We start from the raw sequence: 57,671 nt of genomic DNA on the forward strand, positions 1-57,671 counted from the left end.
TTATAATACCTGATGATAGCAACTTTATATAAATGCAACACCAGTATGAAAAAAGTGAATTTATTGATTTATTCTATTATTGCGGCATTCTTTCTATTATTTAGTTCGTGCAACCAACAGACTTCTTCTGAAGAAAACAGATACCTTTTTAGTTATTTTAAGGGGAATGGAGAAAGTGGTTTGCACTTGGCATGGAGCGAAGATGGCCTGATTTGGCACGAATTAAACAACGGCCAACCTATTTTAGAACCAACAGCAGGTGAAGACAAACTGATGCGCGATCCTTGTATAATACAAGGACCAGATGGAAGATACCATATGGTATGGACTGTCAGCTGGAATGAAAGAGGTATTGGATATGCATGGTCAGAGGATTTGATTAACTGGTCGGAACAGCAATACATTCCAGTAATGGAACATGAGCCAAATGCAAGAAACACATGGGCTCCTGAAATAACATACGATGAAAAGAATGACAAGTTTATGATTTATTGGGCTACAACCATTACAGGATTATACCCGGAGACTTTTTCAGAATTAGAAGATGGTCTCAATCACAGAATGTATTATGTTACGACAAAGGACTTCAAAGAGTTCAGTGAGACAAAACTTCTTTACGAACCTGGATTCAGCGTTATTGATTCACATATTGTACCCCATAACGGCGAGTTCATCATGTTTTTGAAAGATGAAACTATTGAGCCTCCGGCAAAATCATTACACGTCGCAACTTCAAAAAACTTAACCGGACCATATTCTCAACCGTTGGTTCAAATTACAGGAGATTATTGGGCAGAGGGACCTACTTCTCTATACATAGATGGAACATGGATTGTTTATTTCGACAAGTACATCGAATGGACAATGGGAGCTGTTAAATCAACAGATCTTGAAAACTGGGAAGAGATATCCCATAAGATTTCATTCCCTTCTGAAGTAAGACATGGAACGGCATTGAAAATTGAAAAAGAGGTTTTAAATAATTTAAAACAGCAACTGAATTAAATAATTGGGTAAAAAGTGGTATTTAGTGTAATGTGTGCGTGGATCCATCCGGTAAACCAATAGGTTTCCGGATGGTTTTTTTTATTTATTTTGGCCCAACCAGTAATGAACTTTCGGTTATTCCATTTTCGTTAAAAGATTCAATGGTAAACCAATATTCAGAATCAATTGCCAGGCTATTAATGTCCAGCGATGTTAAATCGTAAACCTGATAATGGTGATACATTTTATCCGGGTCAATACCAAAATTGATGTTGTATCCTATCGCACCATCTGATGCCTGCCACGAAAGATGAACCCTTCGCCTATCCTCTACATTCCTTGTAACTTCCAGGCGGTTTACCTCCAAAGGTTTGTCGCCAAAACCTTTGCCAAACACTCTAAACCCGCTTAATGCAAATTGACCATCGGGTACTCGAATGTTATTGATCCTCAGAAATCGACAATTAACTTTTCTCGGTAATTGAGTATAATCGTGAGTATTATCAGATTTGTTTTCGGATTTATCAATTAACATGTTCCATGTTTCGCCATCCAAAGAATATTCTACAGTATATTGGTGAAATAATCCGGGTTGCCTTCCAAAAATATTGGTATTGTGTTCTGCAAAGTTGAGTTGAATGGCATAAACATCATATAATTCTTGTAGATCGATGATGGCATATTCATTGTTTCCTCCCGATTCAGCTGCCCAATATGTTCTGATATCCTCATCCGTCATCTTTGATGACGGATGACCTTCGTAAGAAGAAGAAACTTCCACCGGTTTATTATATGATAGCAGCATCCATCCGGGGAAAAGTTCATCATGACTGTAAACCTTATGATTTGGAATGATTAAAGGATAATCTCCAAAACGGGTTATTGAATACATCATCCCATCATCGTCAAAAAACACAGGATGCAGACCTAATCTGCGCTCAAAAACCTGTTTCATGGAAATGGTTATGGTACCAACGTGCCAAAAATTTCCATACTGATCTTCGATGGTACTTCCGTGTCCAGCCCCTGCTGCAAAACCTTCCGGTTTATATACAAATGGATTGTGCGGTTGATAGGTAAACGGACCCAGAGGGTTTTCTGAAACGTAAACGCCATCGGCATAACTTTTATATTCGGTGCCGGGAGCAGAATACTGAAAATAATAAATTCCATTGATTTTATTGACCCATGCACCTTCTATCCATGGAGCCTGATTGATTAGTTCATTATAATCACCCGGCACTTCCCAACCATATCGCTCCGGCTGAGCATAAACAAGCGCAACAGGATCTCCCATAAATGCGAAATAATTATGATAATCCACCTCTACTCCATAAAGCGGGTTAACATCAGAACACCCCCAATATAGATATAGTCTTTTGTCATCATCGAGAAAAAAAGCAGGATCCCAAACCGGCATATCCAATTCCTCAACAGCCACCTGCCAGGTTCCGGCCAAAGGATCAACAGATTTATACAGCGTGCTTAGATCGTTGGAAGAACCAAGAAAGTACAATGTATCGTCAATGGCAATAGCAGTTGGAGCATATTCTTCAACCGGAATTTCTGTGGTTTCAATAAAAATCCAGTCAGCAAGATTCTTAGAATGCCAATACCCCCCTGATTTAGAAACAAACATGTAGTATCTGTCTTTAAACCATACAATACTAGCGTCAGCAGCTTCTCGTCTGGACGGTTCTTCCATGCCAAAACGATAGCTCAAATCCATTGGATTACAAATGGTAGTAAAGTCTGTTGTATTTAAATGTTCTGTAGTTTTACAACTAATTAAAAGACAACACAAAACTATTAGCAGATTTTTCATTTTTATAAGGGGTTAATTTAGAGACTGATTCAATTTATATTGAATAGATTATTAGATACTAGATTTATAGACCGATAGACAAGACAAAATAGAAAACCATTTGTGTCTATTCATGTACTTATAATTTGTTTTTCAGTTGCTCCCGAAGTATCGGGACTCGTTTCATCTTTCTTAGCTATTCTATCTGTATAATCCCTAATATCTCGGGATAAAGATTTATAATGTATAGAATTCTTTAAGAACTAAATATAAACAGATCAAATACCGATTGTACTTCAGAATTATTTTGAGAAATGGAGCGTAATTGAATGCCCCCAATCAGACGTTTCTGAATGGGGGACATCCACCCTTACCACTATTAAAAATTTCTTACCGGTGTCAAATATATTTTAACATTTTAAAATATATCAGGTAAAATGAATTTAACAATGGGGGCAATTGTTTACTATGAATGTATAAAATGTACAAAAAAAGGGTGTGATTTGAACACACCCCTTCATGTATCATTCTAACTGTCTGATCATTGATTGCTCTTCGCATATTCAGAAGGAACCATACCAAATTCTTCCTTGAAGTACTTGGAGAAGTATTTCGGATCATTAAATCCTACCTGAAAAGCAATTTCAGATACAGTGAGCTGACTCTTGCCAAGCAATTGGGCGGCTCTTTTCAGACGCATAATTCTGATGAACTCAACCGGAGTCTTATCTGTTAAAGCCACAAGCTTGTTATATAAATGTCCCCTGCTCACGCCCAGTTCTCTACCCATTTTTTCAACAGAAAATTCACTGTTACCAATGTTTTTTTCAACAACTTTGAGCGCTTTATTTAAGAATTTCTCATCAAGAGAAGTAATGCCGATTTCTCCGGGTTTAATTTCAAATTTTTTGGAGAATATTTTTTGGAATGAAAGTCTCAGCTCAATCAAACGTTTGATTTTTAACTCCAAAACATCAAAATTAAAAGGTTTGGTGATGTAATCCTCTGCTCCGGCTTCCAATCCTTCTATTTTCTGTTGGCTTGAGACTTTTGCTGTTAACAATATTACAGGAATATGAGACGTTCTGGGATCTCCTTTAATTCTTTTACAAAGCTGAATACCATCTTCAACCGGCATCATAATATCACTCACAATGAGATGCGGTGGTGATTCAAGAATTTTGTTCCAGGCAATCTGCCCGTTGGCCGCCTCGGACACCTCATACTGTTCTTTTAAATTACAGCGTAGATAGGATCTTAAATCTTCATTATCCTCAACTAATAAAACTTCGGGCTTTGTTGCAGAAAGAGACTGAACCGATGCTACCCCATTCTGATTTTCCTCAAGCGTTTCATCTGTTAATACATCATCCTGATGAGAATCATCGGGCACTGAGGTATCCAATGGTAAACGCACAATAAATTTGCTCCCTTTTCCCTTTTCGCTTTTTACCTCAATGGTTCCTCCATGAATTTTAACAAATTCAAGCGTAAGCGCCAGCCCGATGCCACTCCCCTGGTTTGCAATTTCCAGGTCATCCGTACTTTGATAAAACCGTTCAAAAATCTTTTCATGTTTATCGGCAGAAATTCCGACACCTGTGTCGGCAACTGAAAATTCAATGTACTCTCTATTATTAAACCTATCTGAATATCCTGCATCTCCGGGTTTATAAGTGACCACGATCATGGAAACAATTCCGTTTTCATGGGTAAATTTCAATGCATTTGAGAGAAGATTGAATACAATCTTCTCCATTTTATCAAAATCGAAATTGGCATAATAGTTCTTCACTTTACATTTGAAATCATACCTTACATTTTTGTTTTCAAACAAATCCCGGAACGAATTGAATGCATCTTCCAGAAATCTGGACAAATCGCCATAAGTAAGATTTAAGGAAGCTTTGTCTGCCTCAATTTTTCTAAAATCGAGAATTTGATTCACAAGATTAAGTAATCGTCTGGCATTTCTTTGAACCATTGTCAGTTGAGCATACAAATTCTCATCTTTAATCTCTTTCAACAACTTATCCAGCGGAGAAAGAATCAATGTTAAAGGCGTACGAAACTCATGACTCACATTGGTAAAGAAACGAAGTTTCATGGCATCCATTTCACGGCTGCGCTGATAATCACTGCGTTCCTGTTCACGTAGGAATTTCATTTTCTCTCGCCGCTTAATGATCCAGATCAGAGATCCGATTAAAAGAATGAAAAAGATCAAATATATGATATAAGCAAGTGAGGTAGCATAAAATGGAGGGATCACAACGATGTCGAGATGCGTTTCGTCGGTTGACCATGATCCATCGCTCCCCATCGCTTTAACTTTGAAGGTATATGTTCCGGGATTGAGGTTGGTGTAAGTTGCTATGCGATTGCGCGAATCGGTCTCAATCCAATCCTGGTTAAATCCGTCCAACTTGTAGCGAAATCTCGTGCGCTCAGGATGAAAATAGTTTAATCCTGAAAATTCAATGGAAAAAACATTCTGGTTGTGCCTGAGTGAAATCTCCCCGGACTGATTAAGTGCTTTATTGAGAATTGTTCTTCCTCCTATATTCTCGCCTATGGCAATTGGACGATTAAAAAGTCGGAATTCAGTAAGTATTACGCTGAATTGCTGATGATGATCAATAACTTTCTCGGGATTAAAAAGATTAAATCCGTTTGCTCCGCCAAAAATCAACTCTCCGTTTGAAGTGCGAAGCGTTGAGTGCTCATTAAACTCCAGTCCCTGCAAACCATCCAGCAAATCATAGTTTCTAAAAACATAAACATCCTCTTCATTATTGAGAGTTAAACTCGAAAGCCCGTTAAGAGTTGCGATCCACAAATTTCCTTGTTCATCAATTTGCATGGAAATGATGTTGTGGTCTGGCAGTCCGTCTTCTTCTCTAAACACTTTGAATGTTCTGGTTTCACGGTTGTAAAGATTCAAACCGTTTCGCGTACCAAGCCATATTCTGCCTTTCAAATCTTCTGCAAAAGATAAAACACTGTTATTACTTAATCCCGATTCATATTCCCCATTGTACATGTACTGACGAAAACGTTGTGTTGTACCATCTAAAACGGTTACACCAGTGGAAGTACCTATCCATAAACTACCGCGGGAATCTTCAAAAAGAGTTAAAACATAATCGCCACCAACTGAATTATAATCATCCTCACGGTGATGAATAAAGCCACCGGAGCGCTCATCGTAAAGAGACAAGCCCCCTCCCAAAGTGGCTACCCAAAGACGGTTCTGGCTATCGCGCAAAATGTTCCAAACCCTGTCATCCGATAGAGAAGCTGCGTTAAAAACATCATGCCTGAAATGGTGAAATCTCTGTCCGTCGAATCGGTTTAACCCTCCCTGGTAAGTTCCTATCCATAAATCATCATTATGATCGTTAAACAGGGAAACAATAATATCGCTGCTTAAACTATTGGGATTGGCTGGGTTGTGCCTATAAGTGGTAAAAGCACCAAGGTTGCGATCATAATACACAAGTCCGTTTCCGTTGGTACCAATCCATAAATTCCCCTTACTGTCTTCGGTAAAACAGTTTACGTCGTTCGAAAAGAATCGATCGGTCTCAAAATGCTGGCTCCGATATAGATCAAATTGAAAAAGGTGATCGTGAGAATAGTTTATACCGTTTTTAAAAGTACCTACCCAGATAATTCCTTCACCACTCTTCTCCAGAGAAGTAATACTGTTGCCGCTGAGACTTGTTACATCACCGGGAACATGTTCTATCAGCGTTATGGAAAAATCATTTTTATCGATGATGTTAATGCCTCCATGATCTGTTCCCAACCAAATTCGTCCCTGGCTGTCTTCCAAAACTCCGGAAACAGATCGGCTTGAAATAGAATTTGGCTGGCGAGAAGGTAAAAAGTGGCGCGTTTCGCCACTTTTTTGATTTATATAAAAAAGTCCATCAGGTGTATTGTTCGAGTATATCCATATATCATCATCACTATCCAAAAATAGTTTTAAAACACGTCCTGCCTCAGAAACAATAAAATCTCCGCCTGCCTCGATGGTCTCAACAACCTGAAGAGCTTCGGTATCCAAAACATCCACCAAACCATTTGCGTGCAACACATAAGCTTTTCCATTGTTACTAAACCTGACGTCCTTTACCCTGTCGCTTGAGATAGAGGTACTCTCCTCAGGATGGTGATACAATCTTTGCAGATAGTCGCTTCTGCGATGGTAGTAATAAAGTCCCATTTGATCGTTGCATATCCACACATTTGAATCAGCATCTACCCTTATTGTATTGATATAAGTTCGCGGTAAAGAAATATTTTTGGAAAAAAGTTCGTGATCGGTTCCAAAAGACTCTGTTTTAGGGTTATAAATCGAAAAAGTTGATATCCCTGTGAAAAGCCACAGATACCCCAAATGATCTTCGTAGATTTCGTGAATGCTGTTTTCTGGTATTGAAGTATGATCGCCCGGAATGTTTTTAAAAACACGAAACGAATGGCCGTCATATCGATTTAATCCGGATACTGTAGCAAACCATAAAAAACCACGACTATCGGCATGGATGGTATTAATTTGGTTATTTGAGAGCCCTGACTCACTGTCGATTCTCCGAAACTGATTAGCTGCCTGCTGACCTTGAATTTTTATGATAGATAGCAGAAACACAATGATACAAAATATATTTTTTCCCATAGATTTTTATGAATTTCTTTCACCCAATTACATCCCCGCTAAAAGATAAAAATAGGAATTTTGTTCATAATAAAAAACTCCATTTAGACATGGTCTAAATGGAGTTTTTTAGCAACTAGAGAAAAAATCATTCATTTGCTCCCCTCATCAAGGCATCCAGAGCCCCCTGATCGAAGATATTTCCATTGCTTCTATAGAACAATGCAAATCCATTGTTACCGCGATGGCCATTGTCCCAGTAAAATGGAATCAGTCCATGCTGAATGGCCGAACGGGTAACATACTCGAGGTAGTATTCGCGGGAAGCTTTGTGCGCCTCATAATCTTCACCGGTTAGAGCACTTCGATGAATCGCACCATATTCCCCAAGAATTACAGGAATATCGTTGTCTACAAATTTTGATTTTACTTTGGCAAATTGTCTGTCAACGTGATCTTCCTGTCCCCACCAGTCGGAATCGGCCGCAATAAAACTTTCACCCCAAACAGTATAAATGCCACTACCGGAATCCTGCAAAGCAAACTGGTAGGGATCATAATAATGTACTTCGGCAAACAGCCTGTTTTCGACATTATCCTCAGGCATAACATGGAAATTGATGCCGTGGTCGATGTTTGTATTATATGTTTGAACAATCAGGTTACGATAGGCATTTCGTCCTCCGGTTGAACGCACAGTGGTAACAAAATTCTGATTAAATGACTGCTGCACGGTAATGTGCTCAGTGGTGGGTATACCATAGTCGGCACGCACTTCGTTGGTGCCGGCAAATAGTAAACGCTCATCGTAATCTCTAAAGTAAGTGGCAATTTGTTCCCAAAATGCCGTAAATTTTAAATTAATCTCATCCTGTTTACTGTAAAATGGATTTTCTTCAAGCCAACCACCATCCCAATGGGTATTAATGATCACAAACATGTCATTATTAATGCAGTAATCAACAACCTCTTTTACGCGTGCTAACCAATTGGGGTCAATTTCGGCAGTATTTTGATCAGCATAACTGTTCCATGCACATGGAATGCGTATGGCATTAAAACCTGCCGCCTGAACGGCGTCTATCAAGGCTTGTGTGGTCCTTGCATTCCCCCAACCGGTTTCTCCGGATGGAACTTCCAATGAGTTTCCAATGTTCCATCCAATTAAAATATCCTGAGCCAACTCGGAAGCGGTTCTTTCCACTCCAGTCATATCAGGTTCTGGTGGTGAAATATTGTAAGACGGATATAAAGCTAGCTGAGACACTTCAACAACCCTTTGAGGTGCATATTCTGCCCTGATGGTAATTTTCCCTTTACGTTCTGCCCCTGATTCATTTCCATCAGCTGAAACGGTTATGGTAACAGAGCTTTCGGTTCCGGTTCTTCTATCCACGTTAATCCAGTCTCCTTCAATTTCGAGGCTCCACTCCGGTGCAGAGGTGTTGATATCAAATGTTTGGCTTCCTCCAAGCCTACGAATGGTTAATGAAGTTCTGTTGGAGGTAAGCTCATAGACAAACTCAGAATCCAGTTGAGTTACTGTTACGGTTACCGGCGGTGCGTTTCCTGCGTTAATAACGAGTTCTGCTGATCTCACTTCCGGTGTTTTACCATCAACGGTAACCATAATCATGGCTATTGACCCAGTACCTGAAGTCCTTGACAGTGATAACCACTCCGTTGCGGGATTGGTGATTTCCCAGGAATCGGCATCCGTAGTGATTGTAAATACACCAGTTGTTTTATCTGCGTCTAACTCAATTTCAGAAACGTCAACTTCCAATAAATTGAACACCTCATCATCGTCTTTACATGCTGCAAAAATCAGAACTGATAGAAACACCAAGAATACTTTCATTATATTTTTTTCCATACCTCAAAAAATAAACATTACAACCACTAAAGATACATATCCGATCATACGGATTAAGGTTAACTTTCGTTTAAGGAAGTAAGGGAGAATTCCTTCCTGTCCCGTGTAAGAAATTGAAGTAGAATAAGTAGACTGATCGGTGCCACTGGTTGTTCCTTGCACCTGGATAGAGACACCCGGAACAGGGTCGTTTGACGAGTCTGTAACAACAACTGTTACAGTATGTTGAGCGTATAACCCAAAACTCGTCATCACCATTAATAAAAACAAGACGCTTTTCTTCAACATAACAATGATTTTAGATTTAATTTGTTTTAAATAGACCTTTGTAACCAATTCGACCAGATCAACATTCCTTAAAGGTATTTTAACATTAATTAATACTTTGGTGGTATTTGTATGCAGCTTGGGTGCAAAATGTCAACCTCTCTGATCAAATGTAATTTAACATGGGGGTATTTGATTTCAGACAAACCCCTATCACATTGTATTTCTGATACTTTTACATACATTACATCAGAAAAAAAGGGAGTTTTATAAACGAGAATAACAAAGAGGATCAAACGAGTTGGCAGCAGATTTTCACATAAAGGATAAGTCTATATAAAGACTTCAGCAGCACAAGACCAAACTTTTTCATAAGAAGAATCTGAGTTTTTTTAAAAAACTCAGGACTTAACATTATAATTGATAAATTTACTTAAATTTAACTATCCAAAAAGAAAGTATATAAATGTAACCAGATGGATAAATATCTCGTTTATGTCATTATTAAACATTCGACAAATAGAGACCGAAGACAAAACAATTAAAATGGGTAAATCAAAGTGTTTACATTTACTTCCATTCAAGCACATGCCAAAAGCATTGTGCATAATAGCTTTATTTTGCACATTCCAATTGACTCAACCCATTAGTTTTACCAACAGTACAGAGATTAAACTTGCGCATTTTTCGGCAACAAATAAACTACCCGGACAATCTATTCAATGCATACATCAAGATAGCCTTGGTATTATCTGGCTGGGAATTGAATCAGTTGGCTTGACAAAATACGACGGAAAACGAACGACCATTTATAACAACGTTCCCGGTAATACATCCTCCCTCTCATCAAATTATCCCGAGCGAATTATTAGTGATGAATTTGATCAAATTTGGGTCGCAACTTCAAATGGGTTAAACAGGCTTAATAGGAAGACAGGAAAAGTTAAACGTTTCTATTCAAAACCGGAAAACAAAAAAACAATTTCACATAATACCTTATACGATTTAAAACGGGATTCATTTGGAAATATTTGGATTGCTACGCAAAATGGGGTGAGCATATTAAAACCTGACAAACTTGAGTTTGTGCGCTTTCTGCACAATCCTGATTATGAAAACCCTGCCAGTCACAATGAAATTAGCTCCATTCATATTGACAGGGACAACAACATCTGGATTGCCTCAATACTTCGCGGTTTGACAAAGATTTCAGCAAAAAGCGTGGCTTATTTAAATGAAATATGGAATTTTCAGTCAACAACAGATGTATCTGCCAATATTAACCAAATATTAAACCCCTCACAATATTTAAGACATACTACAATTCCTCCGGTGCGTGCCATGAACTCTCATCATCCTGATACAATTTGGCTGGCAACACAAAGTGGACTTTACCGTTATTTTCAAAAAACCAACACCATTAAAAAATTCTCTTTTGAAGACGAGAAACTCTCATATCTAAATAATGCAACCTACCTGTCCCTAAATTTTGACAGTAACAACTTGTTATGGATTGGTTCAGCCAACGACGGCCTGATCGTTCTCAACTTAAGTAATTATAGATATCAGCATCTTGATGCATCCAACTATGTAAAAAATGAATTGAAAAGCAATTCAATCAGGGAGATAATGGAAAGTAGCTGCGGACTAATCTGGATATGTACAAAGTTTGGCGGCCTTCATTATTACGATATCCGTCAGCAAACATTCCCTGTTTTGCGTAAAAGTACTGATTACGCAAACGGATTAAATGATGAGTTTGTTTTATCAGTTCTTTCAGACAAAGATGACCTATGGATAGGCACTAAAAGTGGCGGCTTAAACAGATATCATAAAAAATCGAACAGTTTCACATATTACACGGCTGATGGAATTGAAGGAAGCCTTGGAAGCAACAGAATTGAGGATATTGTTAAGGACAACACAGGAACTTTATGGATAGGAACCGAAGCCGGACTTTATAGTAAACACAGCACAAACAATCAATTTATATTTAGATACCCGACTCATATTCGCAGCCTGGCATTTATAAAGGATGCTCTGTGGCTTGGTACATCAAATGGCATTTTTAGGTATTCAATTACTGAAGAAAAACCGTCCCCATTGCCAACAAAACACCACTCGTTTTTTGATACACAAAGTAATATTTACATCATTGAGATATACGAAGACAGCTCGGACAACATCTGGATTGCAACCCAGGCAACAGGTTTATTCCAGTACATTCCTGAAAGCGACCAATTAATCCATCATACTCACCAGCCCAACAATCCTAATTCCATCAGTGGAGATCAGGTAAGAGCTGTATATGAAGACAGTAAGAATCGTATCTGGGTGGGAACAAAATCAGATGGACTAAACCTTTTTGATAGGGAGTTAAATTCATTCACCACCATATCCACTCCTGAAACCCTCCCCTCTAATACAATATACCATATACTGGAGGATGATTCCGGTGTGCTTTGGATGGGGACTCACAGTGGAATCAGTAGTTTTGATCCGACATCGGGAAAATTCATGAATTACCCTCCCGTTTATGGGGCCCAAAGCTATGTATTTGAAACAAACGCATTCTCAAAAACCGGAGATGGAATTTTACTTATGGGAGGTAATAATGGGTTAAATGCTTTTAACCCTAAACAGATACATTTAAAATTGCATGAATCTCCGATAGTAATATCAAATCTCAGAATTTTTAACGAATCTATTGCTACAGACATCTCTGCTTCAAAGGAGTTTGTACTATCCCATAAAAGCAACTATATATCCTTTGAGTTTGCAATGTTAGATTATACTGATCCTGATGAAAATCGGTATATGTATATTCTTGAGCCATTTGATGAAAACTGGATTTATTCAGACACAAGGAATTTTGCAAACTACACTAACCTGGAACCGGGCAAATACACTTTCAAAGTAAAAGGGATGCGAAGCGATGGAATGATAAATTCCAAAACACTTGAATTATCAATGGTAATTCCCGCACCATTTTGGAAAACCAAATGGTTTACTCCTATTCTCGGATTGATTTTGGTTTCAATCATAGTATTGGCCTATTATTTGAAGATTCTATCAGGAAAAAAAAGAGAAGCAACATTAAAAGCGGAAGTCAGACAGCGCACCAATGATTTATCGGAGGCCTACAACAAGTTGGAGCAATCCAACTTACAGATAGAAAAGCACAACCGGGCATTACGACAGCAACGAGACAGGATCTCGCGTCAGAATCTGGAATTAAAAATTCATAGACAAAACCTGGAATTGATGGTAGCAGATCGAACAAAGGACTTAGAAGAAGAAAAACTTAAAGCCCAAGAAAGTGATCAATTGAAATCTGCTTTTTTAGCAAACATGAGTCATGAAATTCGTACTCCCCTCAACGCGATTATGGGCTTTATAGATCTGCTTCAAGCCGGGGAAATTAAAGAAGAGGAGCAAGCCTACATTAACAATATTATTCAATCAAACAGCAATACTCTATTGCAGTTAATTAATGATATAATTGATTTGAGTATCATTGAAGCAAATCAGATGATAATCTATAAATCTTCAGTAAATTTTAATCAGTTGCTTCAGGAGATAAAAGCCCACTACTCGGTAAACGCTGACCTTCAATTAAAAAACATTCAACTATTACTTGAAACACCAAATACTGAGAATTCAATTATTATAAACACCGACCAAGGCAGGGTAAAACAAATATATTACAACTTGATAAACAATGCTGTTAAATTTACAGAGAAGGGATTTATAAGCTTTGGTTATTCTGTTACGCAAAATAAAATGGTATGCTTTGTTAAGGATACCGGAATTGGAATTGAAGAAGAAAACATGGATAAACTTTTCAAAAGATTTCATAAAATAGAACCCAATGACACCAAAGTTCACCGTGGAACAGGCCTCGGACTTTCTATCTGTAAAAATCTGTGTAAGTTATTGGGAGGAGACATCTGGCTTGAATCTGTTCCCGGCGAAGGTACAACGTTCTATTTTTCCATTCAAACAAAGTGATAATCAATCACATGACAATATTCAACTTATCAGGTTGGATAAAAAACATCGCTCAACATCGTTATCTTTCGATAAAGATGTTGAGCGATATTTTCATTATTCATTCTAAATAAAAAACGATACTAAGGAATTATTTCACCTGAATCTCAATCCTTGCATTTCTTACACCCGGGGCTTTAGCTTCAAATACAATGGTGCCTGGTTGATTCCCTGATTGCACTATGGCAGTCAATTGACCATTAAACAATGACATCTGTGGTTTATGGAAAAGCTCAAGACTTGATGGATCTCCATTGGCTGAAGCTCTGTATTTACCAGCACCTGAGGTATCAAATCTTATTAGCCGCGAATCAGTCGGCACAAGATTCCCATAACGATCAACAACCCTTACATTTATATACGATAAGTCCTTACCATCGGCATCAATGATGGTCCTATCAGGTATTAACTCAATTCTATGAGCTCTGCCGGCTGTTACCATTTTTTCTTCAGCCACTGCCCGTCCAGCCTCATCATAAGCAACGACCTTTAACTCTCCGGGTTCATATTTAACATCCATCCACATCAATCGATAGCGATGTTGAAGTGTAGAATCATTTTTGGTACGGAATCCCTGACTCTTTCCGTTTAAAAAAAGCTCTGCTGATGGATAATTTGTGTAAACAAAGACCGGCGTAATCTCGCCTTCTCTTCCCTCCCAGTTCCAGTGTGGCAGAATATGAAGCGTTGCATCTTCCCTATTCCAAACACTTCGATACAGATAGAATCTATCTTTGGGAATAAAAGCCAGATCGATAATTCCGAATAACGAACTTCTGCTTGGCCAGGCATCTGTATCGTATGGAGTAGGTTCACCTAAATAATCAAAGCCGGTCCAAACGAATTGTCCCATAGTCCATTCATAATCATCGGCAAGAGCAAAATCTTCATCGGGCAAGTTTGACCATGAACAATATTCTAGATCGTATGAGGACGACTGGTGGTCATCATAAATAGCATTTATCTTAATTTCCGGTGGAAATTTATAGACTCCCCTGGAACTTACCGTAGAACCTGTCTCTGAACCAAGCACAAATCTCTGTGGCAGTCGCTCATAAGTTTCTAAATAACGATGAGTTCGGTAGTTCAATCCGGGGATGTCAATCAAAGCAGCAAAACCATTATCTAAAACACACGAGACTCGGTCCATTCCACAATTTACAGGACGAGTTGGGTCTTCTCTATGACAAATATCCTGAAGGAATTTCGCGACCCTATATCCATCAGGGCTGCATTGAGTTGGAACTTCATTGCCAATACTCCACATGATCACACTCGGATTGTTTCTAAAATTCCTGATCATGTTTACAAGATCTTTCTCAGCCCACTCATCAAAAAACCGATGATAGCCGTTTTTTACTTTTGCTCTATCCCACTCATCAAAAGACTCAACGATAACCATGAAGCCCATTTCGTCGCATAATTCAACCAATTCGGGAGTAGGCATGTTATGTGCAGTGCGTATTGCATCTACTCCCATGTCTTTTAAAAGTACAAGTTGCCTTCTTAGTGCAGCTATATTTACGGCAGCTCCAAGTGGGCCTAAATCATGGTGATTATTTACCCCCTGAAATTTTCTTCGCTGACCATTCAGAAAAAAACCTTTCTCTGGAACAAATTTTATATCTCTTACCCCAAATCGTGTGGTATAAATATCAACCAATTCTTCTCTGTAATAAATCCTGCTAACGGCTTCGTACAATCTGGGAGATTCAGGTGTCCACAACTCTGGTTCATTAATGAGAAAATGCTGCTCATAGGGTCTGTCTTCAAAAAACATCTGATTTGTCTCCTGGCTGGCAACCATTCTTCCCCAACGGTCATAAATCTTCGTGTTTACACGAACATTTTGACCATTCTCTGCATTATTCAACTCCGTAACAAGTTTTACGGATGCAAACTCCTTGGTAACATGTGGAGTTGTAATAAATGTACCCCAAACGGGTACATGCACTTCATTTGTTACGATAAGATGAACATTTCTGTACAAACCTGCACCAGGATACCAGCGACTAGAGAACTCCTGATTCTCCAATCGAACAGCCATCACATTGTTTTTTCCATCATCATTCAGATATTCTGTTATATCAAAGTGAAAAGAGTTATATCCATATGGCCAAAAACCAACCTTCGCTCCATTTATAAACACCTGAGCTTCGCTCATGGCACCATCAAATAAAATATTTACCCGTTGTTCACCTTTTATAAAACCATCAACATCAAAAGAGGTTCTGTACCATCCAACGCCCATATAAGGAAGCCCTCCTGTTCTCCCCGTTTTCCTTGTTGGAATAATCTCATAATTCTGTTCAACAGCTACAATTTGTAAATCATGCTCTTCATTAAAAGGGCCATATATTGCCCAATCATGTGGAATAGATACTGTTTCCCAATTGGCATCAGAAAACCCAGGGTTTATGGCCTCCGGGAAATCGCCACGAGTAAATTTCCAATTTCTTTCAAGTGTAATTTGTTGGCGTACCGATTCTCCTGAAAGCATAGTTGAAACCAACAAAAATGTAAAACATGACAACACAATTCTTTTGATCATAATATAGGATTTTAAGTGTTATTAAGTTGATTTTCTCATAAAACAGCAATAGTATAAGGATTTAAAAGCAGAAATATAAATGATAATATTCAGCTAAGATATAAAAATCAGAGAATATATAATAATTTGTATAGACAAGCTACACACCTAAAACAAACCGAATACTGATAGGCAAAACATTAAGCAAATATTAAAAGTAAAAAGTCCACAAAGATTTATATATTAACATACAAATCTTTGTGGACTAACAGAATGAACTGAAAATTTTCTAAACTAATTCAAATGCTGTTACAAAGCATATTTTCATGCACGCGAACATGAATCAGTTTTGTGTCAACAATGCGTCAATGGCACCTGAAAGATAAACAAGGGGGGCATTCCAATTTATCGCTATTTCATTGGTAGAATAGCTACATTCCAAATCCACATACGATTTTGCGGGATAAGGACTACGTTCCACTTCCGGGCCACAATCGGTAAGAACAGAAATATTCGGACCACCGGCCAAAAAACCGGGAACAGGTGCTTCATTATCATCGGCCTCAGAAGGCCGGTGATGAATGTTCATGACCCTTTTATATCCAAATCCGGTAACAAAACAATATCCGGTAGCATTGCGTCCAAGAATGTAGTCAAGATCTGACAATGCAGAATATAAGTAATATCTGTTACCGGTTAATTGATATCCTTTGATCTTTAACATCCCTTCATTGGCAACCTGGGAATTGCTACCCCAAACAAAATTCTGAATACTGACGCCATAAGGAGCTGTTTTTGATACACCAACAAGTTCATCAACAAGAGCGATAAAATCATTCTTTAATCCAAGATTCCTGATGATCTCAGGCAATTCATCGTAGTTGTTTAATAAAGAAATAAAACCTAAAGCATATACCTGGTTCCATGATGGCACAACAGGCTTGCTGTATTTTTCAATAATCACATCAAGATACTCATCCTTACCTGTTGATAAGAACAGTTCTGATGCTGTCCAGAAAAACTCATCACTAAAATTACGGTCGCCATACCCACCAGTGAAGATATCATCTGGCTGTACATATGGCAAATTGGGATTACTCATGGCCCAACCCCATGCTTTTTCAGCCTTTTGCAAACACTTCTCAGCCAAACCGGGAAAATGTGACTCGTAATCCGCTAAGACTCTATGAGCTTTTGCAGCAAAAGCTGCAAAGTTCAATGTTGCTGCCGTACCTTTTGACACTACAAACCGATCATTTGTGGCTTCATGCGGCATCACCATCCCCTCAAAATTTTTAGTCGTCAACTTATGGTATACGCCACCATCGTATGGATCCTGCATGGTTAACATCCATTTGAGATTATAAAGGGTTTCCGTCAATAAGTCAGGAACACCGCTTCCACTTTCAGGAATACTGACATCCAGTTTTTTATAGTAATCCGTAAAGTGAGTCAGTGCAGAAAGCAAAGTGTATGTAGTGATTCCACTGTTAACGATGTATTTGTTATAATCTCCGGCATCATACCACCCAAGAGGTGAAGAGATTATTGTTCCTTCCGGCCGGTTATCATCAGCTGCCGAAGAGTGAACATAAATAATGGTATCGGGATGACCAGCAGGACGAGCCCATCTTCCACCATATTGAGGTTCAATTGCCATACCTGAGCGATTAAAGTAGAAAGCTTTTAAAGCAGCTTTGGTAATTTCTCTGAATGGCTGATCCTTCACTCGTATTTCAAAATTCTCATTGGTCTCAGGCAATACCACCACATAGGTGCCGGGAACGTTTAATTGCGAGAAATCAACTTTACGAACAGCGTCACCAGATTGATCCCAGAACAAAGGTTCTTCCGGAATTGCAGAAAAAACCTCATTTCCCTGTGCATCAATAATTATTACCTGATTCACCTCCTCCCTAACCAACAACAACTTTGGCGCATCGGTAATATATCCAACCTGATTATATAAAACAGGCATCTCTTTTTCAATGTTTTCATGTCCTGTGCAAGAAAACAATTGGATGGAAACCATTGACAGAAGAAATAATCTGAAAAAATTTTTCATAGGACAAATGTCTAAGGATTAATTATTAACTCTTTTGCAATTACTTTGTATTTGAATGAAACGAGTCCCGAGGTGTCGGGACGAGTTGTGGCAATTGAAAACAAATTATAGACACTTGAAATCATCCAGAAAACAATATTTTAGCCCATAATTACTTCTACATCTAAAACTTCACCTGGTGAATACGAAACAATTGAATCATTGCATTTTTTCCCATTAACCCTGATCTCCTTTACTCCTTTACATACTCCATCGGGGTTTTCAACTTTTATATTATAAGTTGTGCCACGTAATTTTCGACTAACTCCATATCCCTTCCAGCTTGACGGAATGCAAGGATCAATAATTATTCCGTCGTAATCGGGCCGGACACCTAAAATGTAACGGGTAATGGCATAATAATTCCAGGCTGCGGTACCGGTAAGCCATGAGTTTTTTGCCTCTCCCGGCTTGTGTGCATCTTTACCAGCAATCATTTGTGAGTAAACGTATGGCTCGGTTTTGTGCAAATCGCTGATATCCTCAAGGTACGCGGGACAAATTTTTCTGTAATACTCCCAAGCCTGCTCTCCGCGTCCAATCATTGTTTCACCTATCATGATCCAGGGATTGTTATGACAGAAAATACCTGCATTTTCCTTATAACCTGCAGGGTAAGTAGAAATCTCACCATATTCGAGCACATAACTGGTAAAGGCCGGATTGTTTAGGACAATACCGTATTCGCAATCCAGGCGCTCCTTTACAGCATCTAGCGCTTTATGAACCATCCCTTCATCTCTACCAATTTCAGCCATTGAACACCATCCCTGGGATTCAATAAAAATTTGTCCCTCCTGATTTTCTTTGCTCCCTACCTTTTTGCCATAAAAATCGTATGCTCTTAAATACCAATCACCATCCCATCCATGTTTTTTAATGGCATCAACCATCCTATCCACATGAGGCTCAGCTGCATCAGCCTCGTCATTATTACCGATTTGACGACATAGTTTTACAAATTCGCGACCATAAACCACAAAAAGCCCGGCTATCATAACCGATTCGGCTGTTCCGCCACTTTTATTCTCAGTGGTTTGAAATGATTCATTTGGATTGGTTGAAAAACAATTGAGGTTGAGGCAATCGTTCCAATCAGCCCGTCCGATTAATGGCAATCCATGTGGCCCTATATTATTCACTACATGATAAAATGATGCTTTGAGATGATCAAAATGCGGTTTAGCTCTTGATTCATCATTGTCAAATGGCACCATTTCATCCAGAATTCCATAATCACCGGTTTCTTTAATATATTCTGTGGTTGATAAAATCAACCACAACGGATCATCATTAAAATTTCCGCCAATAGCGTCATTTCCTCTTTTGGTAAGAGGTTGATACTGGTGATATGCACCACCATCTTCAAATTGGGTAGAGGCTATATCTATTATTCTTTCCTTTGCACGTTCCGGAATCTGATGAACAAATCCGATTAAATCCTGGTTTGAATCACGAAACCCCATTCCTCTGCCAATTCCAACTTCAAAAAACGAAGCTGAACGGGACATGTTAAAAGTAACCATGCATTGATACTGGTTCCAGATGTTCACCATTCTGTCCAGTCTTTCATCACCACTGTTAAGTACATAACCACTTAGTAAATCGTCCCAATATTTTTGCAAATCCTTCAAGGCGGCATCTACTTTTCCAGGAGTATTGAATTGTTCAATTGCATCCTTTGCTTTGACTTTATTGATTAAATTTTTTGATTCCCACTTTTCATCATCGGAATTCTCAACATAACCAAGAATAAACACCAATTCTTTTGATTCTCCGGGCTTCAGCTCAATTTCAAGGTAATGAGAAGCCACTGGTGACCACCCGTGTGCATGTGAATTTCGTGGTTTTCCTTCAAGCACTGCCTGTGGACCACTGTACTCATTATATAGCCCCACAAAGCTCTCCCTGTCGGTATCAAATCCCTGAATTTCTGAATTGACATGATAGAAAGCATAATGATTGCGCCTTTCTTTGTATTCTGTTTTATGGTAAATTGTTGATCCAGCAATTTCAACTTCTCCGGTACTCAAATTCCTCTGGAGGTTATTCTGATCGTCCTCCGCATTCCATAAGCACCATTCCATGAAGGAGAAAAGCTTAAAACTCTTAGCCTCCGGACTATTATTAGTGAGCTTAACTTTTTGAACTTCACACCACGATTTTAATGGAACAAAAAACAGAACTTCAGCTTCCAGACCATTCTTCTCACCTTTTATCCTTGTATAACTCAATCCATGCCGGCATTCGTACTTATCCAATGGTGTTTTTACAGGTTTCCATCCGGGTGACCAAACCGTGTCATGATCATTAATGTAAAAATATCTGCCACCATTATCCATCGGTACATTATTGTACCTGTATCTGGTTAATCTCCTAAATTTTGCATCTTTATAAAAAGCATACCCCCCCGCAGTGTTGGAAATTAAAGAAAAGAAATCCTCATTACCAAGATAGTTTATCCATGGCCATGGAGTTATAGGGTCTGTAATTACATACTCCCTGTTTTCGTCATCAAAATATCCGTACTTCATTTTTATTATTACCTTTCTGATTATCTTTAAATATCCACAATCTCATTGCTCTTTAGTCTCCAGCGCTCTTCTTTGTGCCAGCTCAAGAGTAATTTCATTCATCTTAGTTTGATTTAATGGATATAAATACATTAAAACAGCTCCTATTAGTGCGATTAATGAAGGAATCCAGCTCATCAACATAATAATTCCGGGTACTGCGCCTTGTATGGCTGTAGTACTTTGCCCATCATAACTGAAGGCTGCAAGTACAAATCCAATGATGGCTCCGGCTACGCCGCCCCCAAACTTCGTTGAAAATGACCCTGCAGAATAAATCAATCCTGTTGCCCTGCGGCGATTAATATATTCTGAATAGTCAGCAGCATCGCCCAACATGGCAAAAAAGAGGGTTGGAAAAATAGCTGCACCAAACTCAGATATTACTCCAATTACAAATATTGCCAACATATCACCAGGTTCGCAGAAAACAAACAATGCATTTACAGCTCCGGAAAATATTAAAGCAACAATAAACAAGTTTCGTTTTCCCCATTTTCTGGCCAAAGCCGCCGTAGCCATGGCTCCTCCAATGGAAGCAATCATGAGAGCCACCATGTATGTTCCAGCCATTAACTGATTGTGCAGATAATGGGTGAAATATATAACAATGATGCCCTGCTTAATAGAATTATATATTTGAAATAACAAGCCGATCAGTAGCAAAATAATCCAGGGTCTGTTTCTGAACAGATCTTTTAAATCTCTCTTTAAGTCAGTTTTTTGTGCTTTAGGAGGGGAAACCCGCTCTCTAGTCGAATAAAATGTAATTAAAAGCGACAATGAGAGGAAAACAGACATCAAATATATGGCTTTACTGTATCCCCTGCTTTGATCAATAATTACAAACCCCCCTTCATCCAGATTTTCCTCTCCTGTTACAATAAACCGATAGGTCTGATGAGCATTCATTGAGAAACTTTTGCCTTGCGTTGGGGCATCAATGGAATCATGAAGGAGTGGCTCAACAAAGACAAACAGTCCAAAACCATTTCTGGTTTTAATGTTTACATTTTCAACATCCTTGTTCGTGGATACGACCACCTCATATTTATCTGACTCTATTTGCGTTACATGTACCTCTGGGTTTATATTTCCAAAATGAGCCACCAAAAACAGCAGAGCTCCCTGTACCAGCATTCCTCCGGTAAAAGCGCCTACCATTCTATATGATCCTAAACTGGTACGTTCTTTATCATCGCCAGACATAACAGCCATCAGTGCACCATACGGTATATTGTTGGCTGTATAAACCAAGGTGAATATGATATAAGTGGTATAAGCGTAAATTAATTTTCCTAAAGGACTCAAATTGGGTGCAGTAAACAACATAGAAAGGATAACTCCCAAAGGGATTGCAGTCCAGAGGATCCATGGCCGGAATTTGCCATACTTTGATCTGGTCCGGTCACCCACAACCCCCATCATAATGTCACTGATGCCATCACTTGAGCGGGCTATGAGTAACAATAATCCAACAGCGGCGGGATTGAGGCCAAACACGTCGGTATAAAAAATAAAAAGGAATGTGGAAACTCCCCTCCAGGCAATATTTGCCGCTCCATCTCCAAATGCGTATCCGATTTTCTCCCTTATTGAAATCTTTTCGAAATTACTCATCAGAAAATATTTAGTTAATCAACTGACCTGATGGCCATACTTTCATTTATAAAAATCTCCGGAATATCTTATCCGTAATCTGTTGTGTGTGCATTTCGTAAAAAGATTCAGATCTCTGTATGCGAAAATAAGACTTTGACTCTAATTACTAATTGTTGTTCTAGCGGGGAAAATATTGTTTCTCAATGTTTAAATCAACGATTTCGCTATTCACCTACTCATACTAAATTGCAAAATCAAAAAGCTCTTTACGAGTATTTTCGTATATCTCCCTATCGAAAACATACAAACGAGCTGGCTTATGTGCTACTCCTTTTTGTTTTTCGTCAAGTGCCACAAGGTACTTCATTCTGGAGACCTTTTTTCTGAAATTTCTCTTATCTAGTGATATTCCGAGAACAACTTCGTACAATCGCTGTAGTTGAGAAAGCGTGAATTTTGGAGGCAGCAACTCAAATCCTATGGGCTCCTGAAGCAATTTCTTTCTTAATGCTGTTAAAGCTTCATTCAGAATTTCCATATGGTCAAACGCAAGCTCTTTGACCTCAGAGACAGGGAACCACCTGACATTTCTCCCCTTCCATTCGAGTGTCACTTTATCAGTGGCCAATAATGAATAATATCCCACAGTGATAATTCGCTGATCTGGATCACGTCCATTTGCGGCAAGCCATGCTTTATCATTCTCTCGAGTGATCCTTTGAGGGGAACCAAAAGTATGAAACTGCTCAAGGTAGATATCCTTTAATCCGGTAAGATCAAACAAAATACGGGCTGCTGCAGCCTCAAGATCTTCATCTTCATAAATATGATTACCTGTTAATGTTAAATCATTAAATTTCTCTCTGGCAGTTAATTCATCCTTTAAAACCCTATCTACCAATAAAACGTTCAGTTGTGTAAAATCAAATCCGAATATTACACAGTCTACTGATACATAATCATTAATTCGGGCTTTTGGTTTTGTAGTAATTATCTGATGACTCATTTCTAGTGTTTTTTGGCGCAATCCTAAGTGTTTTGATTACACTTTCGAAATTATTTGCTAATTTATGACTATATTTTAAAAAAACAAATTTGAAATTGAAATATTTTTGGGACAAGAGTTTATCATAACATTTGATTTCTTTTATTTGTAAATTAGAATAAAACAAAGAGCCCGCCAATAGCAGACTCTTCATATAAATTAACTCCTGACCATAATACAATAGATCGTTAAACTTTTCCCGAGACATTTGGGATTATATATTAGATGCAAGTATGTTTCTTATTACAAACTGATTGAACAGCACGGCCACACACCTACAAACACCTAGTTATCAGATAGAAAAAAAAGCAGGCTGTTTTGCTAAAAAGCTTAAAATATCTACATTACTCATCTCATATCCGAAATATGCAGAAGTAATCCATTACAGGCATCTTCCAAAATATCAAGAACCAATTCAAAACCTTCCGCTCCTCCATAGTAAGGATCAGGGACTTCCGTATGTTTACCCCCTGAGCAAAAATCTGTCATTTTTACAATTTTCTGAGCCGAATCTTTATCCGGCGCCAGATTTTTTAAATCTCGAATATTTTGGTTGTCCATTCCTACAATCAAATCAAAATAACTAAAATCCCTTGATGGATTTATAGGTCTGCTGATACTGGTGAGATTGTACCCTCTTCGCTCGGCATGCTTTCTCATTCGCGCATCAGCAGGTTTTCCGTGATGAAAACTAATAATTCCTGATGAATCAATTTCATACTTTTCGGCAACACCATGTTTTTCTACCAAATTTTTCATCACAGCTTCAGCACTTGGCGATCGACAAATGTTTCCCAAACACACAAATAAAATTTTGGTTTTATCCATCATATGAGTATCAATTAATTTTAAATCATTCACATTTAAGCAACAAAACTAATAATTTACAAAGATTTCCTATCTGCTAATTTAATGTTTTTTGAGACCGAATTTCTTTTGGTATTACAAATAACTTTTATGGTCTGATGCAGACATATAAGAATGATAATCTGCTACAACATCGAACGTCTTACAAGAACAATTAGGTAACGTTTTCAATCCATAAAACTTTGGATGATTGATGCGACGCATACCTATTTATTTAATAAAAAAACCAGACTATATATTAGTCTGGCAAAAAAGTTCAGATACAAAATAAAACTCTAATGAATTTTAAATATTCTATCGCCAATTGTAATCTCTTCATTCTTCTTAAACTGATAATAAAAAGCACCTTTCTTTGAACTTTGTCGATCTTTTTCGTTTAACCTCTCAAGGAGATTCAAAGACAATATTTTTTTTCGAAAATTACCAGGATCAAAAGGACGCTGAAAAATTGCTTCATAAAGAAGTCTTAATTCAGTCAAAGTAAACTTCTCAGGCAATAACTCTTTACCAGTAAGATCATATGAAGATTTTTTCTGAAGAAATTCCAATGCTTTGTCAACCATTTGATTATGATCAAAAACTAATTGGGAAACCTCTTTAACAGGAACCCAATACGCACCCATTTTTTTTACCAGTTCATGATTGTATTCATCGACTCTAATAAGTGCCGCAAAAGCAATACTTATTACCCGTTCAGCCATATCTCTGGACACTTCTGAAAAAGCTGAAACCTGCTCAAGATAAATATTTTCTAAACCTGTAATCTGCAACAAGACCCTTCTTGCGGCATCTTCTATCGATTCATCTTCCTGAACAAAACCCCCTACCAATGAAGTACTGCCTTTTGCAGGCTCGAGGTCTCTATTATAAAGTAATAGCTTTAACTCATCTTCTTCATAACCGAATACAACACAATCTATAGCCACCAGATGTTTGGGCTGTGAATAAAAACCGGTGCTTTTTGACATTTTATTTTTTTGATTATTTGTAAACTAGCTTACCTTATAAACTTAAAAGCAAACAAAAATTTATTTAACGACAATTTAGTAATAAAAAAACATGCACTTCTTTGAACAGCAAAATTAATAAGAATAAATAATACATTCAATAGATGCTTGGATATCTAAACACATTTATGAAACAGAATTTGAACATTCGATTCCCAATTATAATTCCATCAAACCCCGTAAATCAATTTACAGAATCCATATCAAACGAGTTATCCGGCAAATAAACGGATCTTAGATATTAATTTCGTATTTGACTCCAGGTGTATTGTCCAACATTAATCAATTCCTCTTCAATATTTTGCCTTGTGATTGCAACAGAATTCATCCTGTAAGTTGGGATTTCCACAAAACCATTAAATGTTTGCCAATTAGCCAACCTTGATGATCTTTCGCCATTGAGCATTTCGAAAGCCAAATCTGCAACACGATGTCCTAAAGCCCTGTGTGGATGATAAACAGTTACAGTCATATTGCCATTATATATCTGACGTACAGCATCCAGTATGGCATCCTGACCTGTCACAACAACATCACCTTCAAGACCATATTCTGACAAAAGTTCGATAGCACCCACACCCATCGGATCACTACACGCAATGACTGCATCTATATCCGTTCCATGTGATTCCAGTATTTGTTGTAACTCAAATCTGGCTCGTGTTCCGCTCCAATTCTCCACAAAGGTACTATATATTAAGTTAATTCTACCAGATTCGATATGAGGAGCCAAAATCGAATCGATGTGCTGCTTCAGTTCAAGTCCATTTCTATCAAATCGATCGCCCCCAAGCACAACATAATTACCGGAAGGTTTTAACCTTAATGCTGCATCACAAAAGATTTGCGCTATTTGTTGATTATTTCCAGTTATGAATAAATCATAATCTGAATTATTAATAAGTCTGTTATAGGCTATTACTCGCACGCCTCTGCGCTGGGCGTCTCTTACCAAAGGTGCAATTGTATTACCATTTACACATGCAATAATTAACATATCCACACCTTCATCGAGCAATTCATAACCCTGTCTTAATTGCAATGCATCATTATCTTCAGCAGATCTAACAATAAAATTAACGCCTAATTCAGCAAAACGCTCTCCCATAAACCGTCCTTCATTAACAAATCGAGCCCTGTCCTCAGACGGATTTAGATATGCTACGGTAAAATCGCTTCTCTTACTGCATGAAGTAAGCAATGTGAAAGAAACTAAAACCAAAACACTTACAAAATGTCGCATAATTAGTAATTAGAAAATTGGTAATTTTAAAACCTTATCACGAAATCACACGTAAAGATTGTTAAATTTTTACAATATTTGCAACAATGGCTTTCAACAAAAAATTTTGCACATGTGAAGATAGCAAATATAAAAGAAAACTTTAATTTTACCTGAATCAAAGGATTAGTTTATTAATCAAATTTAACAAACCAAATCATAGCATCCTTTTACAAAAAAACATACATCATGTCAATTGCAAAACTTTGGAACGACCTCAGCATCAGAAAAAAAATTGGAACCGGATTTTCATTAATCATAGGAATTACATTACTAACCGGCTTATTTTTAATCATTAACCTCTACTCCATTTCCAGGCAAACCAACGAAATGGCAGAGGTGCATATACCTACGGTCAATGCATCAACCCAATTGATGCGCTTTTGGCATGAAGCAAGTGAGAGTGCCAGATCATATGATTTTACGGCAAACAAGCATTTTTTGTTTGAAAACCAGATTGCTATGACAAGAATGCTGAATGCACTTAATGACTTAACCATTCTTGTTGAAGACCGAAAGGAAGAATTAGAACAACAGGGAGTTTTTATTGATTTATTAAATCAATATGCCAGAGAATACAGTCAAACGCGAAATGATTATGAAAATGCAGCAAATGATTATGAAGCCATCGCTTTACAATTCAGGGAAAGATTGATGGAAATAAACAACAATTCGCTATATCTAAGGAGTTTTAATCAGGCACAAATACTTGCCCGATTAAATCATTTAGTCAGCCAGAAGCAACTTAGCTTAATTGACCGCGATGGGCTAAATCTTAGAAATCTGAGAGAATCATTTGTTGATCATCGGGAAACTATAAATCGAAGTCAGCTTTCAGGAGATTTTAGAAATGATATAATTGAATTGTGTAATTTGGCTATCAGATCCATTGACAGTTATTCAACGCTCAGACTAGCAGAATTGAAAGCCTTTGAAGCTGCTAAAAATGTACTATGGGAAGTGCGTGCAACGACTGATATCGGAGTAGATCAAATCATGGTTGTTAGTGATATGAGTAATCAAATCACCAGTAGACAAACAACCATCCAGTTAACAACCATTATTCTTTCTTTATTTTTAGGATTGATTCTTATAATTCTGCTATCCAACTCAATAGGCAAACCGATTTCGGAAGGCATAGAGATGGCAGAAAAAGTGGCCGGAGGCGATTTAACTGTCAAACTGGAACAGAACCGGAATGATGAAGTAGGAAGATTGGCTAAGGCCTTAAATCACATGACATCTAACTTAAACAATCTGGTTTCGGATATCATTGAAACTTCTGAATTCATTGTAAGTTCTAGCGAATCTTTACAACAAAAAGCTCTTGATTTGGCAGAGGGAGCTAACGAGCAGGCTTCTTCCACAGAAGAAGTATCTTCTGCTATGCAGGAAATGCATGCCAATATAGAACAAAACACAGAAAATGCCAGAGAAACTGAAGGATTATCATCAAAGGCTGCATCGGAAATGAGTGAAAGCAATAAGAAATCCAAAGAATCTGCTGCAAATCTTGAAGATATAACAACAAAAATAGCAGTCATAAAGGACATCGCTTTCCAAACCAACATTCTGGCCTTAAATGCGGCAGTAGAAGCGGCACGTGCAGGTCAGGAAGGTCGCGGATTCGCAGTTGTGGCAGCTGAAGTAAGAAAACTTGCTGAAAGAAGTCAGGCTGCAGCACAGGAAATTACTAAGGCATCAACCACCACAATAGAATCTTCAAACATTTCTACGGCATTACTCGATTCCATTACTCCTCAAATTGAAAAAACAGCGGAATTGATTCGTGAAATATCTGCTGCGTCATCGGAGCAGGTGAGTGGAGTTCAGCAAATAAATCTGGCAATACAGGAATTGAATCAGGTAACGCAAAGAAATGCAGCAAATGCAGATGACATTAATAATGCTTCAACCATGCTTCAGAATTATTCCCAAAGACTGCATAAAGCAGCTAGCGCCTTTAAAGCAAGTAGAGAATGAAAGTTCTTAGAATTTGTTTAAATTTTAACAGACTGCAAACACACACGCTAACAAACTGGTGTTAAAACAATAGGGGGTTTTATCATCCATTCTCTATGGGTTTACCCTAGATGTAAAGACAAATATTACGTATTAAACCATATTTGTCCTTGTTTAAAACCACAAATAAAAAATGAACCTTAAAATTACCTATTGCTTTAAAACTCCTATAGTTCAAAAAAGCATTCCATTTATAATTGGACTATTTATTTTTTACATAAGTAAAAATCATTTTTTCTTTTGGGATACAATATCTCAAATATCTATTCCTGCCAACTGGTATCTTGATAATAATTTTAAAAGTTTTTGGATCCCCGATTATAGCAGTACAGGACATCTTCCTTTCTTACCTCTATATGTCGCAGCAGGCTGGAGTTTATTCGGGAAATCAATCTTAATAACAAATCTTCTTTTTCTTCCTTTTATAATTGGTACAATTTATCAGTTAAAGAGCTTGTCTGAAAAAATTTTCCCGGACAGAATATCCTTTCAGAATCTAGCTCTATTACTCGTATTGCTAGACGCAACACTATTGTCCCAACTAAGCATGATAACGCCGGATATACCACATATGTTTTTTTATATACTAGCTATTAATGCTATATTATCAAATAAAAAAAGCCTCTTTTTTATTGCATGTACATTAATGGGGTTAGTAAGCATGCGTGGAACTATTACTGTTGGAGGCTTAGCCATATTTTATCTTTGGTATCAGATCTATTCAAATAAGTTGAGAATACGTGAGTTATTGCCATTATTTTATTCAATATTAATTATTTCAAGTATATATGGCCTCCATTATATATCCAAAGGATGGATTATTCATAATATCAACTCAGATAACTGGACATCAAGTTCAAAATTTGCACCTTTCCCTTTAGTAATTAAAAACATTATCGTCTTTTTCTGGCAACTTGCGGATTACGGTCGAATTATTCTCTGGGCAATTTGTGGCTTTACATTTCTCAAGCAATTAAAAACCAGATCTTCAGTGGACAATAAAACGGCAATCTTAATGGTTTTGATTATTTCTCAAACAATTATATGGTTTCCAATCACTGTTGCTTACCAAAACGCTTTTGGTCACAGATACTTTCTACCAATCATAGTATTATTACCATATCTTACCTTACTAGTTATTCGTTCCTATCTTAATCAAAAAAAGATTCTAACAGCAATTTGCATCATTGCACTTATAGGTGGATATTTTATTGTATATCCCAAAAAAACAGCTCAGGGATGGGATGCAACACCGGCGCACTGGCCATATTACTCATTGCGAAAAGAAATGATTAATTACATCGATGATCAGTCAATAGACAAAAACAGTATTAGCAGTTTCTTTCCAAATCTTGCGTCGAGCTACAATATTGATCTGGACACGGAAAACACATTCAAATTCAATCAGTTCGATAAAGAAAAAAGCCAATATGTTTTCTACTCAAACGTTTACAACATGTCCGATGAAGCCATTGACTTACTTTTTTATTCCAATTCTTTTTCAAAAAAGCATGTAATAAAGAAAGGACAGATTTATGTAATTCTTTTTGAGAGAGATCTGGAACCAGGTACTACTCCACCTGAGCCGTAAATGCATCTTCAATGTGTTCAATTTCCCAATTATCATCATCAACAGGCATGCAGGATACCACATCAAAACGCATACGATTATCTATTTTGTTGCGATTTAAAAATTCATCAGCCGCAAGTACCAAAAATCTGATTTTTGAAGGGGTAAGACTCTCTCTGGGGTGTTCCCACTTAGAACTTGTTCTGGTTCGCACCTCAATTACGACTAGGATTTCTCCATCGTAAGCGATCAAATCCACCTCCTTATGTTTAAAACGCCAATTTCGGGCAACTATCCGGTAGCCTTTATCCACCAAATATTCATAGGCTTTCTGTTCGCCAAGTTTTCCTAATTCATTGTGATCAGCCATTATTTTTCAGGTTGTAAGGTTATTAGATTATTAGGTTTGAAGATTAGTGTTTTGAGTTTTAAAATGAATTTAGAAATTTTAATCTGGATTGGTTGTCGCTAACTGAAAGTTGCACCTTTGCTCCCATGAGCAAAGGTTCATTCCGTACATCATGTCCGGCAGGAAATCCGAACATAACCGGAAAATCATAATCTTTCACTGCATCCATAACAATCTCATTGGCCGTGGCACCAAAGGGCGTTGCATTGTCACTCATATCAGTCATTTGTCCCACAACCAATCCTGATAAGGCAGACAATTTTCCTGAAATTTTAAGTCCCTGCATCATCCTGTCCAGATGGTAAAAATGCTCTCCTACCTCTTCTATGAAAAGTATTTTTCCCTTTGGATGAAAATCATAGACACTCCCCTTTAAGGCAGAAAGCAGTGTAAGATTTCCTCCAATTAAAACACCTGATGCATCTCCTGTTCTGTTTAATTTTTGATAGTCTGCAACATAATCTGGCATTTCACCTTGAACCATGTCCCATAATGTCTTTACTCCAGAGAATTCAAAATTACCTTTCACCAGATTTTTCAACATGGGACCATGAATAGAAACCATGCCGTGAACATTCTGCAAAGCAGAATGAAAAGCAGTGATGTCGCTAAAGCCAACCAGCCATTTTGGATTCTTCTTTAAATGAGCCCAGTCAATACGATTTAATAAACGCATGGTCCCATATCCTCCACGGGAGCACCAAATCATCTTAACTTCGGGGTTATGAATCATCTCATTGATATCCGACACTCTTTGCTCATCGGTACCGCTAAACTGATTCCATGCACCTGACAAACAAGCACCTTGAACATAAGGGAAACCGGCATGCTCAAGATAGTTCCCGGCAATAGTAACAACTTGATGAGCAATTTTTCCGGCAGGGCTTATCAGCCCAATAGTATCGCCTTTTTGTATATAGGGAGGAATAATCATTATTGAAAATGTTTAATTATCTTTGTGAAGTTATTAAAAATAAATTTTCATCCGTAATTAATTATAAAAATTTGGCCGGATGAAACTCGTCCCGAAACTTCGGGATTCGTTTCATTAAATAAACTCCGGTTCTATTTTGGATTCAAATTACTCTATGACACAATTTAAACGCACTCTTGTAACAACAGCACTTCCATATGCAAACGGACCAATTCACATTGGTCATTTGGCCGGCGTATATGTGCCAGCCGACATCTATGTTCGCTACCTCAGGCTTAAAGGAGAAGATGTTCTACTAATTGGTGGTTCGGATGAACATGGAGTACCAATTACTCTGAAAGCCAGGAATGAAGGTATAACACCTCAGGATGTGGTTGACAAATACCATGGAATTATAAAAAAATCCTTCTCAGAGTTTGGTATTTCATTCGATGTTTACTCCAGAACCAGTAGTAAAGTGCATTATGAAACCGCCTCTCAGTTTTTTAAAACGCTAAACGAAAAAGGCGAATTCCTTGAAAAAGAGAGCGAGCAATATTACGATGAAGAAGCCGGCCAGTTCCTTGCCGATCGTTACATCATGGGAACTTGCCCGCATTGCCATAAAGAAGGTGCATATGGCGATCAGTGCGAAAGTTGTGGAACGTCACTTAACGCAACGGATTTAATTAATCCAAAATCAACCATATCCGGGAAACCCCCTGTGAGAAAAAACACCAAACACTGGTATCTTCCTTTGGATAAACACGAACCGTTTCTTAAGCAATGGATTCTCGAGGATCATAAAGAGTGGAAAAGCAACGTATATGGCCAATGTAAATCATGGATCGACCTTGGACTTCAGCCACGTGCAGTGAGTCGTGACCTTGACTGGGGTGTGCCGGTTCCCGTTGAAGGTGCAGATGGAAAAGTTCTCTATGTGTGGTTTGATGCCCCAATAGGCTATATTTCAGCAACACGTGAGTTGACACCTGAATGGGAGAAATACTGGAAAGACCCCGAAACACGTCTCTTGCACTTCATTGGTAAAGATAATATTGTGTTTCACTGCATTGTATTCCCTTCCATGCTGAAAGCTGAAGGTAGTTTTATTTTGCCCGACAATGTGCCGGCCAATGAGTTTTTGAATCTTGAAGGTGATAAAATATCAACCTCACGCAATTGGGCGGTGTGGCTGCACGAATACCTTGAAGATTTTAAAGACAAACAGGATGTTTTGCGATATGTGCTGACAGCCAATGCACCCGAAACCAAAGACAACGACTTCACCTGGAAAGATTTTCAGGCTCGAAACAATAACGAACTGGTTGCAATTTTAGGAAACTTTGTAAACCGAAGTATGGTTCTCACACACAAATATTACAATGGATCCGCACCAACACCCGGCACATTCACTGATTTTGACAACGAAACTCTTGAAACCATTTCAACATATGTTGAAAAAACTGAGACCGCTTTAAGGAACTTCAAATTCAGAGAAGCCATACGCGAAGTAATGAATTTGGCCAGATTGGGGAACAAATATTTGGCCGACACAGAACCATGGAAATTGATTAAAACTGATGAATCCAGAGTTGCTACCATTATGTATGTTTCCCTGCAGATCACGGCCAATTTAGCCATACTATTGGAGCCATTCCTCCCCTTCTCTGCTCAGAAACTTCGCGACATGTTAAACATGAATGAAGTTGATTGGAGTCTGTGTGGTAAAAAAGAAGTTCTGGCTCCAGATCACCAAATTGGAAAAGCTTCTTTACTTTTTGAAAAAATTGAAGACTCAGATATAGAACAGCAACTTAACAAGCTTAAAGAATCAAAAACTGCCAACGAAGCAGCAGGAAAGCAATCTGCACCTGCCAAACCGGACATCATCTACGATGAATTCATAAAAATGGACATCCGCACCGGAACCATTCTGGAAGCAGAGAAAGTTCCAAAAACCAAAAAACTGATGAAGCTGTTAGTTGATACCGGATTAGACCAAAGAACTGTGGTATCTGGTATTGCTGAATTTTTTGAAGCAGATCAAATCATTGGTCAACAAGTTTCGATTCTGGTTAATCTGGCATCCCGTAAAATAAAAGGAATTGAATCTCAGGGTATGATTCTAATGGCCGAGGATGCTGATGGAAAGCTGGTTTTTGTAAGTCCTTCAGAAAAAGTAAAAAATGGGTCGGAAGTGAAGTAAACTAAATCTGATACCCGAAAAAATCACAATTATTATATAAGAGAAAAGCCTGAAAGCTTTTCTCTTTTTAATTTAACAAACACTTAAAGGAAGAGACATCTGCCAGTACTATCTTTAACTCAAGAAAATCATCTTCCTAATTACATGAAAGTTAATGATAGTATTGCTTTCATGATACATCCATGTGTTTGGATTATAGCGATTACGACCAGTCCCTTCCGACCTTATCATCACTTCTTTATTAACATTCTACTGCTATCCAAGAAAATATTCCATTAATCAAAAGTTTCATGCATTTAATAACAATTTCTAATATGAGGCATTTAATTGTCATATATTTGTTAATAACAAAAGAGTATAGAAATGTTTTGAAACCTAACCTGCAGGCTTTTGAAACCTTAAAATAACGCCTATCATTACTTAAGATTACTATTTGATCTTTACAATTTATCATACTGATACTCACTGCCACTTCGGCATTATCGGAATAATCAATTGTAATTCAATGATTAGCGAACCAAAACCGATATAAAGCCCATTATTTTAATTTGGTAATAGAACAGCCAAAACCCTTTTGAATGCTTATACAACGTTTTGTTTGGTTGCTTTTTTCTTTTATATCGGTTTCGTTTCATTTTTATACTCTCACTCATTTCATCTTTTTTTTACATTCGAACCCAAATTTAAAGCGTTTATCATATGACCTATCGAAAACTAACAGAAGAAGAGATTAAAAGCCTCATATTAAATGGATCTTTCTGCGAAGATTGGAGTACCATTGAAGTGCATTCTGCCTTTTCTCCTCATAACATTCGAAATGTTTCGTTTTCCGGGAATGTGAAAATCGGACTTCTATTAAAGAAATTTACCTCACCCGGTGGGGTGCCAAAGCAGTCCGGGATATATAATGCCACAATTCATAATTGCATTATTGATGATGATGTATACATAAATCAGGTAAAAAATCATCTTGCCAATTATCACATTAAAAAAAATGTGATAATTGAAAATGTAGATTCATTGTTTGTTTCAGAAGAAACATCCTTTGGAAATGGTATACGAGTTGCCGTTTTGAACGAAACCGGCGGAAGAGAAATTGCCATGTATGATGAACTTTCAGCCCACACTGCCTACCTAATGGCATTTTATCGTCATCGTCCAATCTTAATTGACCAGTTACTAAAAAAGGCCGATGATTTTGCAAAAGGGGTTACCTCTGCCATGGGTACTATTGAAGAGGGAGCTCACCTGGTCAACTGCCGTACCATTCAAAATGTGCGAATAGGTAAACATGCCTTTATTGAAGGCGTTTACCGACTTGTAAACGGAACCATCAACAGCAGTCTGGAAGATCCATCATACATCGGACCTGGAGTTATAGCTCAGGATTTTATAACTGCCAGCGGCAGTGAAGTTACCGAATCATCTATGATTTCGAAATGCTTCGTAGGTCAGGGGACTGTTTTGGCAAAACAATACTCAGCGGAAAACTCTGTGTTTTTCGCCAATTGTCAAGGATTTCATGGAGAGGCTTGTTCCATATTTGCTGGACCATATACTGTTTCACATCACAAATCAACGCTGCTTATTGCAGGTTATTATTCCTTTCTAAATGCAGGAAGCGGTTCTAACCAGAGCAATCACATGTATAAATTGGGGCCAATTCACCAAGGTGTAGTCGAGCGGGGAAGTAAAACCACCAGTGACTCATACTTGTTGTGGCCTGCCAAAATCGGTGCATTTTCACTTGTTATGGGACGACATTATCGTAATCCCGATACAGCAGATCTTCCTTTTTCCTATCTGATTGAAAACACTGATGAGAGTTTTCTTGCTCCGGGAGTAAATCTTAGAAGCATTGGAACCATTCGGGATGCCCGCAAATGGCCCCGAAGAGACAGACGAAAAGACCCTGTTTTGCTTGATGCAATTGTTTTTAACCTGCTAAGCCCCTATTCAATTCAAAAAATGATAAAGGGGATTAAGGTGTTAAATGATTTAAAATCAACCTCGGGTCCAACTTCTGAGTACTACATGTACAACAGTGTAAAAATTACGGCCTCCGCACTCGACAGAGGTATTCAGATGTATCGAATTGGGATCACAAAGTTCTTAGGTAATGGCTTGGTAAAAAAACTTGAACTGGCTGATTTTTCAAACCGGGAAGAGATGTTAAAGGCCATTGCACCTGAGGGGAAACAAGGTTCAGGAGAATGGGTTGACATGGCTGGCTTGCTGGTTCCAAAGGAAGAGGTAGATCAATTGGTAAATGACGTTGAAAAGGGAATAGTGACAACAGCAGGTGAATTAAACAAACGTTTTGTGAGTTTCAAAAATCACTATTTCGACTGGGCATGGAACTGGATTGTCCCACGACTGAAGACTGAAGCAGGCCTTGATGTTGAGTCTGTATCTGTTCAGCAAGTGATGGACTACGTGGAAGAGTGGAAAAATGCTGTAGTAAAGCTGGATCAGATGATGTATGAAGATGCCCGGAAGGAATTTACATTAAAATCGCAAACTGGATTTGGCATAGATGGAAAGGAAGAGACCCGAATGTGCGATTTTGAAAACGTAAGGGGCGAGTTCACCAGCCACCCTGCAGTTACTGACATACTGGAACATATTGAAAAGAAAAGTAACCTTGCTTCAAAGGTATTGGATAAATTAAGTAAGATTTTATAATTAAAACAGATAGTTATGTGTGGAATTGTTGCATATGTAGGGGATCGCACAGCTTATCCCATATTAATAAAAGGGCTTCAGAGATTAGAATACAGAGGATATGATTCTGCAGGCATAGCTTTGCTCAATGGTCAGACTAATGTTTATAAATGCAAAGGCAAAGTAAAGGATTTGCAGGCCTTATCAAAAGATAAGGAAATATCCGGAACCGTTGGCATGGGGCATACTCGCTGGGCAACTCATGGAGAACCGAGTGATCATAACGCACATCCGCACAGATCGATGAACGGAAAATTCTTCGTTGTTCACAATGGTATCATTGAAAACTACACCCACCTTAAAAAGGAACTCTCCAACAGGGGATACAAATTCCAAAGCGAAACGGACACCGAAGTACTGGCAAACCTGATAGAGAACATATATCTTGAAAAATCGGTGAGTGCAGAACTAGCAGTGCGCCTTGCGCTAACAAAGGTTGTAGGAGCCTATGGGTTGGTTATTTCATGCGAAGATGAACCCGGAATGCTAATTGCTGCCCGTAAAGGAAGTCCCTTGGTGGTTGGCGTTGGGGAACACGAGTATTTCCTGGCATCAGATGCAACTCCGATAGTTGAGTACACTGATCAGGTCATGTACCTAAACGATGAAGAGGTAGCGGTCATAACCAGGGATGGACTGGATCTAAAGAATCTTGAAAATGACAGCAAGACACCTGACTTCAAGAAAATTACACTATCAATAGATCACATTGACAAAGGAGATTATGAACATTTCATGTTAAAAGAGATTCATGAGCAACCCATGTCTATACGAGATACATTCCGTGGTCGAGTTGCCATGGATGAAAGCAAGATATTTTTGGGAGGAGTTCTCGATGTTATGCCTCAATTGATCAAAGCCAAACGCATTATAATCGTGGCATGTGGAACTTCCTGGCATGCCGGTTTGGTTGGGGAGTATCTCTTTGAGAAATACGGCCGCATACCTGTTGAAGTTGAATATGCTTCCGAGTTTCGATATCGCGACCCAATTATACAGGAAGACGACTTAGTAATTGCAATTTCTCAAAGTGGGGAGACAGCCGATACACTTGCCGCCATAAGAAAGGTTAGAGAAACGGGTGCAACAATCCTTGGAATTTGCAATGTAGCAGGTTCGTCCATCGCACGTGAAACCGACGCAGGTGTTTACACCCATGCAGGTATTGAGATTGGTGTGGCTTCAACAAAAGCCTTTACTTCTCAAATCACTGTATTAACCATGATGGCTCTTTTATTGGGAAGCAAAAGACAAGTTCTGCCTGCCTCTGAGTACAAAGAATTAATTCATGAACTGATTCAGGTACCTTCTAAAATAGAAGAAATTCTGAAACAAGAATCGGAAATAGAGAAGATTGCAGCTGTTTACAAAGACGTGACCAACGCACTTTATATGGGGCGGGGACTTTTATTCCCCGTAGCACTCGAAGGGGCTCTAAAGCTAAAGGAAATCTCCTATATCCATGCCGAAGGATATCCCGCCGCTGAGATGAAACATGGCCCCATAGCGCTCATTGATGAAAACATGCCTGTTTTCGCTCTTGCTGCCAATGATCAATCGTATGAAAAAATGGTTAGCAACATTCAGGAAGTAAAAGCACGTAAAGGAAAAGTGATAGCTATTGCAACCAAAGGCGATAAAGGAATCAGAAAAATGGCCGATCATGTAATAGAAATTCCTGAATGTCATGAGGCCGTTTCGCCTTTATTGGCAGTTGTTCCTCTTCAGATTCTATCTTATCATATTGCTGTTATGAGAGGTTGTAATGTAGATCAGCCTCGCAATCTGGCAAAATCTGTCACGGTTGAGTAGAAAATAACAAAAGATATTAAAAAACGAGGTTGTCCTGGAGTGTTACGGACAAATTTTGGGGTTGAGGAAAGTAGTGATAACAGGTTCTTCCTGTTACTCTTAGTCTGCAATAGTTTAATTGTCAGTAAAGGGAGGTCGCAGGACAACATCGTTTTTTTGGATCAGGGGTTGTTGATATTTTTGTAAAACATATTGTTTTCCAATATACTTATTGCACCAACAGACATAAAATACTCTATTTGTTGATGGTCTACAAATTTCTCAAATTCTTGAATTGCATCCGCTTTTTCGTGATGGTGATTTAAATCAATTGTAGTATTTAGGATTTGTTCTTTCCCGAAATCATCTTCTTCTGAATATTTAGATGCAATAGACAATACTGATAAAGCAAGAACAACAGAGATTAAGTGTACTATTTTTTTGTGCATTTTCGGATTAATATGGGTTATTTATTATTGTATTGTAAATATAGTAAACTTAACAGAACAGAACAATCTTATTTTGTGAATGACCAGTTTTGCCTTATTAATATCTGAATTTTATTGATGAAAGTTTGAACAAATCAGGATTTGTTCAAACAAGCTTGATAGCACTGAAATAAAAAAGGAACATTTTACTGTTCCTTTTTTGTTGTAGCATTTGAATACTTATCTATCCCCATATTGGGTATTGTAGTATGATTCATACTCTCCGGAAAGTATTCTATTCATCCATTTCTGATTGTTTAAATACCAATCAACAGTCTTTTCTAAACCCTCCTCAAACTGCAAGGAAGGCTTCCAGTTCAATTCCTTCATCAGTTTTGACGAATCAATGGCATATCGTTGATCATGACCGGCACGGTCTTTCACAAAAGTGATGAGTTTTGCCGACTCCCCATCTGCCCGGTTGAGGGCCTTATCCATAATTTTACAAAGAAGATGTATCAAATCGATATTCTTCCATTCATTTAATCCGCCAATGTTGTAGGTCTCTCCATTTTTTCCATTCTGAAAAATCTCGTCAATGGCAGATGCATGGTCTTCAACATAAAGCCAGTCGCGAATGTTATCACCCTTCCCGTATATTGGTATTGGCTTATTGTTTTTAATATTATTGATGGCTAGTGGGATAAGCTTTTCGGGAAACTGGTTAGGGCCGTAATTGTTTGAACAGTTACTAATGACAACCGGTAAACCGTATGTGTGATAATAAGCCCGTACCAGATGATCGGAGCTCGCTTTGGATGCTGAGTAAGGACTTCGTGGATCATATGAGGTTGTTTCTGTAAACAAGCCGGTTTCCCCCAATGATCCATAAACTTCATCGGTAGAAATATGATAAAACAGTTTATCCTCAAATTGATCTTTCCACTGCATGCGAGCGGCATTTAACAGATTTACAGTTCCTATGATATTGGTTTGGATAAACTCTAAAGGATTACTGATGGATCTATCCACATGGGATTCAGCGGCCAAATGAATGACGCCGTCAAAATTATGCGTGGCGAATAACCGGCTAACAAGCTTTGCATCTGTGATGTCACCTTTAACAAATTCGTAGTTTGAGGCATGCTCTATGTCAGTCAGATTTTCCAGATTACCCGCATAGGTTAAAGCATCCAGATTTACAATCTGATAGTTGGGGTATTTCTTCACCATTAATCTTACAACGTGCGACCCAATAAAACCGGCACCTCCTGTAATTAATATGTATTTCATTATTCTGTTTTTGTTTTGATGATGTTAAACACCTGCAAAAACGTAAATTTTCCGGTGTAAAGCAATAAATCGATGTAATATTCCAAAAACTTAATTTAAATTTCTCACATTCTTCTCCCATTCCCACGCTGATTGAAGCGTCTCCTCAATGCTCTTTTGGGCTTTCCATCCAAGTTCGGAATTGGCATAGGAAGTGTCGGCCCATATTTTTTCGATATCCCCGGCCCGACGATCAGTAATCTTGTATGGAAGATTTACTTTATTCACTTCGATAAACGTTTTTACAAGTTGCATCACAGAAAATCCGTTACCGGTTCCAATGTTGAAGAATTCGTAGTTTGCTTTATGTTTACCTTCAATTAAGCGGTTAATTGAAACCACATGAGCCTGGGAAAGATCAACAACATTGATATAATCTCTTATGGCAGTACCATCGGGCGTATTGTAGTCATTGCCAAATACAGAGAGTTCCTTTCTTATTCCGGCTGCTGTTTGTGTAATAAATGGCACCAGGTTATTGGGAACACCAAGCGGAAGTTCGCCAATAAGCGCCGATGGATGAGCTCCAATAGGATTAAAATATCTGAGAGCAACACAGTTGATCTCAGGGTTTACATTGCTAAAGTCGCGTAGTATATCCTCACATATGGCCTTTGTATTACCATATGGGGATTCGGCAGGTTTACGGGGCGTACTTTCGGTTACGGGGAGCTTGTCGGGCTGACCATATACAGTACAGCTGGAGCTGAATACCAGATGTTGAATTTGATGCCTTTTCATGTTTTCCAATAAATTCATCAGCGAATTCAGGTTGTTTTGATAGTAATCCAAAGGTTTCTGAACCGATTCTCCAACTGCCTTATATGCGGCAAAATGTATAATGGCTTCAATTTTATTATATTTTTCAAAGAAATCTGCTGTTGATTTTTTACAAGCCAGATCAAGTTTCTCAAAACCCGGACTTTGTCCGGTAATTTTTTTTATAGCATCTAACACCTCAATATTTGAATTGGATAAATTATCAATGATTACCACTTCAAATCCAGCTTCCTGTAATTCAACCACCGTATGAGAACCTATGTAACCGGTGCCTCCGGTAACCAATATTTGCTTTTTCATTTTTCAGACCTGATTTAATTATGATGTATCAACTTCATATTATTTAGCATAAACCTGAATCCGCATAACCGGATTATAACTCAAAAGAAGATAGTAAATTAGAGAATCAATTACAATTAATGTATGATGCGAATTCCATAAAAAAAGAATTGCGGTATTTTATAACATCAATCAGATTCAGAAAACCTCAACAGTAAAACCACTACCATCTATGTTTTTGTTTCTGCAAAAGTACTCAATATAGATAATTTTTGGAGATTTTATTGATAAAAGAGTGTTCCTGATAAGGAGATTACTCTGGTGACCTGATAAAAGTAATCAACATTTTTTCAACAGGTGTTTAAAAATAAGGGATGCACATCGTTTAATTTTTATATATCTTTGTAGATATGACAATGATAATTCAACATATATCTTCTCTGTTACACAATCATGATTGTGTAATAGTGCCTGGGTTGGGTGGTTTTGTGGCAAACCACCGTGCATCTGTTATAAAAGAGGACAAGAATCTTTTTTTACCACCAGCTAAGGAAATCGGCTTTAACCGAAGTTTGATTCACAATGATGGACTACTTGCTAATTGTATTTCAAGGAGCGAGGGAATTAGTTTTGAAGAAGCTCTTTTTGCCATAGAAGACTTTGTCGCTTTAGTACGTGCTGAAATTGTTATTGGAAAGAATATAGATCTGTCTGACATCGGAAGTTTGAGAGGAGATGCCATCGGAAATATATTGTTTACACCCGCCACAACAAACAGTTTTTTACCGGAAGCTTTTGGCCTTACCTCATTCCGGTTTGAACCCCTTGATTACAATCACACAGTGAAGTTTGAGAGGGAAATTCGTGTACCAAGAGCGCTAAAACACAAATCTTCGAGATATTATTGGGGAGCAGTTGCCGCCATGATGGCAGGATTACTGTTTCTTACCACCTCAGAGTTAAAAACACCGGAACTGAATCAGCAAGCAGGCTTTTTAAACTCGCTACAGCCCACCACGGTTTTCAGCAACACAGAAACCCAAGCAGTAGAGATTATAGAACCTGTGGAAGTTGTCCAAGAAGAACAAGATATTTATACTGCAACCAACAACGTGAAGGCTAAGGTCAACAAATCTTTTCACATAATCGCTGCCAGTTTTGTAAAACAAGAACCTGCCAGAGAAGCATTGCAATCCTTTGTTCAGGAAGGATTTACCAATGCTCAGATTCTTGATGATGAGGCCGGAAGAATACGAATTGCCATTGAATCATTTGAGCATAGAGAAACCGCTATTCAAAAAATGAACTCTCTGAGAAACATGCCTCGCTTTAGCTCAGTATGGGTGTACAGAAGTAAAAATTAGAATTTCCGGCCGCAGACAGATTCAAACCAAATATTTAAAAATCCTTTTATTCTTTATATTCTCCGACAGGCATGGTTAATATCATAAGGCACCATTCATTATGCAATAACAATTGCATAATGATTAGTTCGAAGCATGCCATCATTTTAACCTGTTCATTGTTTAGTTTTTGAGTTTTTTTTACTTCTTCATAATACTTGTTCTTCAATACGAGAACAGTTTAATCAGTTTACACCATACGTATTGGTTCAACAATCTGCTCCACAACATGAGAAATTATTAACCCACCTGCTTTACATGGTTCAAAATTTTTCTTAACTTTTAATTGAATTAATATCAATCAATTAAATATAAAAATGATGGATTATTTAGTGGAAATCAGCAGCACAGAATGGATAAATCATGATGTATTACAAATTATAACAAGCAAACCTGAGGGATATGCGTTCATCCCGGGGCAGGCAACCAACATTGCAATAAATAAACCGGGACTGGAAGAAAAATCAGCTCCCTTTACATTTACATCAACCCCCGACAAACCCTACTTGGAATTCATAATTAAAATATACGCCGATCATAATGGGTTTACCAATGAATTACAACAGGTAAAACCAGGTGATGAGCTTAAGATTGGTGATCCCTGGGGTTCCATTGAGTATCGAGGATCCGGCATTTTCATTGCCGGAGGTGCAGGTATTACACCTTTTATTTCAATTCTGCGTCAATTACAAGAGGACAGGGAATCGGAAGAAAACAAACTCATTTATGCCAATAAAACGACAAAAGACATCATCTTGAAAGACGAACTTGAAAAGATGCCCGGATTGAGCGTGATTCATATTTTATCGGAGGAAAACAATTCCGATTACAAACATGGAATCATTGACTATAATACTGTAAGTTCTACCATCTCCTCCAAAAATCAGAAAATATATCTATGCGGCCCGGGAAAGATGATGGAGTCCATAGAGAACATTCTGAAAAAATTAAACATTGAATCGGACAGAATAATAAAGGAAGAGTTTTAGAAAGCAGGTACAATAAAAAAACTCAAAGTGTATGAAGAAATCATATGAGAAAGTATAGCCTAATCGTTTAAAAATTGGAAATGTAGGATTGGATATTTCATCAATCCAGCAGAAAGCAGCATCCAAACCCCATATATCCCCAATAAAACTATAGACTCCCAACGATCGAGCTGCCGCTTTTTCCCTGTAAACATTGCCAGAATGAGGAATACTGTTCCAGCTGATAAAAACAAGAGATCAATATTGTATGAACCCGAAAATTTAATAGGCATAATAACAGAACCGATTCCTAAAATCCATAAAACATTAAATATATTAGAGCCAATAATATTTCCAATGGCAATATTAACATTCTTTTTGCGCATGGCAACGATTGAAGTTACCAGTTCAGGTAATGAGGTGCCAATCGCCAAAACAGTTAAACCTATTACCTTTTCGCTGATATTAATTGCTTTGGCAAGATTTACAGCAGAAGTAACTGAAACTTGTCCTCCAACCAGAAGAAAGCCCAATCCGGAAACGATTAATAACCATCCCTTTTTTTTCGATACAATTATTCCTGTCTTTTGGTCTTCGATTCTATCTAATTTTGACTGACGAAACAGATATATCAGAAACAGAGCAAAAACAATAAGCATGAATATACCATCCAACCTGGAAACAGAATCATTGCGTGATGAAATAAAAAAATCATTTCCAAATAGCAAAAGCATTACAACGGCCAATAAAGAAACCGGAATCTCTCTTCGGATAGTGTCTTTCTGAATCGACAAAGGCATCAGCAGACCACATAATCCCATTATAACCATTAAATTAAAATTATTACTCCCTATTACGTTGGCGAGTGCAATGTCTGAATGATCACCTATAATAGCCAGTAAACTGACTACAAACTCAGGCAATGAAGTCCCAAAGGCAACAATCGTAAGTCCAATTAACAACTCAGAAAGTCCATATCTACGAGCAATTCCTGAGGCTCCAGATACAAGCCAGTCGCCACCCTTAATTGTAACAGCCAACCCTGAGACAAACAATATAATAAGCAGAAACATATAATAAAATAGTTCCGTTTGACAAAAAGAACCAAATTCAGCATAAAACAAATCAAATCCTCATATAAAAATAAGGACTAATCACAAAAAATCATGAAATTAGCAAAAACAAAAAACACCCGATGCAATATAAGATAAGAAAATCAGCAGTTCAAATACGCGGCCTTTTTGGACCGGTTATCCAGCACAGGATAAAAAGAAAACCGCCGGGGCAGGCACCTGGAACCATCCTCCACACCGGGATAAAAAGGATGGAAGAGTTAAAAATGACTCTTCATGATTTTGATGAAAACCGTTACGAAAATATATCCATAGACAAAATAACAGACGCAGAAAGATATATTAAGAGTGCATCAAAAACATGGATTCAAATACATGGTCTTCATGACATCGAAAAGCTAAAGGAAATCTGGAACTTTTTTGACATTCATCCATTGGTGCAGGAAGACATCGTAAGTGTAAATCAACGTCCTAAAGTCGAGCCATACGACGATATCATATTCATAGTTTTGAGAATGATTAAAGGAGTTAACACTTCAAATGAAGAACTTCAGACGGAACAATTGAGCATAATACTGGGTAAAAACTACGTGCTCTCATTTCAGGAGAGCGACGACACGCTGTTTGAACCAATAATAAGACGACTTTTACTGAATAATACCCGATTACGTCGGCTATCATGTGACTATTTAGCATACGCATTGCTCGACAATGTTGTTGATCACTATTTCTCAGCACTTGATATGGCTGGCGAACATATAGAATCTATTGAGGAAGAAGTCATCAGTAATCCAAAGCCTCTTAATCTTCAACATATTCACACTTTGAGACGAGATCTGATTTTTCTTCGTAAATCAGTTTGGTCGTTGAGGGATGGACTTAATAGTTTAATACGAGATGAGTCGCCTTTGATCAGTAATGATGTAAAAATTTATTTAAGAGATGTTTACGATCACATTGTTCAGGTTATTGACAGTATTGAAAACCATCGTGAGATGGTTTTCAGTTTATACGACATGTATATGTCCAGTCTTAGCAATCGCATGAATGAAATCATGAAAGTTCTCACCATCATCGCCACCATTTTTATTCCACTTACATTTATTGCAGGAGTATATGGAATGAACTTCAATCCGGAAATAAGCCCATTAAATATGCCTGAACTCAATTGGGAATGGGGCTATCCGGCCTCACTACTCATAATGGCGACGGTAGCTGCCATCATGATGTTTTATTTTAAACGAAAGGGCTGGTTGTAGTCTTAATCTGTTGTTAATGTTACAAAAAAAGCTGCCCCGTAGGAGGCAGCTTTTAATTCTATCGCAAGTTGTGACTACTCAACAACTTTATAATCTACTTCAGCAAGTCGCTTATAAGTGCTGTAACGCCATTTTGCATTATCCTCAGCAGCAGCAAACAACTCTTTTGCTGCATCGGGGAATGCCTTCATCAATGATGTATAACGCACTTCGCCTTTCAGGAAGTCTTGGAATTTGCTCCAATCCGGCTCTTTACTGTCAAGCACAAACGGGTTCTTTCCTTCCGCTTCCAACATTGGGTTGTAACGGTACAGTTGCCAGTAACCAGCCTCAACAGCTAATTTGGTTTCATTTTGTGCGTTACCCATACCGCCGCGTAATCCATGACTAATACATGGAGAATAAGCGATAATAACAGAAGGTCCGGGATAAGCTTCAGCTTCTTTCAACGCTTTGAAGTATTGAGCCTGATTTGCTCCCATTCCAACCTGAGCTACATATACATATCCGTATGTGGTGGCCATCAAGCCAAGATCCTTTTTACGGATACGTTTTCCGGCAGCAGCAAACTTGGCAACGGCACCTACTGGAGTCGATTTAGAAGCCTGACCTCCGGTATTTGAATAAACCTCGGTATCCATTACCAGGATGTTAATGTCTTTACCTGATGCGATAACGTGGTCAAGACCACCAAAACCGATGTCATAAGCCCATCCGTCACCACCAAACACCCAAACAGATTTCTTAGCCAGATAATCTTTCAGCGCAAGGATTTCTTTTGCAACGGCATGCTTTTCAGATTCAAGAGCTTTTAGAACAGCATTTGAAACTTCACGGGTTTTACTACCATCATCTTTCGCTTCCAACCATGCTTCAAAGGCAGCTTTAGTAGCAGGTGCAACCTCGTTAAGAGTGGCCTTCATTTTAAGTTCAATGCGATCACGCAACTTGTCAACTGCGGTAACCATACCCATTCCGTACTCAGCATTGTCTTCGAACAGAGAGTTGGCCCATGCTGGTCCACGTCCGTCTTTGTCGGCACAATATGGAGTTGCGGGTGCAGAACCTCCATAAATTGAAGAGCAACCTGTTGCATTGGCAATCATCATTCTGTCACCATACAATTGAGTAATCAGTTTGATATAAGGCGTTTCACCACAACCGGCACAAGCTCCGGAGAACTCAAACAATGGCTGAGCAAACTGCGAAGCCTTTACGTTCATATCTTTTGCCTGGATGGTATCCTTTATGGTCACCTTCTCAGCCATGTAGTCCCAACGATCGGTCTCTACCATTTGGCTATCAAGAGACTTCATTAACAAAGCCTTTGTTTTTGAAGGGCAAACTTCAGCACAGTTACCGCAACCGGTACAATCAAGTACACTTACCTGAATACGGTACTGTAATCCGTCGAATCCTTTACCGTTTGGCTTAATGGTAACCGTCCCTTCAGGAGCAGATGCCAACTCTTTTTCATCCAACAAGAATGGTCGGATAGCAGCATGAGGACAAACATAAGCACACTGGTTGCACTGAATACAGTTGTCAGACTGCCATTCGGGAACGTTAACAGCAATACCACGTTTTTCGTAAGCGGTAGTTCCTGCAGGGAAAGTTCCGTCTTCACGCCCTAAAAATGCACTAACAGGCAAATCATCACCTTTTTGAGCATTGATTGGGAACACCATATCTTTGATAAAACCTGGCAACACTTTTCCATTACCATTAGACTTGGCATCAGCAAGAGAAGCCCAATCTGCAGGGACTTCAACTTTTGTAACATCCCCACCTTTGTCAATAGCACTGTAGTTCATGTTAACGATGTCTTCACCTTTCATGCCGAAAGACTTCACAACAAATTTCTTCATCTCATCAACTGCCTGTTCGTAAGGAATTACTCCGGCAATTTTAAAAAATGCAGACTGCATGATTGTATTGGTACGGTTACCCAGCCCAATCTCCTCGGCAATGGCAGTTGCATTGATGATATAAAATTGAATGTCGTTCTCAGCCATGTAGCGTTTCACATCATTCGGAAGACGATTCTTGGTTTCTTCAACATCCCAATGACTGTTCAACAGGAATGTTCCACCCTTTTTCAGTCCCTTAAGCATATCGTACCGACCAAGATAAGCAGGTACGTGACATGCAACAAAGTCAGGTGTATTTACCAAATATGGTGAACGAATTGGAGTATCACCAAAACGAAGGTGAGAAATGGTAATACCTCCAGATTTTTTTGAATCGTATGAGAAGTAGGCTTGAGCGTATTTGTCAGTGGTGTTACCAATGATCATAATACTATTCTTATTGGCACCTACGGTTCCATCAGAACCTAAACCATAAAATTTACCGGCAAAAGTTCCCTCAGCACTCAAATCAATCTCTGGCAATAATGGCAGCGAAGTAAAAGTAACATCATCAACAATACCTACAGTAAATTTATTCTTAGGCTCATTTCTTTTGAGGTTTTCAAACACAGAAACCATCATGGCGGGAGTTGTGTCTTTTGAAGAGAGACCGTAACGTCCGCTGATGATCATTGGTGCATTTTCCTTACCTTGGAAAAGTTCACAAATATCAAGATAAAGTGGATCTCCGTTTGCTCCTGGTTCTTTGGTACGATCCAAAACAGCAATTCGTTTACAGCTTTTTGGGAAAGCTTCAAAGAAATATTTGGCGGAGAATGGACGATAAAGATGTACCGCGATCAGACCTGTTTTTTCACCTTTAGCGTTAAGATAATCTATGGTCTCTTTAATGGTATCGGTAATCGACCCCATTGCCACAATAACATTCTCAGCATCAGCTGCTCCATAGTAATCAAATGGACGATACTTACGACCAGTGATTTCTGAAATCTTATCCATATACTCAGCAACCATATCAGGAATGGCGTTATAGAATGGATTGGCAGCTTCACGACTCTGGAAATAGATATCCGGATTTTGAGCTGTACCACGGGTAACTGGACGCTCAGGATTCAATGAGTTATCACGGAATTTCTGAAGAGCCTCCTTATCAAGAAGTGGCTCAAGAGCATCTTGCTCCATCAATTCAACTTTCTGAATCTCATGAGAAGTACGGAATCCATCAAAGAAATGAAGGAATGGAACTCTCGACTTAATGGATGTAAGGTGAGCAACACCAGCTAAGTCCATTACTTCCTGCACACTACCGGTAGCCAGCATAGCAAAACCAGTTTGACGTGCGGACATGACATCACTGTGGTCTCCAAAAATTGAAAGTGCCTGAGCAGCCAAACTACGTGCACTCACATGAAATACTCCGGGTAATAATTCACCCGCAATTTTGTACATATTTGGGATCATCAATAACAGTCCCTGAGAAGCTGTAAAGGTTGATGTTAACGCACCAGCCTGAAGAGCACCATGCACAGCACCGGCAGCACCGGCTTCTGACTGCATTTCTTCCAACTTTACAGTTTCTCCAAAAATGTTCTTTCTTCCATTAGCCGCCCACTCATCTACGTACTCAGCCATGTTGGAAGAGGGTGTAATGGGATAGATAGCAGCCACTTCGCTAAACATATAAGCGATGTGTGAGGCAGCATAGTTCCCGTCACAGGTAATAAACTTCTTTGCTTTTGCCATTTGTCTATTCTCTTTTACAGTTTAAAAATCAATTAGTTATTTCGCTTTATCGAATTTTACATCTATTATCTCCACTATTTAGATCACACTGAACTACTCCAAAAAACCAAATAGCCATAAAGGGACATCCTTTCCATGACCAACTTCAAGCATATTGCAGGCATGCCAGACATCCTCATTCTTTCCCTTTGCTGTTTTTGGTCTGTTTCCTACATTAAACAGATGAGTCTCATCTATAATAAAATCGGTAGTCCGACTATATCCAACCTGATGATTATAGCCTATCTGATTGCTAAAGAACGTTTTGTTTAAAACCTCATTTTCAACATCTCCTCTTGCCACCGAATACAAAAGATTTGGGTTCTGCAAGTATATCTCCGAGGGTTTCTTCAAAGGTTCCGATTGGCCTTCATATAACAGGTTTATCAAACGGGCTTGATTCAGGTACTTTAAATAATTTATAATGGTAGCGCGGCTTGTTTCCACCTCCTGACTCAATCGACTCACATTTGGTTGAAAAGGAGCTGAACAGGCAATAATATACAACAATTTCCTTAGTTTGGGAAGATATTTAAGTTCAATTTGTTGCAAATAGCTAATATCTATTTCAAGTACTAAATTGATGTTTTTCAACAAATTTTCAAGATAGTTGCTTTTTTCAAGGAAAAAAGGATAATAACCATGATGAAGATAATCGTTGTAATAAGCCAAAGGTTTTATGGAATCAACAATATCTGTTGCAATGCGAGTATGATCAGTTAAAATTTCGTTTAGCTTAAATGCAGGAAATTTGTTTTCGCTTTTATGGTTAATATATTCTCGAAAAGAGAAACCCTCCAAGGAGTATATATCAGCCTTAATCAACAAATCGTGGCCATCTTCGGGCAACATAAGGGGTGAGCCGCTAAAGATAATTTGCAAATCAGGGAAACTATCATAACAGATTACCAATTCTGAAGCCCATTCTGGATATTTAAAAACCTGATCTAAAACCAGTGTTTTTCCACCTGTCTTCTGAAATTCATCCGCAAAAGATATAATGGTACGATCAGAAAAATAGAGATTATTCAGGTTTATGTAAAGGCATGATTTATCATTGCCAAATACAGTCGAAACATAATCCAGCAGAAAACTGGTTTTTCCTACCCCACGAGCACCAACAATTCCGATTAACCGACTATTCCAGTTAACCTGATCCATTAATCCCCTACGAATAGGTACACTTAAATGATCCAGCAGGTACTTATGCGTTTTAAAAAAAGCCTGCATCATAACAAAAAATGTTTCTTTTTATGACGCAAAGTTAAGTTTTGTTTCCATGAAATTGCAATTTCTACATTGCAATTTACCCTTTATAGTGTTATTTATATTTAGTAAAAATAAAGACAAAACAGGAGTACAATTCAGATGATTGAATCTATTGAAAGAATAAATCATAATGTAAATCATGACACACATTACACACAAAATGTGAAACATCAGAGTGCAAATCTACGTAATATCAAAAATGCTGATTCTTGCATATTTATTGATTCTTGCATATTTATAACTGCCTTGATAAGTGAAGAACATATTTACCAATTAAAAATCTGACAGATACCACCCTTTACCAAAAAAGAAAAGATGTTAAACTTGCACTAATGTTGATTAAATGGCAACAAAGTATTCCAAAGTAAAGGTTCGTGGTGAGAATGAACTAAAACAGGTGGTAATTGGAACTCTCAAGCCCAAAATAGTAAAAGTAATTACTAATAAATGGCAAGCACTTATTGATACAGCGGCAAACATTTGCAACGTACCCTCCGGTCTCATTACCCAGCTAAAGGAAGAACATCTTGAAGTTTTTTTGAACAGTAGTAATGAGGACAATCCGATTAAAGCTACCGATACATTTGAATTGGGGTTCGGGCACTATTGCGAGAAGGTAATTGGTTCACAAAAAGAGTTGGTAATTCATAATGCAAGTCAAGATCCTGTTTGGAGAAATGAAGACCCTGAAGTAAAGGTTGAGATGATTTCATATTTAGGAGTTCCGCTTAACTGGCCTGATGGAGAAGTTTTTGGAACAGTATGCCTTCTTGACAACAAAGAAAACTCGTTTAATAGCAATTTCATTTCGCTGGTTAGGCAACTAAAACAACACATAGAAACAGATTTAAAGTTGCTTATTGCAAACTACGAACTAAAAGCAAAGAATAAAAACATTGAAAATCTAAATCAGATCAACAACAAATTCATAAGCATTATATCTCACGATGTGCGCGGCAGCATAAGCTCAATTGAACAACTTCTTAATATAATGCTTTGCAATTACGCGGCATATAACGAAGTTAGAATGAAACAATTTCTAAAATCCATCAGCAGAACCAGTAGTTCTGTTCTGCTTACTTTGGAGAATTTGTTAAGTTGGAAAAAAATAGATCTGCTTGAACTGAAGACCAATAAAACACACTTCAATATAGTAAAAACCATTACGGATCTGCTGGTATATTTTAATCTATCAATTGCTTTAAAAAAATTAAAAGTAACAGAATCTTATGAAAGTAAGGGAATTATGGTATATGCCGATCAAGAAATGATATGTACATCATTACGCAACATCTTAAGTAATGCAATTAAGTTTACGAAATCCGAAAAAGAGATATATATCAGAGTTTACAATAATAACAATTTAATTGTTGTTGAAATTGAAGATACTGGAATTGGGATGAGCCAAAATCAGATTGAAAATTTATTTAAATATAAAATCAGCCATCAACAAACAGGGACAGAAGGAGAAAAGAGCACAGGTATTGGTTTGCTTCTTGTTAAAGAATTCTTAATCAAGAACGATGTACAACTGTCAGTTGAAAGCATAATAAACGTAGGAACTAAATTCAAGCTTAATTTCACAACAAACAAACCGATGAATTAAAAAGACCTATAAACTCGTAACTAGGAGTATTATAGGTCTTAAAAATCATCAACAAGTTAAAAACTTCATCTATACGATCATTCCAGCAGCCACAGTCTCGTTGGTACCTTCATCAATCAGAATAATGCTGCCGGTGTTTCTGTTTACGTTATAAGAATCAAAAAACAGAGGTTTCGTTGTTCGAATTGAAACCCTTGCAATATCATTCATTCCCACTTCTACATTATCATATACCTTTTCAAGCTCATTGATATCCACCCGATACTGCGCCTCTTTAATCATACAGCGCACTTCTGTAGAAGTATGTTTTAGTGCATATTTCCCTCCCGGGATCAATTTCTTTTCGTTGAACCAGCAAAGCATCACATCAATATTTTGATCAATTCGAGGCTGTTGTCCGTTGGTTTCTTTAATAATCATATCTCCCCGACTGATATCAATGTCATCCTCCAGTGTGATGCAAACCGACTGTGGTGCGAATGCTTTGTCCTGGCTTTCGGTAAAAAGGTCAATGCTTTTTACAACCGAACTAAATCCGGAGGGCAAAACAGTTACCTTGTCGCCAACATTTACTACACCACTTGCAACCCTGCCGGCGTAGCCACGATAATCAGGCCAATCTTTTGATTGAGGCCTCACGACATATTGAACAGGGAAACGAAAATCAGAACGATTAATATCGCTCCCAATATGAATATTTTCAAGCAAATACATCAGGGTTGGACCCTGATACCAGTCCATTTTGGTGCTTCTGTCCACAACATTATCTCCTTCCAGAGCACTGATGGGAACGAAACGCACGTCCTTAACAGACAATTTTGAAGCAATGGCTTCAAAATCGCTTACAATATTTTCAAAAACAGTTTGGTCATAATCAACCAAATCCATTTTATTAACACAAACAATGATGTGGGGAATCTGTAATAAAGAAGCAATGTATGCATGCCTACGGGTTTGCTCTAGCACTCCATGTCTGGCATCAATAAGAATTAATGCGACATTGGCAGTACTGGCTCCGGTAACCATATTACGGGTATATTGAATATGGCCGGGAGTATCAGCAATGATAAATTTGCGTTTTGGGGTAGCAAAGTACCGATAAGCCACGTCGATGGTTATACCTTGCTCCCGCTCGGCTCTCAAACCATCGGTAAGTAGTGCCAAATTAACCTGCTCACCACCGGCTCTAACGCTAGCGCGTTCAATGGCTTCCATCTGATCTTCAAAAATGGCCTTTGAGTCGTATAGTAAACGTCCGATCAGGGTACTTTTACCATCATCCACACTGCCTGCGGTAGTAAACCGCAACAGTTCCATGTCCAGATATCCGGAATTTTTTCCACTCATAACAACATAAATATTATAGAGGTGTTTGGAGTCACCAACTTATGATACAAAATAAGAATTAAAAATACCCTTCCTTCTTACGGTCTTCCATGGCGGCTTCTGAACGTTTGTCGTCTGCCCTGCCTCCTCGTTCCGTAACGCGAGAGGCTGCAACCTCCTGAATAATATCTTCGAGAGAATTCGCAGTAGAAAGAGTAAGTCCTGTACAACTTATATCACCAATGGTACGACAACGCACCTTCATGACTTGCGGCTTCTCATTTTCACGAAGTTTCATAAAAGGAGCGGTAGCCAGCAGTGCTCCGTCTCTTTCAAAAACTTCACGCTCATGAGTATAATACAGGGATGGTAGTTCTATATCTTCCATATAGATGTATTGCCATACATCCATTTCAGTCCAGTTGCTGATTGGAAAAACCCGAAAATGCTCGCCCATATTTTTGCGCCCGTTGAATAAGTTCCAAAGTTCGGGGCGCTGATTTTTTGGATCCCACTGTCCAAATTCATCACGATGGCTAAAGAAACGCTCCTTGGCTCTTGCCTTTTCCTCATCGCGTCGTCCGCCTCCCATCGCAGCATCAAACTTTAGTTCTTCCAGAGCATCTAATAGGGTAACAGTTTGCAACTTGTTACGGCTTGCGTTATATCCGGTCTCTTCTTTTGCTCTCCCTTTATCTATGGATTCCTGTACCTCTTTTACAATACAAACAGAACCTGTTTCTTGCATTAACTTGTCACGATAATCAAGCGTTTCAGGGAAGTTGTGCCCTGTATCAATATGCATCAAAGGGAAAGGCACTTTTGCAGGCCAAAAAGCTTTACGCGCAAGATGAAACATCACAATTGAATCTTTCCCTCCCGAGAATAGCATCACAGGATTTTCGAACTGAGCTGCGACTTCGCGAATTACAAATATCGACTCAGCCTCTAACTCCTTAAGGTGATTGATCTGATAATTATCCATGTTTAATAATTATAAATATTTCGGGTTTAAATAACAGACTAAAAATATCTGATTTACACCAGTTATAAATAAGAATGACAAAATTAATGTTTTAAAAGGAGATTCAGAAATTTACAGCTTGTAGGATACATATAAAAAGCCTCCTTAAAAAGGAGGCTTTTATACTGTATATCAAAAGACTAGTCAATTTATCATATTTTTTAATTCCCATCCGAGCGATATGAAATCGCAAATCCAGGTGAATAAAATGATAAACTTAATCAGTATTCTAATATAAATCCTGTACATCATCAGAGTCGAAGCTCTTGTTGTACTGCTTCATTGCTCTTAAACTCATTCCTATGCTGGAGAATCCACCGTCGTGGAAAAGGTTCTGCATGGTAACTTTACGAGTCAGGTCTGAAAACATAGCAACACAATACTTAGCACAATCTTCTGCATCGGCATTGCCAAGCGGAGACATACGATCAGAAAAATCTATCAGGCCATCAATGCCTTTTACTCCGCTACCTGCAGTAGTAACGGTTGGCGATTGGCTGATGGTATTAACCCTTACTTTCCTTTCACGTCCGTAAATATACCCAAAACTACGGGCAATGGATTCCAATAAAGCTTTTGCATCGGCCATATCATTGTACCCGTAAAGCGTACGTTGTGCAGCTACATAAGACAGAGCCACGATGGAACCATACTCATTCATAGCATCCATTTTGAATGCCGTTTGAATCAGCTTATGAAAAGAAATGGCTGAAATATCAAGGGTTTTAGCCAGATAATTGTAATCCAAATCGTGATAAACACGTTTCTTTCTTACATTTAAAGACATCCCAATGGAGTGCAGTACAAAATCTATTTTACCGCCCAAAACCTCGGTCGATGTTTTTACGACGTTCTGCAGATCTTCCAGATTGGTGGCATCAGCCGGAATTACTTCTGATCCGGTTTTTTGTGCCAGTTCTGTAACACTGCCCATCCTGCATGCTACGTGTGTATTTGAGAGAGTAAACGTGGCTCCTTCGGCATGCGCCAGCTCTGCTACTTTCCAGGCAATTGACATGTCGTTAAGGGCACCAAATATGATCCCTCTTTTCCCTTTTAATAGATTATATCCCATTTTCGTTTTGATTTTTGAGGCTACAAATATAAGGTATAATTGCTCAGAAATAAAACCAAAACTTTTTTTTGGCTTTATTAAGACTATTTAAGAGAAGCAAAACCAATACATACACCTGACTAACTGTCCATTAACTCAAATCCCAATTAGTTTTTCAACAAATCTTTGGCATTGTGAATGGCAGCATCAGAGAGTTTGGCTCCGCTCAACATTCCGGCAATTTCACGGATGCGTTCTTCGTTGGAAAGTAGTCTGATGTGAGAAACGGTGCGGTCGCTCTCTTCAGATTTAAAGACTTTAAAATGGTGCTGACCTTTACCCGCAATCTGAGGCAAATGTGTGATGCTGATGACCTGAATACTATTACCCATCTGCTGCATAATACGCCCCATCTTGTCGGCAATTTCTCCAGATACCCCGGTGTCAATCTCATCAAATATGATGGTAGGTAATCCTTTCGCAGAAGACAAAAGCGTTTTTATACACAGCATTAATCTTGATAGTTCACCTCCTGATGCAACTTTAGGAATATCAGCCAACACCCCACTTTTGTTTGCACTGAACAAAAATCTGATCTCATCGGCTCCACTTCGTGTAAACTCTTTCAAAAGTTCATGTTCAACACTAAAACGTGCATGTGGCATCCCTAGTTCGTGTAGCTGATTAGTTATAGTCCTTTCTATTTTATCAAAAACTTCCTTTCGGGACTGTGACAATTGGGAGGCCATGTTCCCAACGATCTTCTTCTCTTTTGCGATGGTTTCATCCAATTTCCTTAGTTTTTCATCAAACGAATCCAACGAGAACAGTTTGCTTTCAAGATCATCCTTTAATTCAAGGAGCTCACCAATACTGTCTTTCTGATGTTTCTGTTGCAATTCATAAATCAGATTTAGCCGATCCTGCAATCGCTGTAAACGAACCGGGTCAAACTCCAATTCCGATGCTTTAACAGAAACCTCATCTGCAATATCCTTTAACTCTATGTAAACCGACTCAAGACGAGACAGAAGTTCTTCTCCACCAGATAAAAAATTACTGATTTTTTTAATCTCATTTACAACCTGATGCAATCCATCAACCAAAGGAAACTCATGCTCGTTTAGTAAAACTCCCGCATTGGCTAATGCCAACTTTATCTCTTCTACATGTGAAAGCTGTTCCGCTTCCTGCTCTACCAACTCTTGCTCGCCGGCTTGCAATTCAGCACTTTGAAGTTGATTAAACTGGAAATCCCAATAGTCGCGATCTGCCTTTTGTTGATTATTCAATTGCATTATCTCCTCCCTATCTCTCTCCAACTCCCGAAGCACTTGGTATTTTTGCTGATATTCTTGCAGAATATCCTTATTATTTGCCACTATATCCACCACGTTAAGCTGAAACAGGCCATCGCCAAGAAGTAGGTTTTGGTGTTGGGAATGAATATCAATCAACTTTTGAGATAAATCCTTTAAAAATGGCAATGTTACCGGGGTATCGTTGATAAAAGCGCGTGATTTTCCGGAAGGTAAAATTTCACGCCGGATGACAGTTTCAACATCATAATCCACATCAGCCTCTTCAAACATCTGCTCAAGATGATAACCATTCAGATAAAAATGTGCTTCTACAACGCATTTTTGCGTTTTATCACGAATTGCAGATGTATCACTTCTCTGTCCCAAAATGAGAGACAGAGCACCAAGCATAATTGATTTACCTGCTCCTGTTTCACCAGTAATGGCGGTAAAACCTTCTTTCAAAACAAGTTCAGCTGAATCAATTAATGCGTAATTAGATATGGAAAGTTGCCTTAGCATAGTTTATATCTTTGTTAAAACAAAGATATAAAGAAAGTATTAAATTTCATTTTTGAAATCAAAAAGATCAGGAATCATAAAAATCACATGCGTCCCCGC

36 protein-coding genes (1 of these 36 cut by a window edge) are annotated in these 57,671 nt (G+C 38.3%); 11 read left to right on the forward strand and 25 right to left on the reverse strand.

Annotated elements, in window-relative coordinates; genetic code table 11:
* Nucleotides 1-45: 45 nt before the first annotated feature.
* Nucleotides 46-1,005 (forward strand): glycoside hydrolase family 43 protein, encoded by a 960-nt coding sequence (locus B5X70_RS07655; RefSeq protein ID WP_079557311.1) that lies wholly within the window; start codon nucleotides 46-48, stop codon nucleotides 1,003-1,005.
* 85 nt (nucleotides 1,006-1,090) lie between these two features.
* On the opposite strand, the gene B5X70_RS07660 is transcribed toward B5X70_RS07655, so the two are convergent.
* From B5X70_RS07660 to B5X70_RS07675, 4 genes are all read right to left on the reverse strand, one after another.
* On the reverse strand, nucleotides 1,091-2,812 hold the full coding sequence (locus B5X70_RS07660; RefSeq protein ID WP_079557312.1) for a family 43 glycosylhydrolase: 1,722 nt from the start codon (nucleotides 2,810-2,812) through the stop codon (nucleotides 1,091-1,093).
* Nucleotides 2,813-3,332: 520 nt separating this feature from the next.
* Nucleotides 3,333-7,475 (reverse strand): hybrid sensor histidine kinase/response regulator transcription factor, encoded by a 4,143-nt coding sequence (locus tag B5X70_RS07665; protein WP_079557313.1) that lies wholly within the window; start codon nucleotides 7,473-7,475, stop codon nucleotides 3,333-3,335.
* Between the two features lie 127 nt (nucleotides 7,476-7,602).
* Entirely contained in the window at nucleotides 7,603-9,330 is a 1,728-nt protein-coding gene (locus tag B5X70_RS07670) for a cellulase family glycosylhydrolase (protein ID WP_079557314.1), read from the reverse strand.
* Nucleotides 9,331-9,333: 3 nt separating this feature from the next.
* Nucleotides 9,334-9,618 (reverse strand): carboxypeptidase-like regulatory domain-containing protein, encoded by a 285-nt coding sequence (locus B5X70_RS07675; protein WP_079557315.1) that lies wholly within the window; start codon nucleotides 9,616-9,618, stop codon nucleotides 9,334-9,336.
* A 474-nt stretch (nucleotides 9,619-10,092) separates the two neighbouring features.
* Here B5X70_RS07675 and B5X70_RS07680 point away from each other — a divergent pair, with 474 nt between their 5' ends.
* Nucleotides 10,093-13,608 carry a hybrid sensor histidine kinase/response regulator gene (locus B5X70_RS07680; RefSeq protein WP_079557316.1) on the forward strand — a complete coding sequence of 1,172 codons (3,516 nt, stop codon included), beginning with the start codon at nucleotides 10,093-10,095 and terminating at the stop codon, nucleotides 13,606-13,608.
* Nucleotides 13,609-13,738: 130 nt separating this feature from the next.
* On the opposite strand, the gene galB is transcribed toward B5X70_RS07680, so the two are convergent.
* The 8 genes from galB to B5X70_RS07720 all read right to left on the reverse strand — a co-directional run bounded on the left by galB (nucleotide 13,739) and on the right by B5X70_RS07720 (nucleotide 26,618).
* Entirely contained in the window at nucleotides 13,739-16,198 is a 2,460-nt protein-coding gene (gene galB / locus B5X70_RS07685; protein ID WP_079557317.1) for a beta-galactosidase GalB, read from the reverse strand.
* Nucleotides 16,199-16,520: 322 nt separating this feature from the next.
* On the reverse strand, nucleotides 16,521-18,242 hold the full coding sequence (locus B5X70_RS07690; protein ID WP_079557318.1) for a glycoside hydrolase family 9 protein: 1,722 nt from the start codon (nucleotides 18,240-18,242) through the stop codon (nucleotides 16,521-16,523).
* Nucleotides 18,243-18,382: 140 nt separating this feature from the next.
* Nucleotides 18,383-20,815 (reverse strand): glycoside hydrolase family 94 protein, encoded by a 2,433-nt coding sequence (locus B5X70_RS07695; RefSeq protein WP_079557319.1) that lies wholly within the window; start codon nucleotides 20,813-20,815, stop codon nucleotides 18,383-18,385.
* Between the two features lie 42 nt (nucleotides 20,816-20,857).
* Nucleotides 20,858-22,474 (reverse strand): MFS transporter, encoded by a 1,617-nt coding sequence (locus B5X70_RS07700; RefSeq protein ID WP_079557320.1) that lies wholly within the window; start codon nucleotides 22,472-22,474, stop codon nucleotides 20,858-20,860.
* Between the two features lie 223 nt (nucleotides 22,475-22,697).
* Complete coding sequence (locus tag B5X70_RS07705; RefSeq protein WP_079557321.1) at nucleotides 22,698-23,462, reverse strand: NUDIX hydrolase; 765 nt, start codon at nucleotides 23,460-23,462, stop codon at nucleotides 22,698-22,700.
* Nucleotides 23,463-23,849: 387 nt separating this feature from the next.
* Nucleotides 23,850-24,332, reverse strand: a complete 483-nt coding sequence (locus B5X70_RS07710) for a low molecular weight protein-tyrosine-phosphatase (RefSeq protein WP_232468317.1) — start codon at nucleotides 24,330-24,332, stop codon at nucleotides 23,850-23,852.
* Between the two features lie 311 nt (nucleotides 24,333-24,643).
* A complete protein-coding gene (locus B5X70_RS07715; protein ID WP_079557322.1) occupies nucleotides 24,644-25,336 on the reverse strand; it encodes an NUDIX hydrolase in 693 nt (230 codons plus the stop codon).
* Between the two features lie 280 nt (nucleotides 25,337-25,616).
* Nucleotides 25,617-26,618, reverse strand: a complete 1,002-nt coding sequence (locus B5X70_RS07720; RefSeq protein WP_079557323.1) for a sugar ABC transporter substrate-binding protein — start codon at nucleotides 26,616-26,618, stop codon at nucleotides 25,617-25,619.
* A gap of 228 nt (nucleotides 26,619-26,846) precedes the next feature.
* Between B5X70_RS07720 and B5X70_RS07725 the strand changes: the two genes are divergently transcribed.
* Entirely contained in the window at nucleotides 26,847-28,640 is a 1,794-nt protein-coding gene (locus tag B5X70_RS07725) for a methyl-accepting chemotaxis protein (RefSeq protein ID WP_079557324.1), read from the forward strand.
* 700 nt (nucleotides 28,641-29,340) lie between these two features.
* Nucleotides 29,341-30,270, forward strand: a complete 930-nt coding sequence (locus B5X70_RS17895) for a hypothetical protein (RefSeq protein ID WP_143255045.1) — start codon at nucleotides 29,341-29,343, stop codon at nucleotides 30,268-30,270.
* Here B5X70_RS17895 and B5X70_RS07735 read toward each other — a convergent pair.
* Entirely contained in the window at nucleotides 30,251-30,619 is a 369-nt protein-coding gene (locus B5X70_RS07735; protein ID WP_079557326.1) for a YraN family protein, read from the reverse strand. The two genes, B5X70_RS17895 and B5X70_RS07735, sit on opposite strands and share 20 nt — an antisense overlap.
* 58 nt (nucleotides 30,620-30,677) lie before the next feature.
* A complete protein-coding gene (locus B5X70_RS07740; RefSeq protein WP_079557327.1) occupies nucleotides 30,678-31,592 on the reverse strand; it encodes a S66 peptidase family protein in 915 nt (304 codons plus the stop codon).
* A gap of 154 nt (nucleotides 31,593-31,746) precedes the next feature.
* Between B5X70_RS07740 and metG the strand changes: the two genes are divergently transcribed.
* The 3 genes from metG to glmS all read left to right on the forward strand — a co-directional run bounded on the left by metG (nucleotide 31,747) and on the right by glmS (nucleotide 38,316).
* Complete coding sequence (gene metG, locus B5X70_RS07745; RefSeq protein WP_079557328.1) at nucleotides 31,747-33,780, forward strand: methionine--tRNA ligase; 2,034 nt, start codon at nucleotides 31,747-31,749, stop codon at nucleotides 33,778-33,780.
* A 699-nt stretch (nucleotides 33,781-34,479) separates the two neighbouring features.
* Entirely contained in the window at nucleotides 34,480-36,465 is a 1,986-nt protein-coding gene (locus B5X70_RS07750; RefSeq protein WP_079557329.1) for a DUF4954 family protein, read from the forward strand.
* A gap of 15 nt (nucleotides 36,466-36,480) precedes the next feature.
* The gene (glmS, locus tag B5X70_RS07755) at nucleotides 36,481-38,316 is read left to right on the forward strand and encodes a glutamine--fructose-6-phosphate transaminase (isomerizing) (protein ID WP_079557330.1); all 1,836 of its coding nucleotides are present in this window, start codon (nucleotides 36,481-36,483) and stop codon (nucleotides 38,314-38,316) included.
* A 161-nt stretch (nucleotides 38,317-38,477) separates the two neighbouring features.
* On the opposite strand, the gene B5X70_RS07760 is transcribed toward glmS, so the two are convergent.
* The 3 genes from B5X70_RS07760 to galE form a co-directional block, all read right to left on the reverse strand.
* The gene (locus B5X70_RS07760; RefSeq protein ID WP_079557331.1) at nucleotides 38,478-38,744 is read right to left on the reverse strand and encodes a hypothetical protein; all 267 of its coding nucleotides are present in this window, start codon (nucleotides 38,742-38,744) and stop codon (nucleotides 38,478-38,480) included.
* Nucleotides 38,745-38,963: 219 nt separating this feature from the next.
* On the reverse strand, nucleotides 38,964-40,016 hold the full coding sequence (gene rfbB, locus B5X70_RS07765; RefSeq protein ID WP_079557332.1) for a dTDP-glucose 4,6-dehydratase: 1,053 nt from the start codon (nucleotides 40,014-40,016) through the stop codon (nucleotides 38,964-38,966).
* A 90-nt stretch (nucleotides 40,017-40,106) separates the two neighbouring features.
* On the reverse strand, nucleotides 40,107-41,135 hold the full coding sequence (gene galE / locus B5X70_RS07770) for a UDP-glucose 4-epimerase GalE (RefSeq protein ID WP_079557333.1): 1,029 nt from the start codon (nucleotides 41,133-41,135) through the stop codon (nucleotides 40,107-40,109).
* A 389-nt stretch (nucleotides 41,136-41,524) separates the two neighbouring features.
* Between galE and B5X70_RS07775 the strand changes: the two genes are divergently transcribed.
* Both B5X70_RS07775 and B5X70_RS07780 read left to right on the forward strand, forming a co-directional pair.
* Nucleotides 41,525-42,478 (forward strand): HU domain-containing protein, encoded by a 954-nt coding sequence (locus B5X70_RS07775; RefSeq protein WP_088328656.1) that lies wholly within the window; start codon nucleotides 41,525-41,527, stop codon nucleotides 42,476-42,478.
* 356 nt (nucleotides 42,479-42,834) lie between these two features.
* Nucleotides 42,835-43,506, forward strand: a complete 672-nt coding sequence (locus B5X70_RS07780) for an FAD-binding oxidoreductase (protein ID WP_198314173.1) — start codon at nucleotides 42,835-42,837, stop codon at nucleotides 43,504-43,506.
* 59 nt (nucleotides 43,507-43,565) lie between these two features.
* On the opposite strand, the gene B5X70_RS07785 is transcribed toward B5X70_RS07780, so the two are convergent.
* Nucleotides 43,566-44,558 (reverse strand): calcium/sodium antiporter, encoded by a 993-nt coding sequence (locus tag B5X70_RS07785; RefSeq protein WP_079557336.1) that lies wholly within the window; start codon nucleotides 44,556-44,558, stop codon nucleotides 43,566-43,568.
* A 122-nt stretch (nucleotides 44,559-44,680) separates the two neighbouring features.
* On the opposite strand from B5X70_RS07785, the gene corA reads away from it, so the two are divergent.
* On the forward strand, nucleotides 44,681-45,817 hold the full coding sequence (gene corA / locus B5X70_RS07790) for a magnesium/cobalt transporter CorA (RefSeq protein ID WP_079557337.1): 1,137 nt from the start codon (nucleotides 44,681-44,683) through the stop codon (nucleotides 45,815-45,817).
* Nucleotides 45,818-45,891: 74 nt separating this feature from the next.
* On the opposite strand, the gene nifJ is transcribed toward corA, so the two are convergent.
* Together nifJ and B5X70_RS07800 are read right to left on the reverse strand one after the other, a co-directional pair.
* Nucleotides 45,892-49,431, reverse strand: coding sequence for a pyruvate:ferredoxin (flavodoxin) oxidoreductase (gene nifJ / locus B5X70_RS07795; RefSeq protein ID WP_079557338.1), 3,540 nt, complete (start codon nucleotides 49,429-49,431; stop codon nucleotides 45,892-45,894).
* Between the two features lie 93 nt (nucleotides 49,432-49,524).
* Nucleotides 49,525-50,703 (reverse strand): AAA family ATPase, encoded by a 1,179-nt coding sequence (locus tag B5X70_RS07800; protein ID WP_232468316.1) that lies wholly within the window; start codon nucleotides 50,701-50,703, stop codon nucleotides 49,525-49,527.
* A 379-nt stretch (nucleotides 50,704-51,082) separates the two neighbouring features.
* On the opposite strand from B5X70_RS07800, the gene B5X70_RS07810 reads away from it, so the two are divergent.
* Nucleotides 51,083-52,345 carry a GAF domain-containing sensor histidine kinase gene (locus tag B5X70_RS07810; RefSeq protein ID WP_079557340.1) on the forward strand — a complete coding sequence of 421 codons (1,263 nt, stop codon included), beginning with the start codon at nucleotides 51,083-51,085 and terminating at the stop codon, nucleotides 52,343-52,345.
* Nucleotides 52,346-52,414: 69 nt separating this feature from the next.
* Here B5X70_RS07810 and cysN read toward each other — a convergent pair whose 3' ends face one another.
* The 5 genes from cysN to porD form a co-directional block, all read right to left on the reverse strand.
* Nucleotides 52,415-53,692 carry a sulfate adenylyltransferase subunit CysN gene (cysN, locus tag B5X70_RS07815; RefSeq protein WP_232468315.1) on the reverse strand — a complete coding sequence of 426 codons (1,278 nt, stop codon included), beginning with the start codon at nucleotides 53,690-53,692 and terminating at the stop codon, nucleotides 52,415-52,417.
* A 58-nt stretch (nucleotides 53,693-53,750) separates the two neighbouring features.
* Nucleotides 53,751-54,656, reverse strand: coding sequence for a sulfate adenylyltransferase subunit CysD (cysD, locus tag B5X70_RS07820; protein WP_079557341.1), 906 nt, complete (start codon nucleotides 54,654-54,656; stop codon nucleotides 53,751-53,753).
* Between the two features lie 268 nt (nucleotides 54,657-54,924).
* Nucleotides 54,925-55,770: an enoyl-ACP reductase FabI gene (locus B5X70_RS07825; protein WP_079557342.1), complete on the reverse strand. Its 846-nt coding sequence runs from the start codon at nucleotides 55,768-55,770 to the stop codon at nucleotides 54,925-54,927.
* A 146-nt stretch (nucleotides 55,771-55,916) separates the two neighbouring features.
* Complete coding sequence (gene recN, locus B5X70_RS07830) at nucleotides 55,917-57,572, reverse strand: DNA repair protein RecN (protein ID WP_079557343.1); 1,656 nt, start codon at nucleotides 57,570-57,572, stop codon at nucleotides 55,917-55,919.
* 83 nt (nucleotides 57,573-57,655) lie between these two features.
* Nucleotides 57,656-57,671: the end of a type IX secretion system protein PorD gene (gene porD / locus B5X70_RS07835; protein ID WP_232468314.1), read on the reverse strand. The gene runs 920 nt beyond the window's last position; the window shows 16 of its 936 coding nt (coding positions 921-936); its start codon lies off the right edge, out of view — the gene reads right to left on this strand; its stop codon occupies nucleotides 57,656-57,658.

The organism is Alkalitalea saponilacus (assembly GCF_900168165.1).
Lineage (GTDB): Bacteria > Bacteroidota > Bacteroidia > Bacteroidales > Marinilabiliaceae > Natronoflexus > Natronoflexus saponilacus.

Coding starts and splice junctions, on each gene's coding strand:
- B5X70_RS07655 (WP_079557311.1), top strand. CDS start 46: ATGAAAAAAGTGAATTTATTGATTTATTCTATTATTGCGGCATTCTTT.
- B5X70_RS07660 (WP_079557312.1), bottom strand. CDS start 2,812: ATGAAAAATCTGCTAATAGTTTTGTGTTGTCTTTTAATTAGTTGTAAA.
- B5X70_RS07665 (WP_079557313.1), bottom strand. CDS start 7,475: ATGGGAAAAAATATATTTTGTATCATTGTGTTTCTGCTATCTATCATA.
- B5X70_RS07670 (WP_079557314.1), bottom strand. CDS start 9,330: ATGGAAAAAAATATAATGAAAGTATTCTTGGTGTTTCTATCAGTTCTG.
- B5X70_RS07675 (WP_079557315.1), bottom strand. CDS start 9,618: ATGTTGAAGAAAAGCGTCTTGTTTTTATTAATGGTGATGACGAGTTTT.
- B5X70_RS07680 (WP_079557316.1), top strand. CDS start 10,093: ATGTCATTATTAAACATTCGACAAATAGAGACCGAAGACAAAACAATT.
- galB (WP_079557317.1), bottom strand. CDS start 16,198: ATGATCAAAAGAATTGTGTTGTCATGTTTTACATTTTTGTTGGTTTCA.
- B5X70_RS07690 (WP_079557318.1), bottom strand. CDS start 18,242: ATGAAAAATTTTTTCAGATTATTTCTTCTGTCAATGGTTTCCATCCAA.
- B5X70_RS07695 (WP_079557319.1), bottom strand. CDS start 20,815: ATGAAGTACGGATATTTTGATGACGAAAACAGGGAGTATGTAATTACA.
- B5X70_RS07700 (WP_079557320.1), bottom strand. CDS start 22,474: ATGAGTAATTTCGAAAAGATTTCAATAAGGGAGAAAATCGGATACGCA.
- B5X70_RS07705 (WP_079557321.1), bottom strand. CDS start 23,462: ATGAGTCATCAGATAATTACTACAAAACCAAAAGCCCGAATTAATGAT.
- B5X70_RS07710 (WP_232468317.1), bottom strand. CDS start 24,332: ATGATGGATAAAACCAAAATTTTATTTGTGTGTTTGGGAAACATTTGT.
- B5X70_RS07715 (WP_079557322.1), bottom strand. CDS start 25,336: ATGTCAAAAAGCACCGGTTTTTATTCACAGCCCAAACATCTGGTGGCT.
- B5X70_RS07720 (WP_079557323.1), bottom strand. CDS start 26,618: ATGCGACATTTTGTAAGTGTTTTGGTTTTAGTTTCTTTCACATTGCTT.
- B5X70_RS07725 (WP_079557324.1), top strand. CDS start 26,847: ATGTCAATTGCAAAACTTTGGAACGACCTCAGCATCAGAAAAAAAATT.
- B5X70_RS17895 (WP_143255045.1), top strand. CDS start 29,341: ATGCGTGGAACTATTACTGTTGGAGGCTTAGCCATATTTTATCTTTGG.
- B5X70_RS07735 (WP_079557326.1), bottom strand. CDS start 30,619: ATGGCTGATCACAATGAATTAGGAAAACTTGGCGAACAGAAAGCCTAT.
- B5X70_RS07740 (WP_079557327.1), bottom strand. CDS start 31,592: ATGATTATTCCTCCCTATATACAAAAAGGCGATACTATTGGGCTGATA.
- metG (WP_079557328.1), top strand. CDS start 31,747: ATGACACAATTTAAACGCACTCTTGTAACAACAGCACTTCCATATGCA.
- B5X70_RS07750 (WP_079557329.1), top strand. CDS start 34,480: ATGACCTATCGAAAACTAACAGAAGAAGAGATTAAAAGCCTCATATTA.
- glmS (WP_079557330.1), top strand. CDS start 36,481: ATGTGTGGAATTGTTGCATATGTAGGGGATCGCACAGCTTATCCCATA.
- B5X70_RS07760 (WP_079557331.1), bottom strand. CDS start 38,744: ATGCACAAAAAAATAGTACACTTAATCTCTGTTGTTCTTGCTTTATCA.
- rfbB (WP_079557332.1), bottom strand. CDS start 40,016: ATGAAATACATATTAATTACAGGAGGTGCCGGTTTTATTGGGTCGCAC.
- galE (WP_079557333.1), bottom strand. CDS start 41,135: ATGAAAAAGCAAATATTGGTTACCGGAGGCACCGGTTACATAGGTTCT.
- B5X70_RS07775 (WP_088328656.1), top strand. CDS start 41,525: ATGACAATGATAATTCAACATATATCTTCTCTGTTACACAATCATGAT.
- B5X70_RS07780 (WP_198314173.1), top strand. CDS start 42,835: ATGATGGATTATTTAGTGGAAATCAGCAGCACAGAATGGATAAATCAT.
- B5X70_RS07785 (WP_079557336.1), bottom strand. CDS start 44,558: ATGTTTCTGCTTATTATATTGTTTGTCTCAGGGTTGGCTGTTACAATT.
- corA (WP_079557337.1), top strand. CDS start 44,681: ATGCAATATAAGATAAGAAAATCAGCAGTTCAAATACGCGGCCTTTTT.
- nifJ (WP_079557338.1), bottom strand. CDS start 49,431: ATGGCAAAAGCAAAGAAGTTTATTACCTGTGACGGGAACTATGCTGCC.
- B5X70_RS07800 (WP_232468316.1), bottom strand. CDS start 50,703: ATGATGCAGGCTTTTTTTAAAACGCATAAGTACCTGCTGGATCATTTA.
- B5X70_RS07810 (WP_079557340.1), top strand. CDS start 51,083: ATGGCAACAAAGTATTCCAAAGTAAAGGTTCGTGGTGAGAATGAACTA.
- cysN (WP_232468315.1), bottom strand. CDS start 53,692: ATGAGTGGAAAAAATTCCGGATATCTGGACATGGAACTGTTGCGGTTT.
- cysD (WP_079557341.1), bottom strand. CDS start 54,656: ATGGATAATTATCAGATCAATCACCTTAAGGAGTTAGAGGCTGAGTCG.
- B5X70_RS07825 (WP_079557342.1), bottom strand. CDS start 55,770: ATGGGATATAATCTATTAAAAGGGAAAAGAGGGATCATATTTGGTGCC.
- recN (WP_079557343.1), bottom strand. CDS start 57,572: ATGCTAAGGCAACTTTCCATATCTAATTACGCATTAATTGATTCAGCT.